The organism is Microbacterium oxydans (assembly GCF_000956405.1).
Taxonomy (GTDB): domain Bacteria; phylum Actinomycetota; class Actinomycetes; order Actinomycetales; family Microbacteriaceae; genus Microbacterium; species Microbacterium oxydans_C.
This window is the reverse complement of record NZ_JYIV01000028.1, coordinates 113,471-169,105: the sequence shown is the minus strand read 5'-3', so window position 1 is coordinate 169,105 and position 55,635 is coordinate 113,471. Positions and strand designations below refer to the sequence as shown.

General features: G+C 67.8%; 57 protein-coding genes (2 of these 57 only partly in view). 22 read left to right on the top strand and 35 right to left on the bottom strand.

Annotated elements, in window-relative coordinates; translation table 11 throughout:
* Positions 1–637 carry the 5' end (the start) of an MDR family MFS transporter gene (locus RN51_RS13305; protein ID WP_419865800.1) on the bottom strand. It extends 1,118 nt beyond the left edge of the window, so only the first 637 of its 1,755 coding nucleotides appear in the window; its start codon is at positions 635–637; its stop codon lies off the left edge, out of view.
* Positions 638–730: 93 nt separating this feature from the next.
* Between RN51_RS13305 and RN51_RS13300 the strand changes: the two genes are divergently transcribed.
* Positions 731–1,621, top strand: coding sequence for an alpha/beta fold hydrolase (locus RN51_RS13300; protein WP_231579297.1), 891 nt, complete (start codon positions 731–733; stop codon positions 1,619–1,621).
* Positions 1,622–1,660: 39 nt separating this feature from the next.
* Here the strand turns inward: RN51_RS13300 and RN51_RS13295 are convergent, their stop codons facing one another.
* The gene (locus RN51_RS13295) at positions 1,661–2,431 is read right to left on the bottom strand and encodes a glycosyltransferase family 2 protein (protein WP_045264532.1); all 771 of its coding nucleotides are present in this window, start codon (positions 2,429–2,431) and stop codon (positions 1,661–1,663) included.
* A gap of 86 nt (positions 2,432–2,517) precedes the next feature.
* On the opposite strand from RN51_RS13295, the gene RN51_RS13290 reads away from it, so the two are divergent.
* Positions 2,518–3,114, top strand: coding sequence for an HAD family hydrolase (locus RN51_RS13290; protein WP_045264531.1), 597 nt, complete (start codon positions 2,518–2,520; stop codon positions 3,112–3,114).
* Between the two features lie 14 nt (positions 3,115–3,128).
* Here the strand turns inward: RN51_RS13290 and RN51_RS13285 are convergent, their stop codons facing one another.
* The 5 genes from RN51_RS13285 to RN51_RS13265 all read right to left on the bottom strand — a co-directional run bounded on the left by RN51_RS13285 (position 3,129) and on the right by RN51_RS13265 (position 9,235).
* Positions 3,129–4,937, bottom strand: a complete 1,809-nt coding sequence (locus RN51_RS13285) for an oleate hydratase (protein ID WP_045264530.1) — start codon at positions 4,935–4,937, stop codon at positions 3,129–3,131.
* A 108-nt stretch (positions 4,938–5,045) separates the two neighbouring features.
* Complete coding sequence (locus tag RN51_RS13280) at positions 5,046–5,513, bottom strand: acetyltransferase (protein WP_045264529.1); 468 nt, start codon at positions 5,511–5,513, stop codon at positions 5,046–5,048.
* A 92-nt stretch (positions 5,514–5,605) separates the two neighbouring features.
* Positions 5,606–6,646, bottom strand: a complete 1,041-nt coding sequence (gene trpS / locus RN51_RS13275) for a tryptophan--tRNA ligase (protein WP_045264528.1) — start codon at positions 6,644–6,646, stop codon at positions 5,606–5,608.
* Between the two features lie 190 nt (positions 6,647–6,836).
* Positions 6,837–8,138 carry an aspartate--tRNA(Asn) ligase gene (gene aspS, locus RN51_RS13270; protein WP_045264527.1) on the bottom strand — a complete coding sequence of 434 codons (1,302 nt, stop codon included), beginning with the start codon at positions 8,136–8,138 and terminating at the stop codon, positions 6,837–6,839.
* A gap of 77 nt (positions 8,139–8,215) precedes the next feature.
* Positions 8,216–9,235, bottom strand: coding sequence for a DMT family transporter (locus RN51_RS13265; RefSeq protein WP_231579296.1), 1,020 nt, complete (start codon positions 9,233–9,235; stop codon positions 8,216–8,218).
* 46 nt (positions 9,236–9,281) lie between these two features.
* Between RN51_RS13265 and RN51_RS13260 the strand changes: the two genes are divergently transcribed.
* A complete protein-coding gene (locus tag RN51_RS13260; protein WP_045264526.1) occupies positions 9,282–9,878 on the top strand; it encodes a TetR/AcrR family transcriptional regulator in 597 nt (198 codons plus the stop codon).
* Positions 9,879–9,888: 10 nt separating this feature from the next.
* On the opposite strand, the gene RN51_RS13255 is transcribed toward RN51_RS13260, so the two are convergent.
* On the bottom strand, positions 9,889–11,244 hold the full coding sequence (locus RN51_RS13255) for an MFS transporter (RefSeq protein WP_197073258.1): 1,356 nt from the start codon (positions 11,242–11,244) through the stop codon (positions 9,889–9,891).
* A gap of 101 nt (positions 11,245–11,345) precedes the next feature.
* On the opposite strand from RN51_RS13255, the gene RN51_RS13250 reads away from it, so the two are divergent.
* Positions 11,346–11,711: a winged helix-turn-helix transcriptional regulator gene (locus tag RN51_RS13250; RefSeq protein WP_045264525.1), complete on the top strand. Its 366-nt coding sequence runs from the start codon at positions 11,346–11,348 to the stop codon at positions 11,709–11,711.
* Between the two features lie 15 nt (positions 11,712–11,726).
* Here RN51_RS13250 and RN51_RS13245 read toward each other — a convergent pair whose 3' ends face one another.
* Both RN51_RS13245 and RN51_RS13240 read right to left on the bottom strand, forming a co-directional pair.
* A complete protein-coding gene (locus RN51_RS13245; protein WP_045264524.1) occupies positions 11,727–12,578 on the bottom strand; it encodes a hypothetical protein in 852 nt (283 codons plus the stop codon).
* Positions 12,579–12,605: 27 nt separating this feature from the next.
* Entirely contained in the window at positions 12,606–12,986 is a 381-nt protein-coding gene (locus RN51_RS13240) for a hypothetical protein (RefSeq protein ID WP_045264523.1), read from the bottom strand.
* 135 nt (positions 12,987–13,121) lie between these two features.
* Between RN51_RS13240 and RN51_RS13235 the strand changes: the two genes are divergently transcribed.
* Genes RN51_RS13235 through RN51_RS13225 form a run of 3 tightly spaced genes read left to right on the top strand, consistent with a single transcriptional unit; the run spans position 13,122 to position 16,437 of the window.
* Entirely contained in the window at positions 13,122–13,778 is a 657-nt protein-coding gene (locus tag RN51_RS13235) for a response regulator transcription factor (RefSeq protein WP_045264522.1), read from the top strand.
* Positions 13,775–15,160, top strand: a complete 1,386-nt coding sequence (locus tag RN51_RS18055; protein WP_052674724.1) for a sensor histidine kinase — start codon at positions 13,775–13,777, stop codon at positions 15,158–15,160. The genes RN51_RS13235 and RN51_RS18055 overlap by 4 nt, the downstream gene beginning before the upstream one ends.
* 59 nt (positions 15,161–15,219) lie before the next feature.
* The gene (locus RN51_RS13225) at positions 15,220–16,437 is read left to right on the top strand and encodes an LCP family protein (RefSeq protein WP_052674723.1); all 1,218 of its coding nucleotides are present in this window, start codon (positions 15,220–15,222) and stop codon (positions 16,435–16,437) included.
* A gap of 21 nt (positions 16,438–16,458) precedes the next feature.
* Here the strand turns inward: RN51_RS13225 and RN51_RS13220 are convergent, their stop codons facing one another.
* The 5 genes from RN51_RS13220 to RN51_RS13200 form a co-directional block, all read right to left on the bottom strand.
* Positions 16,459–17,757, bottom strand: a complete 1,299-nt coding sequence (locus RN51_RS13220; RefSeq protein WP_045264521.1) for an MFS transporter — start codon at positions 17,755–17,757, stop codon at positions 16,459–16,461.
* 82 nt (positions 17,758–17,839) lie between these two features.
* Entirely contained in the window at positions 17,840–18,778 is a 939-nt protein-coding gene (locus RN51_RS13215; RefSeq protein ID WP_197073257.1) for a CPBP family intramembrane glutamic endopeptidase, read from the bottom strand.
* 67 nt (positions 18,779–18,845) lie between these two features.
* On the bottom strand, positions 18,846–20,318 hold the full coding sequence (locus RN51_RS13210; protein ID WP_045264519.1) for a thioester domain-containing protein: 1,473 nt from the start codon (positions 20,316–20,318) through the stop codon (positions 18,846–18,848).
* Between the two features lie 26 nt (positions 20,319–20,344).
* Positions 20,345–21,844 carry an arylsulfatase gene (locus RN51_RS13205; RefSeq protein ID WP_045264518.1) on the bottom strand — a complete coding sequence of 500 codons (1,500 nt, stop codon included), beginning with the start codon at positions 21,842–21,844 and terminating at the stop codon, positions 20,345–20,347.
* A gap of 86 nt (positions 21,845–21,930) precedes the next feature.
* Positions 21,931–22,824, bottom strand: a complete 894-nt coding sequence (locus tag RN51_RS13200) for a formylglycine-generating enzyme family protein (protein WP_045264725.1) — start codon at positions 22,822–22,824, stop codon at positions 21,931–21,933.
* Positions 22,825–22,901: 77 nt separating this feature from the next.
* Between RN51_RS13200 and RN51_RS13195 the strand changes: the two genes are divergently transcribed.
* Together RN51_RS13195 and RN51_RS13190 are read left to right on the top strand one after the other, a co-directional pair.
* Positions 22,902–23,213, top strand: a complete 312-nt coding sequence (locus RN51_RS13195) for an NIPSNAP family protein (protein ID WP_045264517.1) — start codon at positions 22,902–22,904, stop codon at positions 23,211–23,213.
* A gap of 2 nt (positions 23,214–23,215) precedes the next feature.
* Positions 23,216–23,788: a GNAT family N-acetyltransferase gene (locus tag RN51_RS13190; protein ID WP_045264516.1), complete on the top strand. Its 573-nt coding sequence runs from the start codon at positions 23,216–23,218 to the stop codon at positions 23,786–23,788.
* A 45-nt stretch (positions 23,789–23,833) separates the two neighbouring features.
* Here RN51_RS13190 and RN51_RS13185 read toward each other — a convergent pair whose 3' ends face one another.
* The gene (locus RN51_RS13185; RefSeq protein WP_045264515.1) at positions 23,834–24,325 is read right to left on the bottom strand and encodes a MarR family winged helix-turn-helix transcriptional regulator; all 492 of its coding nucleotides are present in this window, start codon (positions 24,323–24,325) and stop codon (positions 23,834–23,836) included.
* A gap of 26 nt (positions 24,326–24,351) precedes the next feature.
* Between RN51_RS13185 and RN51_RS13180 the strand changes: the two genes are divergently transcribed.
* The gene (locus RN51_RS13180) at positions 24,352–24,711 is read left to right on the top strand and encodes a hypothetical protein (RefSeq protein ID WP_045264514.1); all 360 of its coding nucleotides are present in this window, start codon (positions 24,352–24,354) and stop codon (positions 24,709–24,711) included.
* A gap of 11 nt (positions 24,712–24,722) precedes the next feature.
* Complete coding sequence (locus RN51_RS13175; protein WP_045264513.1) at positions 24,723–25,376, top strand: NADPH-dependent F420 reductase; 654 nt, start codon at positions 24,723–24,725, stop codon at positions 25,374–25,376.
* Here RN51_RS13175 and RN51_RS13170 read toward each other — a convergent pair whose 3' ends face one another.
* On the bottom strand, positions 25,377–26,204 hold the full coding sequence (locus tag RN51_RS13170) for an SDR family NAD(P)-dependent oxidoreductase (protein WP_045264512.1): 828 nt from the start codon (positions 26,202–26,204) through the stop codon (positions 25,377–25,379).
* 139 nt (positions 26,205–26,343) lie between these two features.
* Here RN51_RS13170 and RN51_RS13165 point away from each other — a divergent pair, with 139 nt between their 5' ends.
* From RN51_RS13165 to RN51_RS13155, 3 genes are read left to right on the top strand one after another with little or no spacing between them, the layout of a single operon-like run.
* A complete protein-coding gene (locus tag RN51_RS13165) occupies positions 26,344–29,244 on the top strand; it encodes a YhgE/Pip family protein (RefSeq protein ID WP_045264511.1) in 2,901 nt (966 codons plus the stop codon).
* Positions 29,241–31,421: a YhgE/Pip domain-containing protein gene (locus RN51_RS13160; protein WP_045264510.1), complete on the top strand. Its 2,181-nt coding sequence runs from the start codon at positions 29,241–29,243 to the stop codon at positions 31,419–31,421. Before RN51_RS13165 ends, RN51_RS13160 begins: the two co-directional genes overlap by 4 nt.
* Positions 31,418–32,068, top strand: coding sequence for a TetR/AcrR family transcriptional regulator (locus RN51_RS13155; RefSeq protein ID WP_231579295.1), 651 nt, complete (start codon positions 31,418–31,420; stop codon positions 32,066–32,068). The genes RN51_RS13160 and RN51_RS13155 overlap by 4 nt, the downstream gene beginning before the upstream one ends.
* A 14-nt stretch (positions 32,069–32,082) precedes the next feature.
* Here the strand turns inward: RN51_RS13155 and RN51_RS13150 are convergent, their stop codons facing one another.
* From RN51_RS13150 to RN51_RS13140, 3 genes are all read right to left on the bottom strand, one after another.
* Complete coding sequence (locus tag RN51_RS13150) at positions 32,083–32,526, bottom strand: BLUF domain-containing protein (RefSeq protein ID WP_052674722.1); 444 nt, start codon at positions 32,524–32,526, stop codon at positions 32,083–32,085.
* Entirely contained in the window at positions 32,523–32,777 is a 255-nt protein-coding gene (locus RN51_RS13145; RefSeq protein ID WP_045264509.1) for a hypothetical protein, read from the bottom strand. Before RN51_RS13145 ends, RN51_RS13150 begins: the two co-directional genes overlap by 4 nt.
* Before the next feature lie 63 nt (positions 32,778–32,840).
* The gene (locus RN51_RS13140; RefSeq protein ID WP_045264508.1) at positions 32,841–33,191 is read right to left on the bottom strand and encodes a hypothetical protein; all 351 of its coding nucleotides are present in this window, start codon (positions 33,189–33,191) and stop codon (positions 32,841–32,843) included.
* A 361-nt stretch (positions 33,192–33,552) separates the two neighbouring features.
* On the opposite strand from RN51_RS13140, the gene RN51_RS13135 reads away from it, so the two are divergent.
* From RN51_RS13135 to RN51_RS18440, 3 genes are all read left to right on the top strand, one after another.
* The gene (locus RN51_RS13135) at positions 33,553–34,953 is read left to right on the top strand and encodes a threonine/serine ThrE exporter family protein (RefSeq protein ID WP_045264507.1); all 1,401 of its coding nucleotides are present in this window, start codon (positions 33,553–33,555) and stop codon (positions 34,951–34,953) included.
* A 218-nt stretch (positions 34,954–35,171) separates the two neighbouring features.
* The gene (locus RN51_RS18445; RefSeq protein WP_156149185.1) at positions 35,172–35,324 is read left to right on the top strand and encodes a hypothetical protein; all 153 of its coding nucleotides are present in this window, start codon (positions 35,172–35,174) and stop codon (positions 35,322–35,324) included.
* 46 nt (positions 35,325–35,370) lie between these two features.
* On the top strand, positions 35,371–35,544 hold the full coding sequence (locus tag RN51_RS18440; protein WP_156149184.1) for a hypothetical protein: 174 nt from the start codon (positions 35,371–35,373) through the stop codon (positions 35,542–35,544).
* A 51-nt stretch (positions 35,545–35,595) separates the two neighbouring features.
* Here the strand turns inward: RN51_RS18440 and RN51_RS13130 are convergent, their stop codons facing one another.
* The 3 genes from RN51_RS13130 to RN51_RS13120 all read right to left on the bottom strand — a co-directional run bounded on the left by RN51_RS13130 (position 35,596) and on the right by RN51_RS13120 (position 37,094).
* Positions 35,596–36,171 carry a hypothetical protein gene (locus tag RN51_RS13130; RefSeq protein WP_045264506.1) on the bottom strand — a complete coding sequence of 192 codons (576 nt, stop codon included), beginning with the start codon at positions 36,169–36,171 and terminating at the stop codon, positions 35,596–35,598.
* Positions 36,172–36,202: 31 nt separating this feature from the next.
* On the bottom strand, positions 36,203–36,499 hold the full coding sequence (locus tag RN51_RS13125; RefSeq protein WP_045264505.1) for a hypothetical protein: 297 nt from the start codon (positions 36,497–36,499) through the stop codon (positions 36,203–36,205).
* 64 nt (positions 36,500–36,563) lie between these two features.
* The gene (locus RN51_RS13120) at positions 36,564–37,094 is read right to left on the bottom strand and encodes a hypothetical protein (protein ID WP_052674720.1); all 531 of its coding nucleotides are present in this window, start codon (positions 37,092–37,094) and stop codon (positions 36,564–36,566) included.
* Between the two features lie 102 nt (positions 37,095–37,196).
* On the opposite strand from RN51_RS13120, the gene RN51_RS18585 reads away from it, so the two are divergent.
* Entirely contained in the window at positions 37,197–37,346 is a 150-nt protein-coding gene (locus RN51_RS18585) for a hypothetical protein (protein ID WP_197073256.1), read from the top strand.
* 72 nt (positions 37,347–37,418) lie between these two features.
* Here the strand turns inward: RN51_RS18585 and RN51_RS13115 are convergent, their stop codons facing one another.
* On the bottom strand, positions 37,419–37,757 hold the full coding sequence (locus RN51_RS13115) for a hypothetical protein (RefSeq protein WP_045264504.1): 339 nt from the start codon (positions 37,755–37,757) through the stop codon (positions 37,419–37,421).
* Positions 37,758–37,907: 150 nt separating this feature from the next.
* Positions 37,908–38,225: a hypothetical protein gene (locus RN51_RS13110; RefSeq protein ID WP_045264503.1), complete on the bottom strand. Its 318-nt coding sequence runs from the start codon at positions 38,223–38,225 to the stop codon at positions 37,908–37,910.
* A 162-nt stretch (positions 38,226–38,387) separates the two neighbouring features.
* Between RN51_RS13110 and RN51_RS13105 the strand changes: the two genes are divergently transcribed.
* On the top strand, positions 38,388–38,828 hold the full coding sequence (locus tag RN51_RS13105; RefSeq protein ID WP_045264502.1) for a hypothetical protein: 441 nt from the start codon (positions 38,388–38,390) through the stop codon (positions 38,826–38,828).
* Positions 38,829–38,843: 15 nt separating this feature from the next.
* Here the strand turns inward: RN51_RS13105 and RN51_RS13100 are convergent, their stop codons facing one another.
* The 5 genes from RN51_RS13100 to RN51_RS13080 form a co-directional block, all read right to left on the bottom strand.
* A complete protein-coding gene (locus tag RN51_RS13100; protein WP_045264501.1) occupies positions 38,844–40,277 on the bottom strand; it encodes a serine/threonine-protein kinase in 1,434 nt (477 codons plus the stop codon).
* A gap of 330 nt (positions 40,278–40,607) precedes the next feature.
* Positions 40,608–40,997 (bottom strand): VOC family protein, encoded by a 390-nt coding sequence (locus tag RN51_RS13095; RefSeq protein ID WP_045264500.1) that lies wholly within the window; start codon positions 40,995–40,997, stop codon positions 40,608–40,610.
* A 61-nt stretch (positions 40,998–41,058) separates the two neighbouring features.
* Positions 41,059–41,808, bottom strand: a complete 750-nt coding sequence (locus RN51_RS13090) for a hypothetical protein (protein WP_045264499.1) — start codon at positions 41,806–41,808, stop codon at positions 41,059–41,061.
* A 141-nt stretch (positions 41,809–41,949) separates the two neighbouring features.
* Positions 41,950–42,984: a methionine synthase gene (locus tag RN51_RS13085; protein WP_045264721.1), complete on the bottom strand. Its 1,035-nt coding sequence runs from the start codon at positions 42,982–42,984 to the stop codon at positions 41,950–41,952.
* Between the two features lie 20 nt (positions 42,985–43,004).
* Positions 43,005–44,009, bottom strand: coding sequence for a DUF1852 domain-containing protein (locus tag RN51_RS13080; RefSeq protein ID WP_045264498.1), 1,005 nt, complete (start codon positions 44,007–44,009; stop codon positions 43,005–43,007).
* A 120-nt stretch (positions 44,010–44,129) separates the two neighbouring features.
* Between RN51_RS13080 and RN51_RS13075 the strand changes: the two genes are divergently transcribed.
* On the top strand, positions 44,130–45,071 hold the full coding sequence (locus tag RN51_RS13075) for a LysR family transcriptional regulator (protein ID WP_045264497.1): 942 nt from the start codon (positions 44,130–44,132) through the stop codon (positions 45,069–45,071).
* 75 nt (positions 45,072–45,146) lie between these two features.
* Here the strand turns inward: RN51_RS13075 and RN51_RS13070 are convergent, their stop codons facing one another.
* Genes RN51_RS13070 through RN51_RS13060 form a run of 3 tightly spaced genes read right to left on the bottom strand, consistent with a single transcriptional unit; the run spans position 45,147 to position 48,860 of the window.
* A complete protein-coding gene (locus RN51_RS13070) occupies positions 45,147–46,439 on the bottom strand; it encodes an aminotransferase class I/II-fold pyridoxal phosphate-dependent enzyme (protein ID WP_082066590.1) in 1,293 nt (430 codons plus the stop codon).
* Between the two features lie 59 nt (positions 46,440–46,498).
* The gene (locus RN51_RS13065; RefSeq protein WP_045264496.1) at positions 46,499–47,911 is read right to left on the bottom strand and encodes a PLP-dependent aminotransferase family protein; all 1,413 of its coding nucleotides are present in this window, start codon (positions 47,909–47,911) and stop codon (positions 46,499–46,501) included.
* A 37-nt stretch (positions 47,912–47,948) separates the two neighbouring features.
* Positions 47,949–48,860 carry a phosphotransferase gene (locus RN51_RS13060; RefSeq protein ID WP_045264495.1) on the bottom strand — a complete coding sequence of 304 codons (912 nt, stop codon included), beginning with the start codon at positions 48,858–48,860 and terminating at the stop codon, positions 47,949–47,951.
* Between the two features lie 126 nt (positions 48,861–48,986).
* Between RN51_RS13060 and RN51_RS13055 the strand changes: the two genes are divergently transcribed.
* Entirely contained in the window at positions 48,987–50,003 is a 1,017-nt protein-coding gene (locus RN51_RS13055) for a serine hydrolase domain-containing protein (RefSeq protein ID WP_045264494.1), read from the top strand.
* 223 nt (positions 50,004–50,226) lie between these two features.
* On the opposite strand, the gene RN51_RS13050 is transcribed toward RN51_RS13055, so the two are convergent.
* Positions 50,227–53,094 (bottom strand): DUF7507 domain-containing protein, encoded by a 2,868-nt coding sequence (locus RN51_RS13050; protein ID WP_197073255.1) that lies wholly within the window; start codon positions 53,092–53,094, stop codon positions 50,227–50,229.
* A gap of 229 nt (positions 53,095–53,323) precedes the next feature.
* On the opposite strand from RN51_RS13050, the gene RN51_RS13045 reads away from it, so the two are divergent.
* Positions 53,324–54,682, top strand: a complete 1,359-nt coding sequence (locus RN51_RS13045) for a DUF1214 domain-containing protein (protein WP_045264492.1) — start codon at positions 53,324–53,326, stop codon at positions 54,680–54,682.
* Between the two features lie 176 nt (positions 54,683–54,858).
* On the opposite strand, the gene RN51_RS13040 is transcribed toward RN51_RS13045, so the two are convergent.
* Positions 54,859–55,635 carry the end of a vWA domain-containing protein gene (locus RN51_RS13040; protein ID WP_156149183.1) on the bottom strand. It continues 1,299 nt past the right edge of the window, so the window shows 777 of its 2,076 coding nt (coding positions 1,300–2,076); the start codon falls outside the window, past its right edge; it ends in the stop codon at positions 54,859–54,861.

Sequence of the window (55,635 nt, the reverse complement as noted above, 5' to 3'; positions counted from 1 at the left end):
GCTTCGGCAGGTGCAGCGTGAACTGCAGCAGCACGAGGGCGAGGATCGCGAACGGCACACCGACGAAGAAGTTGGAGCGCCAGCCCCACACGTCGGTGAGGAGTCCGCCGAGCAGCGGGCCGCCGATGGTGCCGAGAGCCATGATGCCGCCGACGACGCCCATGTACTTGCCGCGCTCACGCGGCGAGATGATGAGCGCCACGGCGATCATCACGAGCGACATGAGGCCGCCGACGCCGATGCCCTGGATGACGCGGACGGCGATGAGCATGTTCGTGTCGGTCGAGAAGCCGGCGATCACGGTGCCGACCGTGAAGAGGATGAGGGAGATCTGGACGAGCACCTTGCGGTCGACGAGGTCGGCCAGCTTGCCCCAGATCGGGGTGGAGACGGCAGTGGCGAGAAGGCTCGCGGTGATGACCCAGGTGTACTGGGACTGGGTGCCGCCGAGGTCGGCGATGATGACGGGCATCGAGGTCGACACGACCGTGCCGGAGAGCACGGCGACGAACATGCCGACGACGAGGCCGGAGATCGCGGTGAAGACCTCGCGAGCCGAGCGAGTCTCGGAAGCGGGGATGGGGGTCTGTGTCACGGGGTAACGCTCCTGCGTAGAAAGTTGATCGAGGTCAACCATACGCCTTTAGTTGCCAAAGTGCAACTAAAGGCGTCTTCGGCACTGCGGCGCGCGCACCTCCTCCGCGAACACGCCAGGGAGTACCTTGTGAGCGTGTCGACGGATTCGAGGAGTGGGCGGGCGCTCGGTGCCCCGGCAGACCTCGACGCGGCCATCGGCGACATCGATTGGACGGTGCCGCCCGCGGGCTCGCGGCGGTCCTGGTTCTCCGCGCCGAGCGGAGAACTGTCGGCGATCTCCCTCGGCGACCCTGCGAATCCGCGCGTGGTGCTGGTGCCGGGAGCGACGGGATCGAAGGAGGACTTCGCCCTGATGCTCCCCCTGCTGGCGGAGGCGGGGTACTTCGTGCAGTCCTTCGACCTGGCGGGGCAGTACGAGTCGCATGCCGCCGGCGCGAACGCGAGGTACACCTATGAGCTGTTCACGGGCGATCTGATCGCGTTCCTCGAGGCAGCAACTCCCGCGCACCTGCTGGGGTACTCCTTCGCCGGCACGATCGCCCAGGTCGTCGCCGTCCGCCGTCCTGACCTCGTCCGCTCCCTCACCCTGCTCACCACTCCCCCCGGTTCCGGCAACGTGTTCGCGAGCATGAAGTGGCTGGGGCCGCTGGCACCCATCGCGAGTCCTCGGCGCGGCGCGGGACTCATGATCTGGGGGATCGTGACGAACAAGAACCGCGTCCCGCCGCGGCGACTCGAATTCGTGCGCTCGCGGTTCGCCCTGACGAGCCGTCGCAGCGTCGACGAGATCGTGGGACTCATGATGGTCGCGCCCGATCTGCGCGACCGCGTGCGGGCGCTGCCCGTGCCCAAGCTCGTCGTCGCGGGATCGCACGATCTGTGGCCCCTGGCTGCACACGAACGGTACGCGCGCGACATCGACGCGGAGTTCCGCGCGTACGCGACGGGGCACAGCCCGAGCGAGACCACCCCGCATCAGCTGACCGCCGACCTGCTCGATCTCTACTCCCGCACGAGCGACTGAATCACCGGCTCTGTCGCCGGCATCGGTCACCCGCACCTGTCACCGGCTGACGGACGATCCGTCCGATCGGTCGACCTCGCGACGCGCCTGCCGCCGAAGGCGCAGCGACTCCTGCGACAGATGCAGGCGCACGGTGGGCACGACGTAGCTCAAGCGTCGTCGAAGCGACGCCCAGTCCTGCAACGGTCGGGCCGACACCTCGACGACGAGGTCGCGATCGCGCAGCACCGTCATCTCCGGGCGCACATGGAACGACAGATCGAAGTCGTCGTGGATGTTCGTCTGCTCGCGGTGCACCTCGGCGCTCAGCGCGCGCCACGCGGCAGAGCGCATCGCCATGTTCGACCCGTAGAGCGGTGCATGCCCGAGGACGGGCGCCATCGACGCGTACATGCCGCCGATGTAGAGGTGCTCCCCCATCCAGTGCACGAGCGGCGTCGACCCGTAGAAGCGCGGGTCGCCCGTGAGGAAGTCGACGTCCGGGCGCTCGCGGAACGTCCTCTCGATCCGTTCCACCCAGTCGGGGTGGGGCCGCGAGTCGGCATCGAGCCTCGCGATGACATCGCCGGTGGCCGCGTCGTAACCGGCCGCCGATGCTCGGGGGATCCCCGGGATCGGCTCGCTCACGACGCGCGCACCGAACCTCTCGGCCACGTCGACCGTGTCATCGCTGCTGCCGTTGTCGACAATGACGATCTCATCCGCGCGCCTGGTCTGCTGCGCGAGTGCCGCGAGGCACACCTCCAACAGCCGGGCGTCGTCGCGCACGGGAATCACCACCGAGACGGAACGCGGGAACACGGTCGCCATGGTTCTCCTCCCCCTGGACCGGCGGTTTTCCAGACACAGTCTCCTCCGTGGACGGCCGAGCGCCGCGATTGAGCGAGGATGGTCGGATGATCCGTGTCGTCCTGTTCGACCTCGATGGCGTGATCCGGCACTTCGACGCCAGGAACACGGCGACGATCGAGCACCGCCACGGTCTCGCACCTGGAGACATCGAGCGCATCGCCTTCGCCCGCCCGCTGATCGACGAGGTCACGACAGGGCGGATCACCAGAGCAGAGTGGGTGCGCCGTATAGGCGTGCAGGTCGGGACCACTGCTGCCCACGAGTGGAGCGCGCAGTCGGCGACGATCGACCACGACGTGCTGGAGCTGATCGACGACATCCGTGATGCAGGCATCCGCGCCGCGGTGCTCACCAACGGCACGGACACGATCCCGGCCGAGATCGCGGCCCACGGCATCGCCTCCCGGTTCGACGCGGTCTTCAACTCCGCCGAGATCGGACACGCGAAGCCCGACACCCGCGCGTTCCGTCACGTGCTCGACGCGCTCGGCGTGGATGCGGCCGAGGTCTTCTTCACCGACGATTCGGCGTCCAAGCTCGTGGGAGCGCAGCGCCTGTCGATGCACACCCATCACTACGACGGAGTCGACGACCTGCGCGCTCGCCTCGTCCAAGCGGGCGTGGACGTCGCAGGCGGCTGAACCACCCCCGCACCTCACTCGACGGCGTCGTCCGCTCGCTCGCGCCTCGTCGTGCCGCCGTGTGCCGGGATCAGGCCGAAGTCGGTCAGCAGCTCGCCCATCTGCGTGTTGTCGAGTCGGTCGAGCAGCTTGCCCTTCACGAAGTTCGGACCGGGGATGTGCACCGCTTCGCCATCGCGCAGCCGTGCGGTCGCCTTCAGCAGATAGCGGATGTCGTACGTCGAGTTGAACACCTCCGGCACCCCGCGCTCGATATCGAGCAGCTGGTAGGTCGCCTCCATCGCTGTGCGCACCGAGTACTCGGTGGTGAAGATCGTGTCACGCGTCGTCTCGGCGAACTGTCCGAGGAATGCGAAGTTCACGCTGCCCTCCGGCACGACCTGCGGCCGATCTCCGGCCTTGCGCGGCAGGAAGAACGAGGTGACGTACGGCATCATCACCGGAACCGTCTTCGCCGCTGAGGCCGCCAGCTCCGGGATCTCGTCGACCGGAACCCCCAGGTGATACAGCCACTCCTGCGCGATCTCCTCTCCCGTGCAGTCCTGCATCGGCTTCTTGACGAAGTCGCCCGGGGTCTCGACGAACAGCGCGTACACCCACACCACGATCTCGTTGGGCTTCTGCGACTTGAAATGCGGCTGCCGGTTGACGGTCCAGCTCAGCAGCCAGGATGAATCCTTCGCCGTGACGATGCCACCCGTGACGACCTTGCCGGAGAACGGGTCCCGCTGGGCGATCCGCTCGATGTAGGCGGGAATGCGCTCGTCGATCGTGGTGACCGTCGCCGACTCCCACTTGGTCTTGGGGATGTCGTTGCAGAACACCTCGGGGTGGCCGAAGTCGGGCGACTTCGCGGCGACCTTCTTCCAGAAGTCCCACGCCGGAGCCGGACCGTCCTTGAGCTTCGCGGGCGTGTGCTGGTCGCCGTTGTCGGAGTTCTCCGTGAGCGAGCCGATCGTCATCAGACACAGGTCGTCGGGCCCGAGGTCGACCCCGCCCGCCTCACCGTCGACGGTCCAGTCGATGCGCGTGGCCTGCTTGCGGTCGTCCGAGATGTCGAAGTGCACGTCGGTGACCGTGTGATGGAAGCGGAACTTCACACCGTGATCGTCGAGGAACTTCTGCATCGGCAGCACCAGCGACTCGTACTGGTTGTACTTGGTGAACTTGAGCGCGGACAGATCCGGCAGCCCGCCGATGTGATGCATGAACCTGTGCAGATACAGCTTCATCTCCAGTGCGGAGTGCCACTCCTCGAACGCGAACATCGTGCGCCAGTACAGCCAGAAGTTGCTCGCGAGGAAGTCCTCGCCGAACACCTCATCGATACGCTTGCCCTCCATCTGCTCACGGGTGGCGAGGATGACGTGGACGATCTCCTGCTGCGCCGTCTCCGACAGCGTGAACAGCTTGTTCGTGTGGGCATCCTGCCCCTGCTTCTCGGTCACCCGGCAGAGCGAGAAGTTCGGGTCGTCCTTGTTCAGCCAGTAGAACTCGTCGAGCACGCTCGCGTCGTCGATCTCGAGCGAGGGGACGGAACGGAACAGGTCCCAGAGACACTCCATGTGGTCTTCCAGCTCGCGCCCGCCACGGATCACGAAGCCCTTCTCCGGATACTTGATGCCGTCGAGCGCCCCACCGGGAAGGCCGAGTTCTTCGAGGATCGTGATCCGCTCCCCGGCGATCTGGCCGTCGCGGATCATGAAGATCGCCGCCGCCATCGCGGCCAATCCACCTCCGACCAGCCATACCGTCTTGTCGTCAGCCCCCTCGGGCTTGCGTGGCCGCGCGAACGCCTCGTAGTTGCCGTTGCTCCGATACATCCCGATCACCCTTCCCGCCACCGGTCGATTCGCGACCAGTAGACAGGAGTGCGGCGACGAAGGGAAGGATGTGCGCGCAGTCTCATCCCTTCCGGGTGAGGGCGTCGGCTAGGCCTCGCGCGAAGACCGGTCAGCCCCGAGCCGCAGATGCAGCAAGGGATACGGTCGACCCGCGTCGTCCGTCTCGCTGCGACCGACGACCTCGAACCCGCGGTGAAGGTAGAACCCGGCGGCCGAGACATTCTGCTCGTTGACGTCGACCGCCGTGACGCCCTGTTCCCCGATCGCGTGGGCGAGGAGTGCCGTGCCGATCCCGCCGCCGCGTGCGGCCGCATCGACGAACAGCATCTCGAGGTTCCCGTCGAGCACGCCGGAGAATCCCACCGGACGGCCGTCGCGCTCGGTCACCGAGAGGGTGACCGCGGGGAGGTAGTCGGACGCCAGTCTGGCCTCGATCTCGTTCCGATCCGCCTCGGCGAGGAAGTCGTGCGTGGCGTCGACGGCACTCCGCCAGATCGCGACGAGCGCCGGGTACTCCTCGGGCCCGAGCGACGGCCGAACGGTGAGGTCGGTCATGCGAGTTTCCTTCCGGGAAGACACCGATCCATCCTTCCAGAGCGCACAGCCACCCGTGACGCGCGTCGCGGAGCCCCTCGCCTGCCGTCCCGTCAGTACACGGTGCCCATCGCCGCACGTACCTCGTCGAGGGTGGCCTCCGCGATCGCGCGCGCATGATCGTTGCCGCGACGCAGGACGGAGCGCACGAGGTCCCCGTCCGCCGCGAGTTCTCGCCGTCGGGCCCGCAGAGGCGCCAGGAATTCGTTCGCCGCCGTGGCGGTAAGCGCCTTCAGCTCGCCGCTGCCGCCGTCTCCGATGGCATCGGCCAACTCCTCGGGCACGGTACCCAGACACAGGGCAGCCGTCGACAGCAGTGCCGAGACCCCGGGTCGGTGCTCCGGGTCGAAGGTGATCCGCCGGTCCTGATCCGTCCGCGTGCGTCGGATCACGGCGACGGTCTCATCCGCGGTCATCGACAGCGCGATCGCGTTGCCGTAGCTCTTCGACATCTTGCGACCGTCCAGCCCTGGAACCTCTGGGGTCGCGGTGATCAGCGCATCCGGAACGGGGAAGATCGCCCCGTAACGTTCGTTGAACCTCCGGGCGATCACCCGCGTCATCTCCACGTGCGGCAGGTTGTCCTTCCCCACCGGCACCAGGTTCCCCTTGCAGAAGAGGATGTCGGCGGCCTGATGCACCGGGTAGGTCAGCAGCAACCCGCTCAGGGCTCGCCCCGACGCCTCGAGCTCGGACTTGACCGTGGGGTTCCGGTGCAGTTCGGCCTCGGTGACGAGGCTGAGGAACGGCAGCAGCAGCTGGTTCAGCGCAGGGATCGACGAGTGCGTGAAGATCGTAGTCCGCACCGGATCGATCCCCGCGGCGAGGTAGTCGAGCACGGCACCGTGCACGTTGTCGCGCACGTGCGCCGTCGTATCCCGATCGGTGATGACCTGGTAGTCGGCGAGCACGAGGAACGTCTCGACCCCGGCATCCTGCAGGCGCACCCGCTCCCGGATCGTGCCGAAGTAATGCCCGAGGTGCAGCGCCCCGGTGGGGCGCTCCCCCGTGAGCACACGGAACCTCTCCGGATGCCGGGCCACGTCGTCGGCGACCTCCGTCGAACGGCGTGCGGTCGCGGTGAACGAATCCATCTGTCTCTCTCCCTGAATCGGGAGCCGCACGGAGTTCACGGGGTGCTGTTCACGAACTGCCGTGCAGCCCATGAACATACGTCAACCGGCTGCTATCGCAGCCACCACCATGCGGAGCGGTTGATCGTCATGGAACAGATGCTATCGCGCACCGCGACCACGAGCTCACGGAGCGAGCCCCGGCGACCGCTCAGGGCGTGAGCCGGTGCAGGTCGCGCGGGAACAGCGTCACCTCCCGGATGTTCGACGCCTCGATGAGCCGCGACACCCAGCGCTCCAGCCCGATCGCGAAGCCGCCGTGCGGGGGCATCCCGTGCGCGAACGCGGGGAGGTAGGAGGCGTAGGCATCGGGCGACTCGCCCCGCGCCTCGATGGCGGCGACGTAGTCGGAGTGCCGGTGCAGTCGCTGTCCGCCGGTGACGAGTTCGAGCCCACGGAAGATCAGGTCGAAGCTGTTGCTCCAGCGCGGGTCGTCGCTCTGGGGGTGCGTGTAGAACGGGCGTTTGCGCATCGGGTACCCCTCGACGGCGAGCACGTCGCTGCCGTACCGCTCCCGCGCCCACTCCCCCAGCGCGCGCTCGTGCGCCGGCGCGAGGTCGGGCTCGTCTTCCGGGGCGCCGACCCGTCGAAGCGCGTCCTGGAAGTGGATCACCGGGATCTCGTCGGGGATCGCGGGGAGCGCGATGTCGAGGCGCTCGACGGCGTCGCCGCTCTCGGTGCGGATGCCGTCGATCATGCCTGCCAGCACCCGATGCAGCAGCGCGAGCACGTCGCGGTGGTCGTCGATGAAGCCGAGCTCGGCGTCGAGCGACACGTACTCGGCGAGGTGCCTCACCGTGTCGTGCGGCTCCGCACGGAACACCGGGCCTGTCTCGTAGACGCGCTCGAAGACGCCGACGAGTTGCTGCTTGAAGAACTGCGGGCTCTGCGCGAGGTACGCGGTCGAGCCGAAGTAGTCGACCGGGAACACGTTCGCCCCCGATTCCGTCACGGAGTCGACGAGCTTCGGCGTCTGGATCTCGGTGAATCCCTCGGCGTCGAGCGTGCGACGGAATCCGCGCAGGCTCGCCGCAGCCAGCTCCCACTTCGCCCGCTGCGCAGGGTGGCGCCAGGTGACGGCGGCATGGTCGAGCACGGTCGGCAGCGCCGCGTCGAGCGTGGGACGCCAGAGCTCGACGACCGGCGTGCGCGCAGGTTCGGAGAGCAGGGTGATCTCCGCCGCCGTCACCTCGATCCCGCCGGGGGCATGGGCGTTCGCGGTGGCCGTGCCTTCGATGCGCACGACCGTCTCCTCGCCGGGCAGACCATCCACCGGCAGCTGTTCGGGTCGGAACACGATCTGCGCGAGCCCCGTGCGGTCGCGCAGGATCAGGAACGACACGGTGGCGAGTTCCCTGCGTCGATGCACGTGACCCATGAGGGTGATCCGGGCACCATCGGGCATGGTGGAGAGTTCGGTGGCGAGCGTGCGGGCGGGGTCGGATGGCGACATGATTCCTCCAGGTGGCGAAAGCCCTGGAGGTGCGGGCGGGGGCTAGATCGCGGTGCCACCACACCTTCGCCGATCGCTCATCGGCCTCTCGTCGATACGCCGGACGCGCGGGAGCCGCTCGCCCCGAGAGGCCGAGGGTCGTCACTCCTCGCAGCTGCCGCCGCCAGCGTAGCATCGGGCTCGGGCTCGCTCACGTCGCTCCCGCCTCGCGCCTCGCTCACCAGTACGGCCGCGACACCCGCCGCGCAGAGTCCGAATCCGAGAAGGGTGACGCCGGTGAGCGGCTCGCCGAGGAGGAGCGCCCCCGCCGCCGCGGTGGTCGGTGCGACGAGGAACAGCAGCGCGTTGAGCGCTGTGATGCCCACCCGGCGGAGCAGCCACCAGTACAGCCCGTACGCGGCGAGCGTCGGAGAGGCGGCCGCGAACCCTGCTGCCAGCCAGAACGACACGGACGCCGGAGGGACGAGAGCGCCGAACACCGCGGCGATCGGCACGAGTGCCACGGCCGTCACCGTCACGTGGATGGCCAGGGTCAGGAGGGTTCCGGTGCGCGGAGCCGACCGCCGTTGCAGGAAGGTGCCGACGATCAGGCACGCCATCGCGAGAGCGGGCCAGATGTAACCGGCGGGATGCGCCTCTGAATCGTCGAGCTGCGACCGCACCACCAGCAGGACACCGCCGGCTCCCACGACGAGTCCGAGCCACTGCGCACCGCGCACCCGCAACCCGAGCAGCGGCCCGACGAGAACCGCCACGATGAGCGGCTGCACCGCATCGATCAGCGCGGTCGTGCCGGTCGCGACCCCGGCGGCGATCGCCGCGTACACGCAGACGCAGTATCCGAACTGCGCGAACAGACCGATGAGCGCCTGTCGCCCGAGGTCTGCACGGGTGACGCCTCGCGCCGCACGTGTGGCGGCGACGGCCACGAGCAGGACCACGGCCAGCGGCACGAATCGCGAGACGAGCAGTGTCAGTGGAGAGACGGCGTCGACGGCGATCGCGGGTACGAGGAATCCGGAGCTCCAGGTCACCACGAACGCCGCGGCCGCCAGGACCGTCACCATGCCGCGAAGTACACCGATCTGTTTACTCATCTGTGCGACTATACAGGTCGGTTTACTCAGCGGCTATAGTGGAGGCATGGCCGTCCCGGTACCCGAACTCGCCCCGCTCACGCCGGGTGCCACACGCGTGCTCGACGCGGCGTCCCGGCTCTTCTACGAGCGCGGCATCCACGCTGTCGGCGTCGACACGATCGCAGAGGCGGCCGGGGTCACGAAGAAGACGCTCTACGACCGGTTCGGATCGAAGGAGGCCCTGGTCGTCTCCTACCTGCAGCATCGCGACGCCCTGTGGCGCGCCCACGTCGCCCGACACCTGGAATCCGTCTCCGAACCCGGCCTAGAGCGCGTGCTGGCCGTATTCGATGCCGCGATCACCTGGTCGGACGAGTACAGCCCGAAAGGCTGCAGCGCCATCAACGCGCGGGCGGAGATCGGCGACGGCCACGACGGTCACCCGGTCTTCCCCGAGGTGTCGCGCCAGAAGGCGTGGCTGCTCGACCTCTTCCTCGAGCTGTGCCGCGAGGCCGGGGTCACCGGACCCGAGCTGATGTCGAAGGCGATGATGCTGCTCTACGAGGGCGCGATCGTCACGGTCGGCATGGAGACCTTCAGCGAGCCGTTCGTCGTCGCACGCCGACTCGCGCGCTCGACCCTGGAGCAGGATCGAGGCTGACCCACCTTCCTCAGCTGTTCGAGGGGCGAGGAACCCTGCGATGCAGGAGCGGCACGACGGCGGACGCCATCACGACGATCGCGGCGGCGAGCGCAGCCGTGCCGAAACCGCCCGTCGCGACGACCGCGATCGTTCCGAGCACCGCGATGCCGAGACCTCCGCCGAGGGCGAAGCCGACCTCCTGGATCGCTCCGACCTGTCCGGCGTCGTCTTCGACGGTCACGTCGAACAGCGCCGTCGCGGCGAGCGTCGCGCCGATGCCGAATCCCAGACCGACGAGCACCAGCGGAGCAGCCACGACCTCGGGGTCGGTGAACAGCCACAGCATCCCGACCGCCTGCAGCAGGAGCGCACCAACGGTCAGGGTCTCGGTCCGCAGCCACCGCAGCGCGACCGGGGCGATCACTCCGCCGATGGCGATGGCGGCGGCCTGCGGCAGGATCGCGAGGCCGGCCTCCGCCGCGGTCCAGCCCCTCGTGTCCTGCAGGTGCAGACTCACCAAGAGGACGGATGCGGAGGACACCCCGCTGGCGACGAGGATGCGGGTGATCGCGGGGCTGAAGCCCGGGATCGCGAACAGGCGCATGTCGATGAGCGGTTCGGGCAGTCGGCGCTGGCGCAGGATGAAGTACACGAGGCTGCCGGCCGCGACCACTGCGGCGATCACCGCCGGCACGGGGGCGGCGAGCGCCTCATGCAGGGCGAAGGCGAGTGCGCCGAGGGCCACGATCGATGTGGCGATGCTCGGGAGATCCCACGAGGGCGTCCGCGAGCTGCGGGAGTCGGGCACCAGCCACACGGCGAGCACTCCGGCGAGCGCCGCCAACGGGACACTCCCCAGCAGCAGCCAGCGCCACCCTGGACCCTCCGCCAGGAGTCCACCGAGGACGGGGCCGAGCGCGCTGCCCACTCCGAAGGTCGCGGTCCACAGTCCATAAGCGAGCACCCGTTCCCTGGCGTGATACTTGGCCCCGATGGTGGCGACCACTCCGGCCACGACGAATGCCTCGGCCACACCGAGGAGCGCCCGGATCACGATGAGCAGCAGACCGCTCTGCGCGAATCCGCCCACCGCGTTGAGCACGGCAAATCCGCCGAGACCGATCAGCACGATCCGCTTGCGCCCGAAGGCGTCGCCGATCCGCGCGGCGAGGATGAGCGTGGCGGCGAGGGAGAGTGCATAGACGTCGGCCAACCAGAGCCCCTCGGTGTCGCTGAGTGCCAGTTCGCCGCGGATGGCCGGGAGCGCCGTGGAGACGCTGCTGATGGCGAGGGCGCCGATGAGTATTCCGAGGAGCAGGGGCACCATGGCGAACCAGAGACGGAGGGTCGAACGCGACGGGGATTGAGTGGGGGTGGAAGTCACGTGGTCAGTCTGTAAAGTACGGACAGAAGGTGCAAGTACGGTCATTTCTGTCACGTACTGACACTTCGGATACCGAGAATGACGACGACGAGGAGCGGGCGATGCGGGAGAAGACCGAGCGGATCGTGCGCGAGTGGTCGGAGGCGTGCGACGCGGAGGTGTCCATCGCCGTGCTCGGCGGTGCCTGGAAACCGAGCATCCTCACGCTCCTGGGCGAACACGAGGTGCTGCGGTTCGGGGAGCTCGGTCGCCTCCTGGAGAACCCGACGGCACGCGTGCTCACTCGCCAGCTGCGCGAGCTGGAGGAGGACGGCCTCATCACCCGCACCGTGTACCAGCAGGTGCCGCCGAAGGTCGAGTACCGACTCAGCGACCTCGGTACGAGCACGACGCCCTTGCTCGCAGAGTTGACGCGGTGGGGCACGGAGTACGCCGCGCAGCAGCGCGCAACGACGACTGCCTCCTGACCCGGTCGGGGTCGGTCACTCGCTGTCGAGGAACACCCCGACGCCCCCGGCCTCGTATACGAACTGCAGCGCTCTCCCCGAGGGGAAGCGCTCGGTCAGCTCCTTGGGCAGGTTGGTGTCGAAGGGCACCTCGGCGGTCGCGGGGAACGCACCGACGGCGCATCCCGTGTATGTGGGCCCGTCGTACGACCACCCGTTCGACGCGTCGAAGTCTTCGTCCGGTACTTGATCGGCCCGCGCCACCGTCAGGCAGTCCCCTCCTGCGGAACCGTTGAAGTAGCCGCCGGTGCTCTCGACGATGACCAGTCCGTGGAATTCGAACACGGCGGAACTCGGCCCCACCCCCATCCATCCGGAGGGGATCTTCAGGTGCGAGGTCGCATCGAGTGTGGCGATCTGCGGGGCGCCGGCGGACGAGGCGACGGGGGTCACCTTCACCACGGCGAACGTGACGGCAGCGGCCATCGCTGCCGCGGCGACGATGGCGACCACCCACAGGATCCGCGTCGTTCGTACCGAGAACCACGCAGCCACTCGCTCCGCGGGCGCCACGGTCGGCGGGGTCGCCTCGGCGGTGTCACCGCCAGGGGCGGTGAAAACGTCGAGCGCATCATCCTCCGCGTCCTCGGACCGGCGTGTGGACCGTCTGGTCCGGGCGAGCGGTTCCGCAGCGCGCAGCGGCTCCGAGTCGATGGGCTCCATCGCCGGTGCGGGCGGGACGACCTCCTCGGCCGCGGGCGTCGGCTGTCTCCGTGCCTCCAGCTGCTGGAGCCGTCGAAGTGCGGCGGGATCGTCCTCGATGTCCGCCGTCGGACCGTAGGCGCGGGCCCGGAGGGCGCGAAGCTCTTCATCAGCCGCAGTGCTCATCTCCGGCATCGTCTCACATGGCCGAGGTCAGCCGCAGAACGCCGAGACCGAGTCTTTGAGCTGCTCGATCGCTTCGACCGTCTCCGGAGCCTGCAGGTCGGTCATGCCGTCGATCTGCGTGGCCCCAGAACGGATCAGGTCGCCCAGCTGCCCATCGACGTTCGCCGCGATCCCCTCGAGTGAGGCGACCAGGTCGTCGCGCGCGGCGTCGGCCTGCTCGGCCGAGACCGCACCCTGATCGAGCAGCGCCTGGTACTGGCCGTAGGCATCGTCGATCGTGGTGCAGGTCGCCTGCACGTCGATCCCGACAGCGTCACCTGCCATCTGCGTGACCTGCGAGCATCCGGCGAGCACCCCCGCACCGAGTCCGGCAGCGAGGACGAGGGGAAGGACCACGATTCGGCGCATGGCATGAGGGTAGCCGGTCGACCTGACGACGTCCTCCGGCCCCTGTCGGCGACCGCGTTCGGAGTCGATGCACTGGCGCGGCCGTCTATCATCGCAATCGCGGGGTGTCCGGGAGGTGGGCGTGGGATGAGAGTCATGCTTGTGGACGACGACGCGGAGATCCGCCTCGGCTTCACCACCGCACTGCGTCGCCGCGGCCATACGGTCGACACCGCAGAGGATGTCGCCTCCGCACGCAGTCTCGCGGAACGAACCGCCCCTGATGTCGCGATCATCGACGTGATGCTCCCCGACGGCGACGGGTTCTCGCTGTGCCGGGAGATCCGCGCGCGCTGGGGTTTCCCCACCGTGATGCTCACCGCCCGCGACGAGGATGCCGACGTGGTCGTCGGTCTCGACGCCGGAGCGGACGACTACATCGCCAAACCCGTCAGCGTGGCAGTCCTGGAGGCGCGTCTTCGGACGGTCCTCCGGCGCAGCTCCCGCCTCACCGCGGAGCCACTCAGGATCGGATCGCTCGAGCTGCACGAGGACTCCGCGGAGGTGCTGGTCGGCGGCGAGGTGCTGCCCCTGAGCGCGACCGAGTTCCGCCTGCTGCACGAGCTCGCCCTGAACGACGGGCACGCCCTCAGCCGCTCACGTCTGATCGACGCCGTCTGGGCGCAATCGCCGCCCGACACCTCGCGCGTCGTCGACACCGCCATCCAGCGCCTGCGCGCAAAGCTGACCACCGCAGACGTCGCGACGCCGCAGCTGGAGACCGTGCGCGGGATCGGATACCGGCTGCGATGACGGCCCGTCGCCGACCCACGCTCCGCACGGCGATCGCCCTCGCACTCGTCGCCAGCACGATCGCGGTCTCCGTTCTCGTCACCGGCGTCGTCGTGCTCACAGCGGGGCGGATCGTCTACGAGTCCCGGCAGCAGGGTCTGCTCGACGAGTTCTCGACGACGGCAGATGCCCTGTTCACCTCCATCTCGTCCGCATCCCCCGATGACACATGGAGCTACTACGCCGAGATCCTTCCCGGCGAGACGGTCATCATCGACCTCGACAGCGGCCGCAGCGCAGGCGAGCTGCGCCCGGATCAGGTGCCCGACGCACTGCACATCGACGACTCCCGCCGCTCCGGCGAACTGACCTCGCTGATGACCACGCTCGACGACCGCGAGGTGTTCTTCGTCTCCGTCGTCCGTGACGACCTCCCCCAGGACCCGAGCGGTCGCCTCGCCGTCGTCACGGCGTACTCGATGCAGCCGCAGCAGGAGCAGGTGCGGGAGCTGATCGTCTCCGGGGTGCTCCTGAGCGCAGGTGTCGTCGTCCTGGTCATCCTGCTCGAACGTCTGCTGGGCGGTGCGCTGACGCGTCCGCTCCGCCGCCTCGTCGACACCGCGCGGGCCGTGGGCTCCGGCGACGGCCCCCCGACCTGGCAGCCCTCGTTCGACGACGTCGACCGGGTGGCCGACGCGCTCCGCGTCTCCTCCGAGCGTCTGGGGGACACGATCGGGCAGCTTCGGCAGCGCGAGGCGGAGTCGCGGCAGCTGGTGAGCGATGTCGCCCATGAGCTGCGCACCCCCCTCACCTCGATGATGGCGGTCGACGAGATGCTCGACGAGGACGAGCAGACGACGGCAGAGGAGCGAGCGGTCGCCACGGCCGTCGTCCGCACGGGGACCCGACGCCTGCACACCCTGATCGAGCACCTGCTCGAGCTCTCCCGCCTCGACGCCGGGGTCGCACGCGTACACCGCACGACCGTGATGCTGCGGGACCTGCTCGACGACGTGATCGACGCGACGGGAGTCGAGGTCGACGAGCTCTCTGTCGCACCGACCCTGGAGGTGCGCACCGACCCTGCGCGCCTGCACATCGTCGTGGCGAACCTGCTCACCAACGCCTCCCGGCACGGACGTCCGCCGGTGAGCGTCCGTGTGCAGGAACACGGCGACGTGCTGCACATCGACGTCGCTGACAGCGGACGCGGCATCGCGGAGGCCGATGCCGGGCGTGTGTTCGACCGGTTCGTCACGACGGATCGATCGCGCTCGGACGGCGCGGGAACCGGGCTCGGACTCGCGATCGCCCGGGACAGCGCGCGCCTCCTCGGCGGCGATCTCGCGCTGCTGCCCGGGTCCTCGGGGGCGACGTTCCGCGTGACTCTTCCTCGTCTGTGACACTCGTGTGACATTCGTCCTCGACACTGGCTGCTCGCCGATGTCGAGAGGTCTTCCCCATGAGTGTTCCCCCGCTCCCGTCTCCGAGCCGACGGCGCCGGAGGAGACGTCTGCGACGCTTCCTCACCCTGGCCGCCGTCGCGGTGCTGGTCATCGGCGGAGGGACGGTCGCCCTCGCGGCGCTCCGGCTGTCGCAGAACGTCACGACCGTCGAACTGCACCCCGCGAAAACGGATGAACCTCCCGTCGTGGCCGATTTCGACGGCGCATTCGATGTGCTGCTCGTCGGCTCAGACGGCCGCGCAGGGCAGGGCGCCCAGTACGGCGAGGGCGGAGACGTCGAAGGCAGCCGGAACGACGTCACCCTCCTGCTGCATGTGAACGACACCCACGACGCGGCGACCGTGATCTCCTTCCCCCGCGATCTGCTCGTCGACATGCCGTCGTGCACCGACGCCGAGACCGGGAAGACCTGGAGTGCGGGCCACCGGGTGCAGTTCAACGAGTCGCTCTCGCGCGGGGGACTCGGCTGCGTCGCATCGACGGTCACCGCTCTCACCGGGATCGATCTCGCCTACGCGGCGGAGATCAGCTTCACGGGAGTGATCGACGCCTCGAACGCCGTGGGCGGCGTGCCGATCTGCTTCGCCGGCCCCATCCATGATCCTCACTCCGGACTGGAGATCCCCGAGGCGGGAACCTATGACCTCAGCGGCGAGCAGGCCCTCGCCCTCCTGCGCTCGCGCTACGGCGTCGGGGACGGGAGCGACCTGGCACGCATCTCGACCCAGCAGGTGTTCCTCTCCTCGCTCGTGCGCACTCTCCGTGACCAGTCGACCCTGACGGACCCGGTGAAGCTGTACGGCATCGCCGACGCCGCGACCAGGAACATGACGCTGTCGACCCCGCTCGCCGACCTCGGCACCCTCGCCTCGATGGCGAAGGTGTTCAGCGACCTTCCACTGGAGAACATCGCGTTCGTGTCGTACCCGCACCTCCCGGCAGGCGACCGCGTCGTCCCCGACGAGCAGTCGGCCGCCGCGCTGATGGAGCGGGTGCTCTCGGGCGAGACGGTGAACATCAGCGCCGACCATACCGGTCGTGGCAGCGAGCTCTCCGCACCGGCCACCCCACCATCCGCCGACGCGGACGAACCGGACACCGCACAGCCCGAGACGACACAGCCCGAGACTGCGCAGCCGGAACCGGATCTCCCCTCCAACATCGACGGACAGAGCGCGGCGCAGGACACCTGTGTGCGCCCGAACTCCGGATGACGATGTCGTCGCGGCGACGGGTCAGGGGTGGCGGGCGGGCGGATCCAGCGGGACCCGCGCGTTCAGGACGAGCAGTGCGATCCCCCCGACGGCGGAGATCGCGGCGGGGATCCAGAACAGCTGGGGAAGGCCGAGCCACAGCGAGCCGACGCTTCCCACGAATCCGCCGACGGCAGCGTTGATCGCGTAGGAGCTCATGAAGACGCTCGTGGCCATGCCCACGCGCGTCGGGACGAGCCGTTGCGCCACGGTGATTCCCAGCACGCCGAACGTCGCGATCACCCCGGCCATGAGCACCTGCCCCACGACGAGCGGGACGATCTGCGGCATGACCTGTCCCGCCACGGCATAGGAGATGTGCGCGGCGACCGCCATCAGCGCACCCGCTGTCAGCACGCGCGCAAGGCCGAAGCGCGTTGCGAGCCTCGCGGCGAACGGCATCATGAGCAGTTCGACGAGAGGCTGGAAGCCGATGATCGCGCCGCGCACCCCCGCATCGAGGTGGAGCTCACCGTCCATGTAGAGCGGCAGGTAGGCGAGCTTCACCGTCTCGCCGCACATGATGAGCACGTAGATCGCAGTGAAGACGAGCAACGGCACCATCGAGCGCGGGTGCGGAACAGGCAGCTCGGCGGGCGCCGAGGAGACGGCTCCGGGTTCACGGATCGGAGTGGACACCGCCCTGCGCACCGCCGCCGAATCGGTCTTCACACCGATGAGCGGCACGAGGGAGAGCAGCACACAGAGCCCGGTCACGAGCAGCAGCGGACGCAGGCCGATGACCGCGCCCAGCACGGCACCGATGACCGGTCCGACGATCCACCCGAACGCCATGGCCATGCGCATGACCGCGACGACCTCGTTGTCCGCCGGCGTCGGCCTCCGGTTCAACTCATCGCGCACCGCGGCCTGCAGCTGCGCCGCCCCGGCTCCGGCCGTGCTCAGCAGGACCATGTTGATGACGAACGGCATCCAGGCCTGCATCGCGACTGCCATGAGGACCCACCCGAGGAACCCCGCGAGAGCGGAGAGGCGGAAGACCAGCAGCCGCGATCCGGCACGGTCGGACAGCGACCCCACGAGGTAGCCGGCGATCGGTGCGGTGAGGTTCGTCAGGAAGTAGAGGCCGGCCTGCGCCGTCGACAGATGCAGCTCTCCCACGAGGAACAGCGTGATCTGCGGGACCGTGACCGAGATCCCGATACCCGAGATGACCAGGCTGATGAAGACTCCGCGCAGGAGCCGTGAGCGGAGGATGTAACGGGCCGCGGACGGTGGCCTGTCCGACGCGTCCGCAGTCTCCGAACGCCGAGTTGCCACGCAGAACCATCCTCGTGTGCCGTGCGAAAGGGGGGAACGGCCATGCTATCGAGGTGGAGCGGGTGGAGACGGCGACCGCGAGCTACGCCTTCGCCGTCGCCGTCGCCGTCGCTGTGAGGCCGTCGGACACACCTGTCGACGACCTCGCGCGGCGGTAGAGGATGATGGCGATGGCGGTCGCCACGGCGATCATGATCGCGGCTGCCGCACTTCCCTCCGTTCCCAGCGCCCCACCCGTGATCCAGTCGGGTACGTCTTCGTCGACGCTGAGGAAGAAGATGGCGTTCTGCTTGGGTTCAAGACCACTGACCGACAGACCGAAGACATTGCCCATCGCCCAGTTCCAGCCGGCGTGGATGCCGCAGATGAGCCAGAGCGAGCCCTCGCGCAGCACCACGAAGACGGCGAACACGGCGAAGAGGAAGATCGTCGCGAACCCGAGCGGACGGGTGAGGACACCATGCACACCGACGAAGATGAACGCCTGGACGAGGACGACCGCGACCAGTGGCAGCTTCTGTCCGAGGCTCTGCACCAGGAATCCGCGAGTCAGCACCTCCTCGCTGCTGCCCTGGGCGATGACCGTGAGCAGCAGGAGCAGGACGATCGGCACGACGCTCACGCCCCCGCCTCCGCCCGAAGGCGGCTCAGCCGCGACGTATGCCCCAGACGCCCAGAGGAGGAGGATCGGGATCGAGATCATGACGACCCCGACGACGACACCGAGCAGGAGACGCAAGACCCCCTTGCCGGGATTGCGGAATCCGAGTGTGCGGACGTGGCGGCGCTCGAACAGGACGACCCACGCGAACACCAAGAGGATGGTGATCAGCGTGCCGACGCCCTCCTGCCATTGCGACAGCGCCGAGCCGGGATCGACTGGCCAGATGATCGCGATAGCTGCCAGAACACCGATGCCCAGGAGGAAGAACACGAAGAACATGATGATCCCGAGCCACCACGGCGTGACCCGCCTGCCGTGGCGGGCATCGGCGATGAAGGGCAGTTCTCGAGCATTCATGGAGGCTCCGTCCTCACGCATCGATATATCGGTCTGGCTCAGACTAGTCCTCCCGGGATCGCACTACTCAGAGGTGCGGGGCTCCTGCCCTGGACCTCCGCCGGTGGATGAGCAATCCGGCTACGAGAAGACCGATGCCCGCGAGACCGAGCGCACCCATCGAGGAGTCGGGGCCCGACGCCGCGAGCGCGGAGCCATCGGTCGGCTCCACCGGATCGGCCGGCACCGGCTCGTACGCGTTCGTGACGGAGACTGTCGCCGCGGTCTCGGTCGAGACGGTGACCGTCGCGGGTTCGATCCGCTGCGCCGTGAGGTTGACGCTCGCGGTCGCGCCGTTCGTCGGCTCGGACACGGTGCAGGACGCCCCGTCCGGGATCCCGCTGAACACGATCGGCTCGGGTGCGGTGGCTCCCGCCGGGATGACGGCAGTGGTCGGCACGCCAAGGGGCAGCTGCGGGACGCAGGCGATCTGGATCGTGATCTCGCCCTGCCACCCGGCGGCGCTGCCGGTGATCACCTTCTGCACAGTCAGGGACCCGGCTGCGTAGGACTCGACGCGCACGCCCGCGCGGATCGGCAGGGTCGTCGTCTGTGCCAGCACGAGCTTCTGCGCCTGGTCCAGCCCCGAGGAGTCCGGATCGTAGAGATACACGGTTCCCTGCGTCAGCGACGTCACACCGGTGACACGGAAGCCGTTGATCGGGAGCACGGGCCCGGTCCACCGCGCCCAGAGTCGGGTGCCAGGAGGAATCGGATCGGTGCTCGTCACCGGCTGCGTCGCGGCCGCATCGAAGAACACCTCCACGCCGAGGGCCACGTCGAGGGTGCCGGTGATGTCGCCGCTCACGGTGAACGGGCCGACGACCTCGCCCGTCGCGGGTATCTGCGACGTGGCCGGATCGATCGCGAGCGTGGGCAGCGGCGGTTCCGGAAGTCCGCCGCTGTCCAGGGCGTTCTGCACCACGAGGGCCGTCGCGTTCCGCACGATGGGGTTGGTTCCGGTCGCGAGGACGAACCCGTCGCTGAAGTACCAGATGGCTGTCTGCACTGCGGCGACCTGTTGCGCCGGCGTCAGCGCGGAGATCGGGTTCGCCGTGTTGAAAGGGAAGTAGTTCGTGAGGATGTAGTTGATGTAGGTGAGATTCGGGACGTTCGACGCATCCCACTCGCCGATCTTGTATCCCGCCCCCACGCCGGTCTCCGTACTGAAATCGATGCAGTAGGCCGATGCGGTCGTCCCCGTCGCCGGATCGGCGATCGTGATCAGCTGAGGGCTGACCGCTTCGACCGAGGCCCCGGTGGCGGGATACGGTGCCGGAGCAGGACCGAGGGACGTGAGCTCGCCCGTCACGTTCGACGGGTACTGCGAACCGGTGATGGTGACCTCGGTGATGAAACCGTCTCGTGGCGTCTCCACCGGATCCGGTTCATAGATGGCCGCCGCCGGAAGGGCACCGATCAGGATCAACGCCGTCGATACGGCGGCCACGATGACACCTCGCACCACGGCGGGGCGACGGCCTTCTTCCGCGTCTCGCATTTCGACTCCTCTCTGGAGAATCGAGCTCAGGAACTGCCCACGCTCGACTCCAGCTTCGACATCACCTGGTTGATCGTGAACGAGGCCGACTCCTGCCGCGCCGGGAACTCGACGAGCGAGCCGAGCATCCGTCCCACGTAGGCCTGCGCCGGCACGAACAGGAACACGTGGTCGAGCACCCAGTCCCAATAGGTGTTCGACGTGATGTCCGCACGCTCATACGGGTCGGTGCGCAGGTTGAACAGTTTCGGGAAGCGCAACTCGATGTACGGTTCCTGCCAGACCCGGAGCGTTCCCACGGCGCGCTGCTCCAGGAACACGAGCTTCCAGTTCTCGAAGCGCAGAGCCGTGAGATCCCCGTCGTCGGAGACGTAGAAGAAGTGCCGACGCGGGCTGTGCGCCACGGCGCCGGTGATGTAGTCGAGCTGGTCGTGACCGTCGAGGTGCACCTTGTACTCCGTGCCGTGCAACTCGGTCCCTGCCTTCAGACGGTCGGCGATGTCGCCGTCGCCGACCGCGGCGAGCAGCGTCACGAACCAGTCGTTGTGGCTGACGATGCCGTTGAGCGTCGTCCCCGCCGGGATGCGCCCGGGCCAGCGGACCATCGCCGGCACGCGATACGCGCCCTCCCAGTTGGAGTTCTTCTCGTTGCGGAAGGGCGTCATGCCGGCGTCCGGCCAACTGTTCATGTGGGGGCCGTTGTCGGTGGAGTACATCACGATGGTGTTGTCGGCGAGGCCGAGCTCGTCGAGAAGATCGAGCAGACTGCCGACGACGTCGTCATGATCGAGCATCGTGTCGTGATAGTTCGACTGCCAGCGCCCGGCACGCCCCTTGCTCTCCTCCTTGGTGTGGGTGCGGAAGTGCATGTGCGTGGAGTTGAACCAGACGAAGAAGGGGGTGTCGTCTTCGGCCTGGGTGCGGATGAAGTCGGCGGCCGCATCGCGGAACTCCTCGTCGACCGTCTCCATCCGCTTCTTCGTCAACGGACCGGTGTCCTCGATGCGCTGGGTGCCGTCCTCGTTCACCCAGGAGTGGATGACTCCCCGCGGACGGAACCGCTCGCTGAAGCCGGGGAACTCCTCGTCGGTCGGGTAGTCGGGGTGCTCGGGCTCCTCCTCCGCATTGAGGTGGTAGAGGTTGCCGAAGAACTCGTCGAAGCCGTGCGCGGTCGGAAGGTGCTCATCGCGATCCCCGAGGTGGTTCTTGCCGAACTGCCCCGTCGCATAGCCGTGGTGCTTGAGCGCGTCGGCGATCGTGGGGTCTTCGGGCTGGAGGCCCAGCTTCGCCCCCGGCATCCCGACCTTCGTGAGCCCGGTGCGATACGGGTTCTGGCCGGTGATAAAGGCCGCCCGGCCGGCGGTGCAGCTCTGCTCGCCGTAGTAGTCGGTGAAGGTCACGCCCTCGTCGGCGATCCGGTCGATGTTCGGGGTCCGATAGCCCATCAGACCGTCCGAGTACGTGCTCAGGTTGCTGATGCCGATGTCATCGCCCCAGATGATGAGGATGTTGGGCTTCTCAGCCATGGAAGGCTCCTTGCTTCAACCGGTGGACGGGGCGGACGCCCTCGGTCGAAGCCAAACAGTTCCCTGCACGGAAACCCAGGGGGGTCTCACTCGGAGCGGGTGAGCCGGAATCCGATGTGCGACATGCCGGTGTCCTCGGCCTGCGGCGAGCGCGCAGCCGGGCGGAAGCGCAAGCAGTAGTCGGGCGAGCAGAGGTGCGATCCCCCTTTGAGCACACGGCGCGGGATGTCGGGGAACCCTTCCTGGGCGCTCGCCGCGGCCAGGAGGTTCGTGCGCTTGCCGGCATCGACGGGGGTGTCGGACAGGCGGAGGTGGCGCGGGGTGTAGAAGTCGGTCGTCCACTCCCAGACGTTGGCGATCATGTCGTACAGGCCGTAGCCGTTCGGAGGGTACGAGCCGACCGGGGCCGTGCCGCCCACCCCCTGGTTGTCGTAGGGGAAGCGTCCGAGCCAGGAGTTCGCCTGCGCGACGCCGCCGGGGTAGGCCTCGTCACCCCACGCGAAACGAGCACCCTCGAGACCGCCGCGGGCCGCGTACTCGTGCTCGGCCTCGGTAGGCAGTCGCATCCCCACCCAGTCGGTGTACGCGACCGCATCCTCGAAGGCGACGTGCACGACCGGATGCTGCAGCCGGTCATCGATCGACGAGTCGGGGCCGAACGGCCGACGCCAGTATGCCCCCGGCTGCCAGCGCCACCAGTTGCGCCAGTCGCCGAGGTTCGTCGGACCCGACGTGGGGGTGAACACCATCGCCCCGGGCACCAGGTCTGCCGGATCCGCACCGGCGAAGGCCGCGGGATCGAGCGGACGCTCCGCGACCGTGACGTACCCGGTCGCATCGACGAACTCGGCATACTGGGCGTTGGTCACCTGGTAGCGGTCGATGAAGAACGAGGCGACCTCGCGCTCGTGCACCGGACGCTCATCGGGGTAGAAGTCCTCGGATCCCATCTGGAACGTACCGCCGGGGATGTGGACCATGTCGCGCGAGTTCGTCACGAGACCGAGCGTAGTGTCCGGTTCGCCCACGGTCCGGGTGATCTGGGAAGATCATCCGCATGATCACCGTTCATCTGCGCTACGAGATCGACCCGGACAAGCTGGACGAGTTCACCGAGTACGGTCGCACCTGGATCCGCCTCGTGGAGAAGCACGGCGGCACCCATCACGGCTACTTCATGCCGAGCGAAGGTGACAGCGACGAGGCCTTCGCGCTGTTCACCTTCCCCTCCCTCGCGGAGTACGAGGCATATCGGACGGCGTCCAAGACCGATCCCGAGTGCGTCGAGGCCTTCGACTTCGCACGCAGGACGAAGTGCATCCGCCGATACGAGCGTCGCTTCCTCAGCCCCGTCTTCGACGGGGCGTAGGCATGGACGCACCGGCCGTCGACGTCTCCGCGCTCACGGACGTCGCCACCCTGACCACCCCGCGGCTGCGACTGGAACCGCTCGGCATCGCGCACATCGACGGCGTGTGGGAGGGGTTGTTCGACGAGGAGAGCATCCGGCTCACCGGTACGCGCCAGGCGTTCACCCGCGAAGCGGTCATGCGGCACCTCGAATCGGTCGGCGTCCGAGACGACCGCGCGGACTGGGCGATCATCGACCTCGCGACGGAGGAGTACGTCGGCGAGATCGTGCTCAACGAGCTGGAGGTGGATGATGCGTCGATGAACTTCCGCATCGCCCTGAATCCCGGCCGGCTCGGACGCGGCTACGGCACCGAGGCCACGCACGCCGTTCTCGACCACGCGTTCGACCGCATCCGGCTGCACCGCGTGAGTCTCGATGTCTTCTCGTTCAATCCGCGTGCGCAGCGTTCCTACGAGAAGGCCGGGTTCCGGTACGAAGGACGGCAACGCCACACGCTGTTCTGGGACGGCGAGTGGGTCGACTCCATCCTCATGTCGGTACTGAGCACGGACGAGCGCCCCGCGCACTGATCGGCGCGCGGTGGGAGGACGTTCGCCCAGGAGACCTCTGATCCACTAGCGACGACCGGACCCGTCGTCCCCGTCGCCGTCGAGGTGCCGACGCAGCGCGGTGGAGACGTCGTCGATCGCGGCGAGCTGCTCCGGCGAGAGTGCGTCGACGAACAGATCGCGGATGGCGCGCAGATGCGGCACGTTCGCGGAGCGGAATGCCGCAGCGCCCCCGTCTGTGAGGTGCACGTCGACCCCGTGCGCCCCATCGGCGCGCGGCTCCCGTCGCACCAGGCCCCGCTTCTCCATCCGCCCGAGATGGTGCGAGAGGCGGCTGCGCTCCCAGTCGATGACGGCCGCCAGCTCCGAGGACCGTGCTGCGTGTCCCGGCGCCTCGCTCAGGGCGAGGAGCACCTGGTAGTCGCCGGTGGAGAGGGCCGAGGAGTTCTGCAGCTGTGCGGCCAGGCGCTCCCGCAGCGTCGCGGATGTCTCGACGAACCCTCGCCAGATGCGCAGCTGCTCGGGCGTCGGAGTACGGCGGTGGCGTTCGTCGGTCATGCGAGCTCCCGGGAATTGATATGTCAATGCACTGGAAGTTCTGGGAGCCGGTCGTGACGCAGATGAGCAAGGAGCGCGGCTTCTATGCGCCCACGCTCGAGCGCTATCGGGAGGAGGTCGACACCGGCGCCCTCTACGTCGGCTCCCCCGAGTCTGTCGCCCACAAGATCGCGGACGCCGTTCGCAGCAATCATCTGTCCCGGTTCGACCTCAAGTACGACATCATGCACCTGCCGAAGGATGTGCGGGAGCGCAGCATCCGTCTCTTCGGCGAGGTTGTCGCCCCGCGCGTGCGCGAACTGCTCGCCGAGGACCCGGGAGAAGACGCTTTCGCCGACCCCGCCGTGGCCCGCATCACGAAGGACGGCAAGGCCGTCCACGCCTGAAGGAGAGGGTCATGAACGACACGATCGAGACCATCGGCATCCTCGGCGCCGGCAAGGTCGGCACCACGATCGCACGCCTGGCGCTGGCTGCGGGCTACCGCGTGCTCATCGCCGGCTCCGGCGCTCCGGAGCGCATCGCCCTGACCGTCGATGTGTTCGCCCCTGGCGCGATCGCGACGACAGCGGAGGACGCTGCATCCGGAGCGGACGCCGTGATCCTCGCCCTCCCGCTCGGCAAGTACCGCACCCTTCCGGTCGAGCAGCTGCACGGCACACTGGTGCTCGATGCCATGAACTACTGGTGGGAGACCGACGGCATCCGCGATGACCTGAGCGATCCGCGCACCTCGACCAGCGAGCTGGTGCAGGAGTTCCTCGCGGGTGCGCGCGTCGTGAAGGCTTTGAACCACATGGGTTACCACGACCTGGAAGATGAGGCACGACCGGCCGGAGCGCCAGGACGAAAGGCGATCGCCATCGCCGGGGACGACGCCTCCGACGTCTCTCTCGTCGCAGCGCTCATCGACAGGCTCGGCTTCGATCCGGTGGTGATGGAAACCCTGGCATCGGGGGCCGCGCTGCAACCGGGCACACCGGCCTTCGGTGCCGACGTCACGGCGGCGGAGCTGCGCGGGTTGATCCAGCAGCAGCTGTCGTCGCGGTGATCAGCCCGCGGCGATCCACGGGCGGGTGAAGTCGAGGACCCTGCTGCCGTCGGCATCGGCGAGCGAGACGCCGACGAAGCGCGTCGCCCCCTCCGAGCTCTGCCAACGGAACCGGTACTCGTCCGCCAGCGCCGCAGCGGCGATGGCGGACCCTGCCGATTCCGCCGTCTGCGCGTTCGCGAAGGCGCCGGCGGTCCGTGCGATGTACGCATCGAACAGCGCGCCGTAGGGTCCACCGCCCTCCGGACGCACGGCGTTCTCGACGAAGGCACTCGCGACAGCAGCCGGCTCGATCACGCTGACCCTCACACCGAAGCGTTCGGCGACCACCGCCAGCGACTGCATGAATCCCTCCACGGCGAACTTCGCCCCGCAGTACGCATCGGCGAACGGCTGCCCGACCGCTCCACCCACGCTCGTCACCGTGAGGATGCGGCCTGTGCCACGCTCGCGCATGCCGGGGAGCACGAGTTTGGCGAGGTTGACCGGCGCCAGGTAGTTCACGTCCAGCTGCGCCTGGATCTGCGCCATCGTCAGCTGCTCCGCGGTGGCGACGCTCCCCTGCCCCGCGTTGTTCACCAGCACGCAGATGCCTCCGAGCTCGGCCTCGACCTCGGCCACCAGACGTGCCGCCGCCCCGTGGTCGACCACGTCGAGGGCGCGTACGTCGACCTGCACGCCGGCCGCGGCCGCCGCTTCCCGCAGCGCTCCGGCCTTCCCCGTGTCGCGCATCGTGGCGACGACGTGCAGTCCATTCCGTGCCAGCTCGACGGCGGCGTGCAACCCCATGCCCGATGAGGTGCCGGTGATCAGTGCGATGTCGTTCATGGGGCGACTCTAGACCTGTCGCCGCCGCCCCGGTGAGAGCCCACGGCTAGCATCCGTCACGACCCTCGACTGATGTGCGCGACCCCGTTTCTTCAGCTAACTTGCACGTTGGTGTGCACGTAATGTGTAAACTCGTCCTGTGAAACAGAGCTGGCGTGTCTACAAGCGCGACGTCAAGAGACTCGCCCGCGTACCCAAGGCGTGGATCATCATCATCGGCGTGCTCATCACCCCGGCCCTCTACGCGTGGTTCAACATCAACGCGTTCTGGGACCCCTACGCCAACACCGCGAACATCCGCGTGGCGGTCGTCGATCTCGACGAGGGCGCCTCCTCCGATCTCACCGGCCACATCGACATCGGCGAGCAGGTGACCGCCCAGCTCGAGGACAACGACCAGCTCGGGTGGACGTTCATGGGCGAGGACGAAGCCCAGGACGCCGTGAAGAGCGGCGACGTCTACGCCGCCATCGTCATCCCGGCCTCGTTCAGCGAAGATCTGATCAGCATCACCAGCGACGACTTCACCCAGCCGGCGCTGAAGTACTACGTCAACGAGAAGGCCGGGGCGATCGCACCGAAGATCACGGATGTCGGCGCCTCCGAGCTCGACAAGCAGGTCACGAGCGCCTTCAAGGAGCAGGTGGCCCTCGCGGCGACGAACGCCCTCAAAGACGTCGGCGACTCCACCGAGCTCCGTCTGCTGAACGCGAGGGACAACACCCTCGACGCCTTCGACCAGGCGGCGCAGACACTCGCCTCGGCGCGAGAGAACCTCGCCGAGACGCAGGACGGTCTCGCCTCCTCCCGCACCACGCTCTCGTCCGCACGGAGCACGCTCGGCGACGTCGACACGACCCTCGGCGACGTGCAGCGGTCGCTCGCCCAGACGCAGTCGATCATCGCCGAGACGCAGAAGGAGGTGATCGCCTTCACCGACAGCGCCACCACCGCGTTCCTGCAGGGGACGACCCTGCTCGCCGACGCCTCGTCGAAGGCGAACGTCTCCATCACCCGCCTCACCCAGAGCCTCGAGCAGGCAGGCGTGCGCATCGATGCCGGGATCGACGACATCTCGACCGTGCTGAAGGCGAACGAGGCCGCAGCCGCCCGGTTGCAGGCGCTCCTCGACGACACCGACCTCAGCGAAGACACGAAGCAGCGCGTGACCGAGGTCATCACCTCGCTGCAGCAGCGCAACGCCACCGACCAGCAGCTGCTCGCCGACCTGAAGACCCTCAAGGCCGGAGCGGCCGACACCGTCGGCTCGATCCAGGCGACGGCCGATGCCGTCGACCGCGCGATGCAGGACACCAGGGACGCGTCGTCCACGATGCGCGACATCCTCACCGGCACCGTGCCCTCGCTGAACGCCGCCATGGCGCAGCTGTCGGCGAGCGTCGGCTCCTTCTCGGCCGCGCTGGACGCGCAGAAGGGCGTGCTCGCTCAGGCGGACCAGCTGCTCGGCGGACTGGACTCGCAGCTGGTGGCGACCTCCGCGGCACTCACGAGCTTCGACGGCGATCTCGCCGGCATCGAGCAGGGCCTGCAGACCTCGCGCACCGATGTGGTCGCGCTGAACGCCGCATCCGAGTGGGGCCTCCTCGGCACCCTCACCGACCTGGAGCCCGAGCAGATCGCGCAGTTCATCTCCTCCCCCGTCGAGGTCGACGAGCACCTGGTGTTCCCGGTGGCCACCTACGGCTCGGCGATGGCCGCACTCTTCACGAACCTGTCGCTGTGGATCGGCGCTTTCGTGCTCATGGTCATCTTCCGGGTCGAGGTCGACACCGAGGGCGTCGAGGGGGTCACCGTGCGCGAGGCCTACTTCGGGCGCTTCTTCCTCTTCGCGACGCTCGCCGTCGGCCAGGCGCTGATCGTGTGCACCGGGAACCTCATCATCGGCGTGCAGACCGTGAGCGCCCTCGCCTTCGTCGGCACGGGTGTGCTCATCGCCCTCGCCTACGTGAGCATCGTCTACGCCCTGTGCGTGGCGTTCGGGCACGTGGGCCGCGGACTCTGCATCCTCCTCGTGATCATGCAGATCCCCGGCGCCTCCGGCCTGTACCCGATCGAGCTGATGCCCGGGTTCTTCCGCGCGATCTATCCGCTGCTGCCGTTCTCCTACGGCATCGACGCGATGCGCGAGACCATCGGCGGCTTCTACGACGGCCACTACTGGCGCTTCCTCGGTGCCCTCGCCGTGTTCGTGGTGCTCGCCTTCCTCATCGGACTCGTCCTCCGCCGCCGTCTCGCGAACTTCACCCTGCTATTCAATCGACAGGTGCTCGCCACCGATCTGCTCATCGGCGAGAAGGTGCAGGTCGTCGGAAACGGATACCGGCTCACCGACGTGATCCGCGCCCTCTCGAACCGCAGCGACTACCGCGCAGACCTGGCACGTCGCGCCGAACCCTTCACGCGGCGGTACCCGATGCTGCTGAAGGTCACGGTGCTCACCGGGGCAGCGGGCCTCGTCGTTCTCGGCATCCTCACCTGGGCGCTCCCCGGATCCAAGGCCCTGCTGCTGGGCCTGTGGACCCTCTGGATCCTGCTCGTCATCGGATTCCTCGTCGCCATCGAGTACATCAAGCACAGCTTCGAGAACGGCGCAGAGGTGGCGGCGCTCGACGACACCGAGCTGCGCCAGCTGGCGCTCGCCGGACCCGCTGTCCGGGATGCGGCCATGCCGGCCGGCGCCGTGGCGCGGGAGACGGCAACGACCGCTCCGCTCTCCGCGACCGCGCCCGCTACCGACACCGCTCCGCTCGGCGAGACAACTGCCGACACCGAGACGGCTTCGGGCGCCGAGGCACACGCCCTGCTCACCGAGTGGTTCGAGCCGGAGGGAGAGACGGAGTCGGTGGCGGAGTCCGAGGACCCGGCCCCCGAGCCCGAATTCTCAGCTGAAGACGACACGGCCGAAGACGACACGGCCGAAGACGCAGCTGAAGACGACACGGCCGAAGACGACACAGCCGAAGAAGACACCGCCGAACAAGACACCACCGAGCGAGCCGAAGGGGAGGACCGCGCATGAAGAACATCCTGGATCTGACGCGCCGCGACGTGCGTCACGCCACCCAGAACGTGATGGCCTGCATCGTGCTGTTCGGCCTCGTCGTCATCCCCTCGCTGTTCACCTGGTTCAACGTGATCGCCAGCTGGGACCCGTTCGCCAACACCAAGGACCTGAAGATCGCCGTCGCGAGCACGGATGCCGGGTACCAGAGCGATCTCGTCCCGATCCGCGTGAACGTCGGCGAGCAGGTGCTCTCGCAGCTGCGCGGGAACGACCAGCTCGACTGGGTCATCACGGATGAGCACGATGCGATCGACGGCACGAAGTCGGGCGAGTACTACGCCGCGATCGTGCTGCCGGAGACGTTCAGCGCCGACATGCTGACGTTCTACGCCGACGGCGGCGACCGCACGCACATCGCCCTCTACACGAACGAGAAGAAGAACGCCCTGGCGCCCAAGATCACGGGGCAGGGTGCGGAAGGGGTGTCGTCCGCGATCAGCGACACGTTCGCCCAGACGCTCGGCGACGTGGCGCTCGGCCTCGTCTCATCGATGTCGGACTACCTCACAGATGAGGACACCCAGGCGGCGCTGAACCGCATCGAGGCGCGAGTCGGCAGCGTCGGGGATCAGCTGCGGTCGGGGGCGACGACCGCCGACACCTTCACCGCCCTGCTCGAGGCGAGTCGTCCTCTGCTGGACAGCGCATCGGGTCTGGTCGGATCGGCCGGCGATGCGTTCAAGGACACCACGGGTGCTCTCGGCAGCGGAGTGGATGCGGCGGGCACCCTCAAGAAGACCTTGCAGACGGCCGCGCAGTCATTGGCGGACGCTCTCGCGGCGACGTCGAGCAGCTACGACGCCGTCGGTCAGCGCATCGATGAGCTGTATGCGGGCGCCGACTCGCTGAGCGGCAGCCAGGTGCAGGCCGTCACCACGCTCGCCGAACGCGTGCAGCAGCAGGCCGACCAGTACCGGGCTGTGAAGAACACGTTGGAGACCCAGGTCGGACCGAATCTGCCCGATTCCGCGCAGGCCGACTTCGACGCGGTGATCAGCCGACTCGACGAGGCGATCGCACGCCAGCAGGCGCTGCAGCAGCGGCTGCAGGACACGGCGACGCAGATCGCGGCAGGCAACGACGCGGCGCAGAGCTCGCATCAGGAGATCAGCGCCGCGATCGCCGAGGCGAAGAAGGCGATCGCCGACGCACGGACCACCTACGACGACGGGCTCAAGACCCAGCTGAACGCCCTCTCGTCGACGCTCGCGCAGATCGGCTCCGACGTCTCGGCGATCCGCTCCGACCTCTCCGGCATCGCATCCGGTCTGTCCGGAGCATCGGACTCCGTGCTGTCCACCCTGTCGCGCGCACAGGAGGCCACGACCGGGCTGTCGGCGGCACTGAACTCTCTGGCCGACAGGTTCGACACCGTGCAGCAGTCGATCGCGACGGCCGCCGACACCGGTGACCTCAGTGCGCTGATCGGTGCGGACCCCGGCGTGCTGGCGACCTCGCTCGCCGAGCCGGTGCGCCTCGACCGCACAGCGGTGTTCCCCGTGGCCGGCTTCGGTGCCGCCATGGCTCCGCTGTACATGATCCTCGCCCTGTGGGTGGGCGCGCTCCTGATGACCGTGACGATCCGCACGGACGTGAACGCCGAGACGCTGCCCGACCGGCCGGAGCTCACCCCGACGCAGAAGTACCTCGGCCGCTACGGCATCTTCGGCCTCGTCGGACTCGCGCAGAGCACACTGCTGACGCTCGGGCTGATCCTCTTCGTGCAGATCGAACCCGCGCATCCGCTGCTGCTGATCCTGGCGGGGTGGGCGATCTCGACGGTGTTCACCCTGATCGTGTACACGGCGGTGGTCGCGTTCGGCAATGCGGGGAAGGCACTCGCGGTGCTGCTCCTGGTGATCCAGATCTCCGGATCGGGCGGCGCCTACCCGCTGCAGCTGCTGCCTGCCTGGTTCCAGAGCGTCAGCCCGTTCCTCCCCGCGACCTATGCGGTGAACATGGTGCGGGCGGCGATCGCCGGCGTCTATCAGGGCGACTTCTGGTGGGCGCTCGGTGCTCTCGCGCTGTTCATCATCCCTGCACTTCTGCTCGGACTCGTGCTGCGGCGACCACTGGTGAACTACAACCGCAAGCTGGTCGATGCCCTCGCCTCGACCAAGGTGATGTCGTGAGCGCCGTGACTCCGCGAGACGGGCAGGAGACGTCCGCACCGGCCCCGCGCCGGCGCCGCGATGCCCTGGCCAACCGCGAAGCCCTCCTGCGCGCGGCGCAGTCGGTGCTCGCGACCAACCCCACGGCCTCTCTCGATGCGATCGCGCAGGCCGCCGGTCTCACGCGTCGAGCCGTCTACGGCCACTTCGCCGACCGTGACAGCCTGCTGCGCGAGGTGATCGCGGTGGGCGCGCAGCGCTTCAACACGATCGCCGAGACCACGGACGAGTCCGATCCGCGGGTGACCCTGGCGAGGATGGCCACACGGCTCTGGCGCGAGGCATCGGCCGTGCGCGCGTCGGCGAACATCGCACTCGACGACGTGCATCTGGCCGACACCGTCCGCGCCCTGGCTCCGCTGCGGCGACGCATCCGCGAACTGACCGCAGTGGGGGTGGGTTCAGGAGCCTTCCGCGGAGACATGCCACCCGAGCTGCTCGCCTTCCTGATCGAGGAGACGGCCAGGGCCACGCTGCGCGAACTGCGTCTGAGCACGACCGATGCCGATTCGACTGTCGTGCGGGTCGTGCTCAGCATCGTCGGACTCTCCTGGACACAGCAGGCGGAGCTCATCGACGCGCATCCCGAGATCTTCGCCCGGGACTGACCGCGACCGCGTGCTCAGGCCCGCGCGCGCACCCGGAACCAGAGAGTGAGCTCGGTCAGCGCCCTGAGCGTGGTGTCGACGTCTGCACCGGCATCCAGGTCGGCGAACGAATCCCGGAAACCCGGTGGACGGTTCTCGCCGACGTGCAGGGCGCGATACCCCATCGTCCAGTCCGGGAAGCGGCGCTCGGCGATCGACTGTGTCAGCAGCACGCGCAGGTCTCGGTGCCGGGGGTCCCTGCGGATGGTGTCGACGAGGCGTGCGATGGTGTCGGCCTGCCCCTCCAGCACCTGGATGAAGCGCCCGTCTCGGTGGAGGAGCATGCCGGTGATGCCGCGCCCGTCGTTGAGGCGACGACAGACGGCGAGCAGCTGCTCGAGAGCGGTTTCGCGGAACGGCTGGGACGCCGTGCTGGTGTAGACGAGCGAGACCAGACCTGTGGTCGGGACCGACCTCACAGCGTGACTCCCTGCTCGCCGTCATGGACCGCGGGCGACGCATCGTCCGTCAGATCCTCGACGGCGGCGGTCGCTGCACGCAATGACGGGAAGTCGCCGAGGGACCGGGATCGGGCATCGAACGCGCGATACCCACCTCCGGTCTGCCTGTCGACGTACCCGAGGAAGTCGCCGCGGCGGCTCCCGACGTGGAAGCCCTCCTCGACGCACGCCCAGAGGACGTCGTGATCAGGCAGGGCGGAGTTCGGCACCTCAGCAGACTAGGTGCACGGTATCCGTTGCGCGCTCCCCTTTACACCGCCACCGCGAGTGCGCTAAGCGCGAGCCCCGTGGTCGATGTCGAAGTCGATCGACGCGATCCCGATCTCCTCATCCTCATCCTCATCTCCGGCGGCGCGCTGGGGGAAGAGGGGGTGCCGGCGGATCTCCGCGGCGTCTTCGGAGAAGTCGGGGTCATCCCCTTCGGAGGTCTGCGGCCCGACCAGGAGGTCATTGCCGACGCCGACGATCAGATCGGCGGAATCCTTCTTCCCATCGATGACGATCGGCAACCGGAGGGCCGCGGATTCACCTTCGCTCGCGATGGCTGCCGCGAGCGCGACCAGCGCGTCGGCGACATCGTCGGTCGTGACCACCTGTTGGCCTGCATAGGACACGAGTTTCATACCCCCGACGGTGCCACGATCGACGCAGCAGGCCCAAGGGGGTTGCATCGCGGTCCCCTCAGACGCTAACCATGTCCACCACACCGCTACCAGCGCGTCGGGGCTTCCGTCAAGGGAGGGGGCCCGATAGCGGTGCTTCCGCGGTTCGTGCGTATCGTGGCAGACACGAAGAGTCGCTTCAGCGCTCTACGTCGGTCGAACCGGCGGCGTGTTCGGATTCTCTCTCGGGTCCGGGCGGCGGCTCGGGGGCCGGTGCACATGCGCACCCGCTCACTCGATTTCGCCGGTCCTCCGCGTTCGGGTCGCGGAGGACCGGACAGTCTTCCCCGTGATCGACGGCACCGGCGGGAGAATGGAGAATATGTCCGCGAGTTCCCGCCGGCCGCTGCTCGCCTCCGTGCGCCGTCTGCTGCACACCGATCCGTCGGCGGTCGCACACACCGAGGCCATGCCCGTCATCGATGAACGCACGGTCCCCCGGGTGCTCGATCTGGCGACGCGCATCGGGGAGTCGATGTTCGCCGTCGGCGCCTCCGCGCACGAGGTCACGCTCGCGATCACACGGGTATGCGACGCCTACGGGATGCGCGGCGTGCAGGTCGACGTCACGTACAACTCCATCACGGTGTCGTTCCACCTGAGCGGAGAGGTCTGGCCGGAGACCCTGGTGCGGGTCGTGCGGGTGACCGCGCCCGATCACGCGAAGCTGCAGCGTGTGCAGGCCCTGGTCGCCGACATCGACGGCGGCCTCGACCTCGAATCCGCGCGCACCACGTTCCGCGCCATCCGGCGTGTGCCGTTCCGCTACCAGCAGCCGGTCGTGATCGTCGCGCGCGCTCTGCTCGCGGTCGGGGTCAGCATCATGCTCGGTGCCGCACCGATCATCGTCGGACTCACATTCGTCGCCGCGTTGTGCGCAGCCCTGACCCAGGCCGGGCTCGCGCGGCTCCGCGTTCCCCTGTTCTTCAGCCAGATCGCGGGAGGGCTGGTGACGACGATCGTGGCCGTCGTGGTCTCGGCGCTCGGCACCGCGGGGATCGAGCCGTTCGTCGGCATCCGCCCGTCGATCATCGTGGCCTCGGGCATCGTGCTGATGCTCGCCGGTCTCACGGTGGTCGGTGCGGCACAAGATGCGATCGACGGCTTCGCCCTCACGGCGGGTGGACGCATCCTCGACCTGACCATGCAGACCCTCGGCGTGGTGATCGGCATCCTCGTCGGCCTCGAACTCGGCGGGGTTCTGGGCTTCACGATGGACCTCCCCGACGACCCCGCACCGTTCGGGCCACTCGTCAACCAGTTCGCCGGTGCGATCATCATCGCGGTCGCCGTCGCGGTGTTCAACGGCGCCGGCATCCGCATCATCCTGGTCAGTGCGCTCCTGAGTGCCGTGACGCTCGCAGGCTATGCGGGCTCGGTGGCGCTGAACCTGCACCCCGCGGCGGCGAGCGCGGTGGGCGCGCTGCTGGCGAGCTTCCTGGGGATGCTGATCGCGCGAAACCTGCATGTCCCCTCGGTCGCGGTCACCACGGCGGCGATCGTGCCGCTCGTTCCCGGAGTCGCCGTGTTCCAGGGTCTGCTCGAGATGGTCCACGCGGCTGGCACGTCGACGGGGATGCTGCTCGCCGGCGGTTCCCTCATCGATGCGGCCGTGATCGGGATCGGTCTGGCCTCCGGCGCCTCGCTGGGTCTCTACCTCGGAACCCCCGTCCGCGCCACCCTCGCGAGCGTCGCGAAGACCCGCGCCCGCACCCGCCGCTGACCCCCTCTCCCCCGTCCCGCGCCGAGTGCACGCGATCTCGCCGAGCGCACGGGTGATTCACGTCGGGAAGTCGTCCACTCGCGGACGGGCCGTGCACTGAGTGAAGGGAGCAGACGAGGATTGTCCGCTCGCGGCCTCCTCCCTGTCAACGGGCAGACGGACCGGGCGGAAGTGGGGCGACACTGGTCGACCAGCCCACTGATCGATCGGAGAATCGCATGTCAGACCCCCAGCACCATTCGAACGACGTCGACTCGGACGAGACCCCCGAGGTCGAGGCTCAGGGCATCGACCCCGACATGCCCTCGACCGACGACGACACCGACGACGACGACATCGACGACGACATCGACGTCGAAGACCTGCCCTGATCGCGACGTCGAGCGTCGAGAACCCACAGCGACCGAGGAGGCTCGCATGAGCACGAACGACCGGAACGACATCAGCACCGAGCCCTCGCCCGGGCCGGAAGACATCGACAACCTCGGGGCCGAGGACGGTAAGGGAACCCCTCCGACCGTTCCTCCCACCGACACGGACGCGGGTGACACGGACGGCAGCACCGAGGCCGAGGACCCCCGCGAGGACTGACAGCGTTCAGCCGGTGCGCAGAGCGCCTTCGCGGAGACCTCGCGGAGGCGCTCAGCCTTGCCCGGGCTTGCCCAGCATCTCCCCGGGAGGAAGCGAAGGACACGAGGCCGACGCGCTGAGGGCCGCGACCTCCGCCCGGATCGCGACGCCCGAGTCCGTCTTCACCACGGTGTAGACGACGCCCTGCTGCGAGTCGTCGGCGGGTATGTAGCCGATGGTCGCACCGTCGAGGTTCGGGTCCTCCGCCCAGGGTGAGCCGGACGCGGTGCTGACCAGATCCGCCGTCGGATTCTCCTGCAACCAGTTCGCGGCCCCCGCCACTGTCGTGTCAGCCAGGGTCCAGTACCCCTCGAGCTGGGCGACCGGCTGGCACGGCCACCCCTGGTAGGAGGAGTTGAACGAGACGGGCTTCTCGGTCACGCGCACAGCACCTGGGGGCACGACAGCCGCATCCAGCCATGCCTGCGCCTGCTCCTCGGCGGCCGCGTCGATTCTGGCGGGCGGCACGCTCTGTGTGGCGGTGGGGGCGGACGTGGGCGCAGCGGAACCGTCGCCCGCCGCAGACGCACACCCCGTCAGCAGCAGAAGTGCGGAGAGACCGAGGACCAGGGCGGAGCGACGTGACATGGCCCCCACTATAGGGAGCGAGACGACTCTTCTACGCGAGCTGGTCCAGGACGAGCTCACCGCGTGCGTTGAGGTGCTCCATCATCCGCTCGATGCGCTTGGTGTCGATCTCCGGCGTCACCGACGCATCGAACGCGAGGATCAGCGGGATGGCGGGGTGCATCCAGATGGTGAGGCGTCCGGCAGGATTCTTGTCCTCGGGCAGCCACGTCATCATGAAGCTCTCGTGACGACGCAGCTTGGTGCCGATCACGATCTTCAAGTGCGCCAACGTCGCGTCATCGACCTTGATCGGAGGACGAGAGCTGTTGTACTCGAGAGTTCCCATCCTCTGAGATTACTCCGTAGCAGGGCAATTCCCGGGTTCGGCGCTCGACACGAGAGCGACGTCCTCAGTGTCCGTGGGCGAGTTGCTGGATGAGGATGGCCAACCCACCGAGGGCGACCAGAATCCCCAGCGCGATCACCTGTCTCCACCAGGGCGCGCGGGTGCGGCGGACGGCGACGTACCCGATCAGCCCGAGGATGGCGACATAGACGACCGAAGCGATCGTGAGGGCTGTGTCCAGCTCGATCCAGCCGAGCACGGCGAGGAGGAGTACCAGGAGCGGGACGGCCGCCGAGGCGATGGCGGTGCCTGTGAGGCGGAGCATCCGCCCGAACTCCCGCCGATCGGGGAAGGTGGCGTGCACGGCCAGGTGCGCGAGCAGCTCTGCCACGAACCCCGCCACCGCGATGGCCACGATCCCGACCAGAAGGGTGACGCTCGCCCGCACCGCGCTGGTGTGCTCGACGTTCGAGTTCTGGACGAGCACGATGGCGAGGCCGGTGAAGGTGGCGTAGACCCGTTCCTTGATCGAGGCGGTGACGACGTCGGCCGACTCTCCACTCGACCGAGGGCGGTCGTCTTCGGGTGGCTGCATGGCCCGCAGATTATCAGCACCCCTGCGCCCGCGTGCGGTCAACCCCCTGACGACGATCAGCGTCGACGACTAGCGTCGCCCGTCCGACGAAAGGAGAGAAGCATGAGCGATCCGAAGAACACGCAGGGAACCCCCGGCCCCGATGAGGAGGCCGACACCGCGTCGGGTGGCGCACCCGACACCGACGAGGTGCTCGAGGAGGAGACCACCGACGAGAACGGCAGGCCGCTCGAGAACCCGTCCGGAGGCTGAGCTCCGCTCGGATGACCGACGACGCATCCGTCCGCAGCCTGACTGGTCTCGGACGGACGCGTCGCCTGCGGCTTACGCGGGCTCGAGAACCCGGTTGGGCTCGCGCGGGGCGACGTCTGCCGGCTCGCGCACGAGGTACAGACCGCTCGGAGAGTTCGCGGTGAAGGCGAGAGCTTCGATCCACTCGCGGTTGATGGAGGGCTGACGGCTCCCGCTGTACTTGAAGACGAGTGCGCTGCCGCCGTGCACCCATACGGTCGTACGTCCGCCGCCGATGCTGACGTCTTCCTTCCAGCTGAAACCGAAGGGTTCGCCGCGACGGAGTTTGGCGGTCATGACGAGCTGGATGTGCGTCAGCGCACGATCCTCGATCTCGGTCTTGACGTCGCCTTCGTAGATGAACCTGCCCATGATGGGCTCCTCTGTTTTCGCCACGGGAACCCGTGCCAGAGGCGCAACCGAGATGATCGCTGAGTGGTGTCCTCCCAGCATCGCACACATGGGAGACATCAGGGCTGTCATCTGTCGCACGCCGACTCACGAGGGACGACAGCGGCCCGTTCAGCCGGGCAGAGTGGGGTCGATGATCTCGTCGACGAGGCAGATCCCGCCCGAGCTGCTGAGGGTCTGCGACAGCGCGGTGAGCCACTCCGGGTTGAGGACCGGCGCCTCGGTCTCGTCGAAGATGAACCGGAGCGGGATCGACGGGTGCAGCCATATCGTCGATCGTCCAGGGGCTTCGCCGTCTTTGTGCACCCAGCTCAACGTGAAGCTCTCCTGCCTCCGGAGCTTTGTGGCGATCACGACCTTGAGGTGGGCGAGCGCGCGATCCTCGATCAGGATCGGGGCCGTGGACCCTCCGTAGATGAGCTGTCCCATCGATCCAGATTACGACCGTCGTCCCGTGTTCGATAGACGACAGCGGCAGCCGCCGACGCCCTCCATTCAGATCGTCCGCCGGGCGCACGTCATCCGTGCGAGGTACGCCGATACCTCGCACGAGGGATGCCGCGACAGCCTCACGCCCACGAAGCTGAAGGCATGAACGTACGACCGCTTCTCGCCGCCTCCGCCCTGATCTTCGCGGGGGCACTCTCGCTCACCGGGTGCTCTGCTTTCGACAGCATCGTCCACAAGCAGTCGACGTCGACTTTCGACGATGCGGCCGCTTTCGCGAAGGGGGCGGGAGTCGACGCGGACTGGATCCCCGCAGATTCCTCGCAGATCACCGTGCGCACCTCGACGGTCGAGAAGGCCGAAGACGCGGTGATCCTCCTGACCAGCCCGTCCGACCTTGCCGACGCCTGCACCGAGGTCGAGCGGCAGTCGGCGCCCTCCTGGACCCTCGACGGCGCCCCCGATCCCTACAAGGCGAAGACCGTCTTCGTCTGCCGCGACTGGAGCGTGATGGCCACGGACGGCGGCTGGTACGGGTGGACGCCGAACTCCGACGGAGAGCGGGCCGCCGCCACGGCGGGCTGATCGGGTCGGGTGACGCTACTTCTTCGCGTCGCGTCTCTCCTGCTCTTTGTCCGCCTTCTCCTGTTCCTTGTCCGCCTTCTTCTGCTCCTGCTCGGCCGCCTTCTGGGCTTGTTCCTGTGCCTTGCGGTCGTCCTTGGCGGCCTGTTCCGCTGCCTTCAGCTCGTCCTTCGTCTGATCGACGACCTGATCGACCGTTCCCGGCTGCGTGTTCTCGGCCGGGACGACGGGGACCACCGTTACGGGGCTGTCCTGCGCCACGTCCGCCTGGTCCGGCGTCGGCGCGATCGAGGGCGACGGTTCCGGTGTCTGCTCGGTGACGACGGATTCGACATCCCCGGTCTTGACGATGCCGGTGTCCCCGAAGCCCTGCCCCGCCGCCCACACTCCGACAAGGACGGATGCGGCGACCGCGACAGCGGCGGTGCCGATCACACCCCACCGGTGCGTCGGGCGACGCGTGGGCACCACGCGCTCCGGAGTCTTCGAGGAGAGGAGCCGCGTAGGTGCGGTGCTGACGGCGGATGCTGCGCTCGCGGCCGGGACCGGAGGGGCGATCACGGGCACGGGAGGGCGAGGGGGCACGACCGGGGCAGACGCGAGCATGGAGGCCGCGGCGAACACGGCAGCAGCACTCGGCCGGTCCTCAGGGGCGATCGCCACCATCCGGGTCAGCAGATCCGCCCACTGCGGACCCACGGATCTCGGAACTGCAGGGACCTCGATGAGACGAGCCATCGCCGCCCCGATCCCCTCAGCCTGGCCGAACGCCCGCTTCCCGGTGAGTGCCTCCAGCAGCACGAGACCCAGGGCGTAGATGTCGGCCGCCGGAGCAGGAGGTGCGCCCCGGAGCTGCTCGGGGGCGAGGTAGGCAGCGGTGCCGATGACGACGCCGGGGGATGTCAGTCGGGCATCGTCGACGAGCACGGAGATGCCGAAGTCGGCGAGCTTCGCGCCCGAACGACTCCCCGGGAGCGAGGTGGGCGAGAGCAGCACGTTCGACGGCTTCACATCGCGGTGCACCACGCCGGCACCGTGCACCACATGCAGTGCTTCGGCGAGATCCGCGGCGATCATGGCGACGTCGGTCGGCGGCACGGGACCCTGGGCGATGCGGGCGGACAGCGTCGGGCCGTCGACGAACTCCATCACCAGGTACTCTGCCTTGCCCGGCACCAGCTGGGCGTCGTAGAGCGTGACCATCGCAGGGTGGTTGAGCGAGGCCAGCACCGTCATCTCACTGCGCGCACGCTCGGAGGAAGCGCCCTCCGTGCCTTCGTTCAGCAGCTTGATCGCCACCGTCCTGCCGAGCAGGACGTCGTCGGCACGATACACGCGGGCCATGCCGCCCTGTCCGACGCAGTCCCTCAGCTGATAGCGCCCGCCCAGCAGTTCTTGCGTGGGCGCAGGATCAGTGGGCGCAGAGTCAGTGGGCGCAGAGTCTTCGATCATCGGCGAGTCCTCCTGCCACCCGTCGGGTCATGGGTGGCATTCGATGACTTTAGGGCGATCTTTCGTCGACGCATCGGGCCTTGACAGGACCCGGAACCGTCCGGACGGATCCAGCTCCCGCGTCTGCGGCCACCGACAGCGACTTTTGTCCAGACTATGCAGGAAAACACGAAGGTCCGTTGCATTCCGGCTCCATCGGGCGCATCCTGATCGTGCTCCGGTCGTAGCGCGAGATCGTGGGGGGCCGCGCTCGCAACCACCGGGCGCAGGCGGGGCGTTCGCCGAATCCCTCCCCCTCGGCGAGCGCCTCGCCTTCGAACGTGGTTCAGATCACGCGGCTGAGGGATCCTGCGCGAACTCGATGGCGCCGAGGAAGTTGTCGCTGGGGTCGTAGAACTTCAGGAATCGCGCGAAGCCGAGATCCTCGATTCCGGCGACCCGCACCTGCTCCTGTTCGAGACGAGCGGCGAGCTGATCGAAGCTCTCGGTCTTGAGGAAGAAGATCGGCTTCGTCTCACCGTCGACGGCGACCTGCACAGGCGTGTGGTCGACGGCTTCCCAGAGCATGACGTCGAGGCCGGGCTCGAGTCGCAACATGGCGTAGGCACCGTAGTTCGTGAGCAGCCGAAAGCCGAGGACGTCGGTGTACCACGCGACGGCTTCGTCCAGGCGCGCGACCGAGAGCTGGAGGTGATCGAGTGCGGTGACGAGCGATGCCATCGAGTTCCTTTCTGCGGATGGTCTTCAATCTATCGATGCCCGCTCACCCCGCGTACCGCCCTCACGCACCACCGAGGTGACGGGCGAAGAAGCGGGCGGCGTCCTCCCCCGCGAACGGCGGCACTCCGGTGTGGCCGCCCATGTTGGCGTACAGCGTCTTCTCCGTCGAGCCGAAGGCGTCGAACAGGTCGAGCGCCATCTGCCGGTCGTTGCCCTCGTCGTCCCACTGGAGCAGCACGTGCAGCGGGATCGTCACCCGTCGCGCCTCTGCCATCGTCGAGCGCGGGACGAAGCTGCCTGCGAAGAGTCCGGCCGCCACGATGCGTGAGTCGATCGCGGCGAGGCGGGTGCCGATCGCGATCACCCCTCCGGAGAATGCGACGCGGTCGCCGATGTCCGGAAGCTCCAGGAGCTCGTCGAGGGTCAGCTGCCACTCGGGGACCGCCCGGTCCACCAGAGGGAGGATCAGCCGGTCGATGACATCCGCGGAAGGCTTCTCTCCGGCGGTGATCGCTCGCATGAGGTCGGCTCTGGCCAGCTCGGCGCCGGGCAGTGGAGCGCGTTCACCGGCCCCCGGCAGCTCGATCGCCACGGTGGCGAAGCCCTGTGCACTGGCGCTGCGTGCACGCGCGACCAGTCTCGGATACATGCGCCGCATGCCGATACCGCCGGGCTGGCCCATGAGGATGAGCGGGACGGGTGCGGTCGACGATGCGGCGGGCGGCGTCCAGAGGATGCCGGAGATGTCGTCGAGCGTGAACTCGCGCTCGACGATGCGGTCGTCGAGGATTCGTCGTGAAGTGAATTGCATGGTCGTGCCTCTCGGGAGTGCGGCGAGGAAGCGGCGCTCCCGGACGACCTATCGCCCGACCGTGTCTCCCTGGAGGAGCACCGACGTGAGTTCGTTCACGGGTACCACCTCCTCGGATTGCTGCACGGAAGCTCGAGGCTATCAGAGCGCGGTGGCGAGCTCCTCGCGGAGGAGAGCGGCACCCGCGCTGAGCGCCCGCAGCTTGCCACGGGCGACATCTCGTGGCAACGGAGCCAACCCGCAGTTCGTGCTCGGCACGAGCTTGTCCGCATCGACGAAGCGGAGCGCGTTACGGAGGGTGTCGGCGACCTCCTCCGGCGTCTCGATGGTCTGGCTGGCGACGTCGATGGCTCCGAGCATGACCTTCTTGCCCCGGATGAGCTCGATGAGGTCCAGGGGGACGTGCGAGTGGTGACTCTCCAGCGAGACGGTGTCGATGCTCGACTGCTGCAGGAGCGGGAACGACTTCTCGTACTGCCGCCACTCCGACCCGAGGGTCGCCTTCCAGTCGGTGTTCGCCTTGATGCCGTACCCGTAGCAGATGTGCACCACCGTCTCCGCGCGCAGGCCCTCCGCCGCGCGTTCGAGCACGGCCACACCCCAGTCCTGCACGTCGTCGAAGAACACGTTGAAGGCCGGCTCGTCGAACTGGATGATGTCCACCCCGGCCGCCTCGAGCTCCTTCGCCTCCTGATTGAGGATGGTCGCGAACTCCCAGGCCAGCTTCTCGCGGCTCTTGTAGTGGCGATCGTAGAGCGTGTCGATCATGGTCATCGGACCGGGCAGAGCCCACTTGATGGGCTGGTCGGTCTGCTGACGGAGGAAGGTCGCGTCCTCGACGAACACGGGCTTCTCGCGGCTCACGGCGCCGACGACGGTCGGCACGCTGGCGTCGTACCGGTCGCGGATCCGCACGGTCTCCCGCTGGTCGAAGTCGACACCGGAGAGGTGCTCGATGAACGTCGTGACGAAGTGCTGGCGCGACTGCTCCCCGTCGCTGATGATGTCGATGCCGGCCTGACGCTGCTCGTGCACGGTGATGCGGAGCGCATCCTGCACGCCCTCCACCAGAGCATCGCCCTCCAGCTTCCACGGGGACCAGAGCGTCTCGGGCTCGGCCAGCCAGGAGGGCTTCGGCAGGCTGCCGACGATGGAGGTGGGAAGGATCTCGGGCATGATCGGGGCTCGTCCGTTCGTCATCCGACAGAGACCAGAGAGTCGGCGGAGCGGCCGGCGGCCCACCTCTCGAGCAGCTCGCCGTGTGGCTTCATGAGGTGCGCGTCGGCGTACTGCCCCTGCTCGGCCGCGAGCCGGCTCCGCTCCTCGCGGTCGTAGGCGATCTTGGTCACCGAGTAGTCCTGCTGCTCGAGGGTGGGCCGGTAGATGGTCGCGGCCTCGGAGTTCGCGTTGTAGATCTCCGGACGGTAGATCTTCTGGAACGTCTCCATCGTGCTGATCGTGCCGATGAGCTGGAGGTTCGTGTAGTCGCTCAGCAGATCACCACGGAAGTAGAACGCCAGCGGCGCGACGCTGCCCCGCGGCATGAAGTACCGCACCGAGAGACCCATCTTCCCGAAGTACTCGTCGGTCAGCGATGGGTCCTTCTGCTCGTACTCGACACCGAGGATCGGGTGGTGGTTCTCCGTGCGACGGTAGGTCTTGCTGGTCGAGACGCTGATACAGATCACGGGCGACAGAGAGAAGCGCTCCCGATACGCCTCGGAGTCGAGGAAGTGCTGGAAGAGCTTGCCGTGCAGGTCGCCGAAATCGTCGGGAACGGTGAAGCCGCCCGCGGCCGCGCTGGCCGCCGGCAGCCGCACGCTGAAGTCGAAGTCGCGGATGTACGACGAGAAGTTGTTGCCCACGATGCCCTGGGTGCGTGCGCCCGTCAGACGATCGACCACGGCGATCTCCAGCACCTCGAGCAAGGGGAACTCCCGGTCCTCCCCCTCCGTGGCGAACTGGATCGCGACCGAGACGATCTCGAGTTCGAGTGTGTAGCGATCACGGCTCGGGTTGTCCCAGTGCGCCAGATCGTTGAATCGCCGATCGATCATCGTCAGGGCGTTGCGGAGGTTCTGCTGACGGTCCACGCCACGCGCCAGGTTGGCGAAGTTGGTGGTGATGCGGGAGTCGTCGGACGGCGAGTAGTCCTCGTCGAAACGGGTCGTCGTGATGCGGAACGTGAATTCGGATGCCATGAGCGGCCAATCGGTGGAAGATCGGCCGGGCTCGGCCTCGATCGGGGTGTTTCCATGATGACGACAGTGGAGACCCATCGGGTAATGCGCGTCGACTATGCCGTCACATAGGGTCAATCTATGGCCAAGCGCTCGAACGGGATCACGCTGCAGCAGCTCACCTATTACATCGAAGTCGCCGCGGAGGGGTCGATCAGCGCCGCCGCGGACCTCCTCTACGTCGCGCAACCCACCCTGTCCGCCGCGATGAAGGACCTCGAGAGCAGAGTGGGTCGGAGCCTGCTGCTCCGTTCCGCTCGCGGGGTGACGCTCACCACGGACGGCGTGGAGTTCCTCGGGTATGCGCGACAGGTCGTCGAGCAGGTGGCGCTCCTGGAGCAGCGTTACCTCGGGCGACCTCCGTCCCGGCGGCTCCTCGGCGTCTCGACCCAGCACTACTCCTTCGCCGTCGACGCGCTTGTACGGATGGTCAAGGCGACTTCGGCAGCCGAATACGAGTTCTCCCTGCGCGAGACGCGTACGTGGGACATCATCGAAGACGTCCGCACCCTCCGCAGCGAACTGGGCATCCTGTATCGCAACGACTTCAACCGCAACGTGATCGACAAGCTGCTCCGCGACTCCGGGCTCGCGTTCCATCCGCTCTTCGTCGCGCAGCCGCACATCTTCATCTCCCGCAAGAACCCCCTCGCCGCGCGGGAGCGCGTCACGCTCGCGGATCTCGCCGATGTGCCGAGGCTCACCTTCGACCAGGGCGCGAACAACTCCTTCTACTTCGCCGAGGAGATCCTCTCCACCCTCTCCAGCCCGCAGGACATCCGCGTCTCCGACCGCGCGACCATCTTCAACCTGATGATCGGACTCGACGGCTACACCATCTCGACCGGCATCATCAGCGACGACCTCGATCCCGAGATCGTCGCCATCCCCCTCGACGTGGACGAGGACATCGAGATCGGGTGGATCGGCCACGCCGCGATCCCGCTCACCGAGCAGGCGCAACGCTACCTCGCCGAACTGCGCGCCGTCGTCGCCGAGTTCGGGGTGGAGCTGCTCGGCTGAAGGCCATCACCTTGTTCAGCGGATGGCGCCGCGCATGACGCCACCGGCCCGGCCTCTGTGCTCGTCGACTCGCCCCTAGGTGCGTTGCGAGTACCCGTCGAGGAAGCGCCCCAGCCTCCCGATCACATCCCGAAGCACGTCCTGGGGCGGAAGGACGGTGAGCCGCAGATGATCCGGTTCCGCCCAATTGAACGCACGACCGTGCGCGAGGAGAACATGCTCGCGCTCGAGGAAGTCCCGCACGAGACGCTCGTCGTCGATGACTCCGAAGCGATCGACATCGAGCCGTGGGAAGAGGTAGAGCGCGCCACCGGGTTCATGCACGGTGACCCCCGGGATCGCGCGGAGTGCATGCGTCGCGGCTTTCATCTGATCGTGCAGCCGCCCACCGGGCCGCAGGAGAGCCGCCAGGGAATCGTCCTCCTTCAGCGCGGGAACGATCGCGCGCTGCGAGGGAACGGAGGCGCAGATTCGCATCGAGGCGAGCATCCGAAGGCCCGCGAGATAGGCGTCTCGGCGCGGGAACCCCGTCGCAGCCACCCACCCGGACCGAAATCCCGCGACACGGTGCGTCTTGGACAAGCCGCCGAACGTGAGGCACGGATGCCCGGCGGCGACGGCGGCGGTGTTGATGTGCGTGTGGCCCGGGTAGACGATGCGGTCGTAGATCTCGTCCGAGAGGAGGAGGAGCCCGTGCTGCTGCGCGAGACGAACGATGCCCTCCAGCACAGACCGACCGTACACAGCCCCCGTCGGGTTGTTCGGGTTGATGACGACGAGCGCCTTGGTCCGGACCGTGACGAGGGCCTCGAGCTGCTCCAGGTCGGGCTCCCAGCCCACGTCCTCCCGGCACGGGTATGAGACGGGAACCCCTCCCGCGAGCACGGTCGCGGAAGTCCATAGGGGGAAGTCGGGCATCGGGATCAGAACCTCGTCTCCGGGCTCGATGAGCGCCTGCAACGCAAGCCCGATGAGTTCCGAGACGCCGTTGCCGATGAGGATGTCCTCGATGGCGAGCTCGGAGAACCCCGCGCGGTCGAGGTAGTGGTCCCGGATCGCTTCGCGCGCCTCGGTCAGGCCCTGCGATTCGGAGTAGCCGTGCGAGAGCGAAAGGCTTCCACGGAGGGAGTCGACGATGACCTCGGGAGCTTCGAAGCCGAACGGGGCCGGGTTGCCGATGTTCAGCCTGACGATCTGATGTCCGTCCGCCTCCAACTGCAGCGCTCGATCATGCACGGAGCCGCGCAGGTCGTAGAGGACATCGCCGAGGCGTGCTGCTGGCCTGACTCGCGACGGGCGTGCGGCCGAGCTGCGACGGGACGATATCGGGATGGCGTTTCGCGCGATACCGCTACTCTGATTCGACATAACAAACGATACCAGTAGTGTCGCCACCCTCAGCGGCGGGCAACGTCGTCCTGCCAGGATCAGATCCGTTGGCCGACGAGCGCAGCGCGCACGACGCCAACCCCCTCCGGGAACCGGGAGGCGTCGGGCCCCGCGTAGTTGAGTCGGATAAACTTCCCTGACGGCTCACTCGGAAACCACTCCGTACCGCTGGCGATGAGCACGCCGGCGGCATCGCAGTCGCGGACGAGTCGCTCGAGATCGACGCGATCGGGCAGTTGGAGCCACAGGTTCAGACCGCCCGCCGGGACGTGGGTGACCACCGCCTCGGGAAGCATGTCCTGAACGCTCGCGACGAGCAGATCGCGGCGATCGCGAAGTGTTCCGCGGAGCGTCCTGAGGTGCGAGCGCCAGGCTGGTTGCAGCACGACGTCGAGAGCCGCGGCCTGCAGGAGCCCGCTGACGTACATGGATTCGGCGCTTCGATCCGCCAGGAGACGCTCCCGTGCGGGACCACGAGCGATGACGGCGCCGACTCGGATGGCGGGCGAGACGCTCTTGGTCAGTGAGCGGATGTAGACCACGTGCCCCGCGTCATCGAAACCCGCCAGAGGCACGGAGTCTGCGTCGATGCCGAAGTCTCGCGCCCAGTCGTCTTCGATGAGGAAGGCGCCGACGTCCCTCACCACCGAGAGGATCTCGTTCTTGCGCTCCGGCGTCCACTGCGCACCGGTCGGATTGGCGAAGTTCGGTTGCGCGTAGAAGACCTTCGCGCCCGACTCCCTGAACGCGCTCCGCAGGTCGTCCGGGTCCGGCCCCTCAGCATCGCTGACCACGGGGACGACCCGCAACCCGGCCTGCGCCGCAGCAAGGATCGCCCCCCAATAGGTCGGTGACTCCATCAGAACCGGCTGCCCGTGGCCCGCGAGTCCGCGGAACGCCGAGCCCAACGCGCTCTGCGTACCGGGCACGATACAGACGTCCCGAGGAGACACCGAGGCCACACCCGCAGGCGTCACCTCAGCGAGCTCGGTCGCGAACCAGGCTTGCAGGGCGGGGAGTCCGGCGGCCGGCGGGCGATTCACCGCATGCTCGCTCCGACCTGCCCTCGACAGCGCTGCGCGCACAGCTCGCTCCGGGAGGAGTTCTCGCGCGGGATACCCGGACTGCAGGCCGATCACGTCGACGGCGATGTCCCGCAGCGGCGTCGAGAGCTCAGGCACGCGCTCTGCCGCTGACCGGAGCGCGCTCGTCTGCCATCGGAAGTCCAGCGGCTTCGGCGGTCTCGCGCCTCGGACGAAGCTTCCGACACCGGAGCGACTCTCGATGAGGCCGAGACCGACGAGGGTGCGCATCGCCTTCTGCACCGTCACCGGACTCGCACCGTGCCGTCGCGCGAGCTCGCGGCTGGACGGCAGCCGCGCTCCCGCACCGACCGTGTCGATCCACGCACGGAGCTCGGTCACGATCAGGTCAGCGCTACTGTCACCCATAACGATCGAGAGTACCGCCAGGGTGAGGCGACTCCGGCTACTCGGTGACCATCGGCGCATCGCACAGCGACGAGTCCAGCGCGTCCAGCTTTCGTGCGAACCAGGCGTCGTCACGCCAGCCAGATGCTCGAGCGTGCATCACATCGTCCCAGATGCTGAAGAGCCGCCTCCGCACTTCCCCTCCGGTGGCGATCGGCCGACGAGCGACCGCACGATCCCAGAGCCGGAGCTCCGGCGCCGCATCCGCGAGGTGGAACAGATCGAGCTCGCGGTGGGTGTATCGCGCCTGACCGGGGTCGATGACTCCGGTCAGATGGCCGGAGACCGGATCGGCGAGGAAGTTCCCCGCGTGGCAGTCATCGTGGATGAAGACCGCGGGGTCGTCTCGGAGCGGGTGGAGCAGCGTGGGCACCAGCGGCACCGTGTCGAGGATTCGGCATCGCACGTCTGGCCCGATCGTCTCATCTTCCTGCAGCCAGCCGACGAGAGATCCGATGTCGGCGAGAAAGCTGTCCACGAACCGTGCGTGTCTCGCTCCCTGACGATCCTCGAAGGACTCTCCGACCCGAGAATGCCAGTGCTCGACGACATCGATGATCTGCTCGGCGAGCGCATCGGATGCCTGCCCAGAGCCCCCGAGGAAGGAAAGCACCTCTGGCACCGGCTGCCCGGGCACGAACGACTGAACGATCAGCTCGCGGTCACCTTCCTGTCCCACGTCCAACACCGACGGTACTGCCAGCGCGGGTGGGGACGACTGCGCGAGCCGCGTCAGAGCAGCGGCCTCCCGTTCCGCGATCCCCGATCGATGGAAGCACTTGAGGATTCGCTGTTCGCCCCCTTCGAGCGACACGAGGTACACCGTCGCGTAGAACCCCTCGAATGTTCGCTCGATCACGGCATCGCATCCGAAGCGATCCCGGACGATCCCGTTCACATCCACAGTCATGGCTCCCAGTGAACCAGCACTCCCCCCGGAGGAGGAGTCGGATCACCCCGGAGACGGAGGCGCGTTCGACGCCTCGTTCCTAGTGTGGGGAGCGAGCCGGATCGCGCTTATTGCAAGGAGACGCACGTGAGCCCTCACCCGAAGAGCACCCGCACGTTCACGACCTCGACCGCAGACACCGAGGTGACCGCGCTCGCGGGAGCCTCGTCCGCACCTTTGGAGGTCGCACTCCGAGCGGAGGGCATGCCGTGGCAGCAGTACGTCCGGGCGGGAGATTCGACGGGGAAGGGGTTCGAGATCGGGTCCGTCAGCAAGGTGCTCACGGGGGCACTCCTGGGGGTCTTGGTCGAGGCGGGGGAAGTCGATCCGGAGACACCGGTCGATCATCTGACCGGACAGCGGCTGCCGTGGCCGGGCCGGCCACCGACACTCGTCGAACTCGCGACGCACCGATCCGGGCTGCCCAACACACCGGCCAGACTTCGGTGGCGAGAGGCTGCCATCGCCACCGGCATGAGCAGAAAGGACCCTTGGCGCAGGACGGACGCCGCCGCCTATCAGCGTCATCTCGCCCGAGCAGCATCACGCGCCCGAACCGAAGGACGGTTCCTGTACTCGAGCATGGGCGTCGGACTGCTCGCGGACGCACTCGCCGCCTCCACGGGCCACCCCTTCGCCGAGTTGATCGATCAGCGCCTGCTCCGACCGCTGAAGATGAACCGGACGAATCTCGACCGCCCTGAACTCGGCCAGGAGGTGGTGGTGACCCCGCAGAACCGTCGGGGCGAGTCAGTTCCCTACCTACGAGACCACATGCCCGGAGCGGGGATGTTCGCATCGACACTCGACGACCTGCAACTCCTGCTCGACGCCCTTCGATCTCCGCGGGATGGAGACCCGGTGATCTCCGGACTACAGCGGTCCATCACCCCGCAGCATCACATCCGCGAAGGGCTGAGCATCGGGTACTGCTGGCTCATCGAGGAGAACGAGAACGGAACAATCGTGCACCACAACGGCGGAACCTGGGGATCGCAGGCGCACGTCTCGCTCCACGTCGACCGCGGCCGTGCGGTCGTCGCTCTGTCCGGGACCTACCGTGATCTCGACGGCTTCGCGTTCCGCTTCCTGGGGGCGAGCTGAAGAGCGGCTCGGCGACGAATCCGCTCCACCGCTGCTCAGCGCCAGAAAGTCTTGCCCCGAGCACCCAGAATCCTCGAGGTTCAGCACGCCCCTCTCGACCGCCGTGGCTGGCATCACGAGGCATTCGCGAACCACGACCCGAGGATCCAGAAAGACCTTCGGATTCGAGACCTGGACGGAGGATACCGCGACGACGAACTGCGTCCTTCCGTGTCAACGGAGATCAGAGGCCTCCGTGATCCGCCTCGCTCCTCTGCCGGCGCCGTCTCGATGCGAGAAGGCTGCCCGCGATGAGCAGCGCGGCAGCTGCGACGAGTGCGACGATCGGAATCGCGCCTCCGGTGGCGGAAAGCCCGCTGGGGTGTGGCGGGGGTGGAGGTGGCGGCGTGGGTTCCGGGGTCGGCGTGGGTTCCGGGGTCACGATCAGGTCGGTGGTGGTGGTCGCAGGATCCGATTCGATCGGGTCACCTGTCGGCGGTTGTCCGGTGGCAGTGGCGTTGTTCGTGACGCTGCCGTTGTCGATATCGGTCACCGTGATCGCATAGGTGCTCGTGGCAGTGGCTTCCTGTCCGGGGAGCAGCACGCCGTCCGCTGCTGGCCAGGTGTAGGCCAGAGCCGGGAGCCCGGCGAGCTGGTCGGTGATGCTCGCCGAGGTGAGCGTTGTGTTTCCGGTGTTGGTGACCGTGAAGGTGTAGACGATGGGTTGCCCAGCCACGGCGGGCTCTGTGATGCCGCTCGCGTCGGCGCTCTTCACCAGCGCGATGGCCGGGGCTTGATCCAGCGGCGTCGAGGTGTCCGCCTCGTTTGAGGGGACGTCGGCACCGCCCTCGGTGGTGCCGTTCGCGACGGCAGTGTTCGCGACGGCTCCGGCATCGATATCCGCCTGGGTGATCGGGTAGGTGGCCGTCGCGGTGGCATCCTCTCCGGGTGGCAGCACCGCCGGGTCTCCTGGCCATGTATACGTGATCGTGGAGAGTCCGGGGAGCCGGTCGGTGATGGATACGGCACTCAGGCCGAGGTTCCCCGTGTTGGTGATGGTGAAGTTGAAGGTGACGATGTCACCGGGCTTCGGCGGGGTGCTCAACGCCGGTGACGCCGATTTCGTCAACGCCAGCGACGGCGCCTGGTCGAGGGGTGTCGTGGTCGATTGCGGTCCTGCCGTGACTTCCGCGCCCCCGGGATCGCGAGAGGTCGCAGAGGCGGTGTTCGTCACGACCCCGGCTTCGATGTCGGCCTGCGTGACGGCGTGCGTTCCGGTGACGGCGACGCTCTGCCCCGGTGCGAGGACCCCGGGGGCACCGGGCCAGGCGTACGAGATGGCGCCGCCGAGCAGGGTGTCGGTCACGGCGACCTGAGACAGTGTGACGTTGCCGGTGTTGGTGACCGTGATGGTGTAGTCGATGGGATTGCCGACGACGGTCGGTGACTGGACGCCTGCGGCATCGGCGGTCTTCACCAGCGACAGCTGGGGCACGGGGTCTCCGGAGATGATCGCGTCATCGGTGGCGGTGACGGGGTCCCCCTCGGGCGGTGTTCCCGTCGCTTGCGCGGTATTCGTCACCTGCCGGGCATCGATGTCGGCCTGGGTCAGCGTGTAGGCGGCCGTGCAGGTCGTCGCCTGCCCCGGCGCGAGAGTGGTCTGCGGGCATGACGCGACCGGCGGCGTCCCTGTACCGCTGAACGCGGTCTCGGCGACGGCAACGCCGGTCAAGTCCACGTTGCCGGTGTTGGTCACCAGGAACGAGTACGTCACCGGTGCATCGAGCACGTACTGTGCGGGGTCGGTGAGGCTCGAGGACTTCACGAGGCTGATCGCGGGCGTATCCGGAGTGGTGAAGATAACAGTGGTGTTGCCCGGCTCCAACAGGCCGCTGATCGGCCCGATGTTCGACGGCCCGTTGGTATAGGAGCCCACGGTGTCCGAGGTGATCGGCACGGTGAAGGTGCACGACACCGTTCCGGCAGCCATGTTTCCGGTTCCGCTGATGCTGGTTCCGTCGAGCGTGGCCACGCCTGCCGGGCAGTCCGTGACCGGAGTCCCCGCGAAGACCAGGCCGGCGGGAAGCGTGTCGGTGAACGACCAGCCGTTCTTGGCCTCGAGATCGTCGGTGTTGGTGATCGTGAACGTGAGCGTCGATGTCTGCCCGACCTTCACGGTCGTCGGGCTGAAGACCTTGTCCAGCTGGGGCGTCGCGTCGACGATCTTCGGGTCGTCGAATCCGCTGTCGTTTCCACGGAATCCGCCCGCAGCGTTGAACAGCTGCACGCCGAGGGACGTCGTCGTCTCATCAGCGCGGAAGCCGGCCGACTGCAGCTCGGCGACGTGGAAGAGACGGCCCCCGACGGTGATCTCTCGCGCCGCGGGATCCGTGCAGGGATTCAGGCCGCTCGCCAAGGTGTTCACCGTGCCTCCACCGGTACCGGGTGTTGGGCCGCTCCCGGTCTGATTCACGATGAGGTTGAAGCTCAGCCGAGGATCGACCCGGTTCAGCGTCGGCCCCTCGGAGACGCAGTTCGCCGCGCCGTAGATCGCACTGATCAGATAGAAGTGCCCCGGGACGATGCCCGCCGTGATCGGCTTCGCCGTCTGGAACTCCACGCCTGGCCCGGGAGCCGACCCGCCGTTGGTGTACTCGGAGAGGATCTGGTTCTGCTGCGCCGTAGCCAGCGCCTGCCCCTTGTAGAGCCCGATCGCCGTCGCCATTCCCTGCAGATACGCCCACGCGGTAGCATCGCAGCCTGCGTCGACGCCTGTCACCGCAGCGTTTCGCGGTGTCGTGGATCGGAGGATCCAACCGTTGCACTGGCCGGCGACCGGCGCCCAGCTCGGACTCGTGATGTATGTCTCGGTGTTCGCCGCCGCCCCGCCGGTGTACTGACCGATCCGGATGCCGTTCGTCGCCGTCTGGTTCTCGAACGTCTCCAGGTACACCGCTGTCGCCGGTGCCTGCGGCAGGCCCGGACTGCCAGGCGCCGCCACCGCGGCGGACGCCGCGAGCACCCCCGCCAGACCGAGCAGCAGCGCGCTAACTGCTGCTACTACCCTCCGCACACGTCGCCCGGCTTCAGAACCGTGCTCCGACGTGCTCATCCGCTGCGTACCTCTGGACATCTCGACTCACTTCGGTCGGATATCTCCCCCAGCCGGAGAGTAGACCCGGGAGTATTCCGCGTGCAAGGGATTGCGCCGATTAGTTTTCCCTGCGTGCTGATGCGCTCCAGGCCCGCGTCGTCTGCTGCCGACAACAGCGCGAGAGTCCTCCACGCGCTGTCCTCGAGTTCTCTAGACGGATGCCTCGCGGGTGAGCCATGCTGGGCGCATGAACCCCGGATTCGCGTTGACCGACGAGTACATCAGATCCTTCGGGAAGGCGGCGTATCTCTGGGCTTGGCCGTTGGTCAATATGCGCAACCGACGCCTGGCGATGGAGAAGCTCCCCGCACCAGGGCTCCTTCAAGGCATCGGGCCGGTGACTCCTCCCGGGCGCATCGCGATGCTGCACGACTACGTGGAGCCCGCCGAGCGGCTCGTGGCCTGTCCGAACCAGGATGTCGCTTACGGGTTCGGGATGCTCGCCGCGGAGGTCGGGCCGACCGTCGTGCAGTTGCCCGATTTCGGAGACCGGTTCTGGGTCTGTCAGGGTGTCGATCAGCGCACGGAATCGTTCGTCCACCTGGGGGCGATGTACGACAGCGCCCCTGGCTTCTACCTCCTCGCCCACACAGGGTGGAGCGGCGAGATCCCCGAGGGTTTTCAAGGCATCTTCCGGTACGACACTCCGATGGCGATCGTCATCCCCCGCGTCTTCATGGACGATACGGCTGAGGACCGGGAAGCGATTCTCCCGACGCTCTCCCGCATCGGCGTGTATCCGCTCGATGAGTACGACGGGTCGGTGAAGGAGACCGACTGGACCGCACTACCTCACTATGGCGAGGCGCCGACGGCAGGAGCGGAGACCCCGGAGACGCAGTGGGTCGATCCCACACGGTTTCCCGCTGACCTCTCGCTCGTCCTCGATGAGGTCCCGCCGCGAAGCGGTGAGGAAGCCGTCTACGCCATGTTCCGACAGCTCGCGGACGCCGCTGAGACTGATGACCAGATCCGGGCGGTGCTCACGGAAGCCGCTGTCACCGCAGACAGAGGACTGGTAGCGGAGCTCTTCGAGTTCCGCAACATCGGAATTCCTGCTGGGTATCACTGGTCGACGCAGCGAGACGGCGCACAGTTCGGCACCTCATACCTCTCGCGGACGGCCATGGCGAAGGCGAACATCTTCGTGAACGCGCCGAACGAGACGTGCTACTACTATCTCGACCTCGATGCCGATGGAGCTCGACTCCACGGCACCTCCACCTATCGGATCACGTTCGCGGCCGGCCACCTTCCTCCGGTACGCGGGTTCTGGTCGCTGACGCTCTACAACGCGAAGCACTTCTTCCATCCGAACGAGCTGCGCCGCTACTCCTTGGGCACGAAGAACAAGTCACTGGTCCCCGGCTCCGACGGATCTCTCACGCTCCTCGTCGGCGGCGAGCAGCCGACCAACCCCGACGACCTCGCGAACTGGTTGCCCGCACCGGCGGGAGACTTCTCTCTGTATCTCCGTGCGTACTGGCCGGACCAAGAGATCCTCGACCAGGAGTGGTCCCCTCCACCGGTTGTGCGCGAGATCTGACTTCCGACTCCGAGATCGCGCAGCTTGTGGAGTCATGCGTCTCGGAGCATTCCTTCGACGGCTGCGCGCCGATGCGCCGCGATACGGCGGGGGTCGGCGTTCGCGCCCTCCAGGCCCGTGAGTTCTCCTTCGATGATCGTTGTTCAGGGAGGGCGATCAACGGCGACGCATGCCCGTCATCGCCTCCGAAAAACGCGTGTGAGTCCCAGCGCGAGGCCGCCGAAGACGGCCGCGAGACCCACGGCCACGGAAAGCGCCAGAGAAGTCGCATCGAGACCCGAGTTGGCCAGCGATCCCGATCCGGGCGCCGACCCCGGGTCGATCGGACTCGGGTCGGACGGCGCGGGTGTCGGCTCGGCGACGCAATCCACCGTGTTACGGAGCGTGTATGCGTTGGCCCCGATCGAGAGCGTCACGACGGCGGGAAGCGTCGTCGACACCGGCTCTCCAGCAGCAGTCTCCAGCCCGCTCGCGGTCACGGTGCAGCCCTCGAGGTCGACCGTCGTCTCCTCGGAGACCTCCACCGGATCGCCGGCGGTGTACCCGGGTCGGGCAACGCCGAAGTCCTGCGGGGTGGGTCCTGCACCGTTCGGTCCGGTGAGCTCGAGCGCGGCGGTCAGTCCACCCGGCTGCGCGCCGTCGGCGTACTCCTCGCCATCGACGACCCACACCTTGTCGACGGTGATCGATGCCTCGGCGGGAGCACGGTTGTAGACGATGCAGCTCACCCCGGACGCTGCGGGTACGTCCACGGCGAATCCTGTCGTGCCGACCGAAGTCGACGCGACAGCGGCGCCCGTGGTCAGGTCCGTGCATACGGCATTCTGCCCGGCCTGAGGCACCAGGGAGTACCCCGGTTGCTGGCGCTCACTCACCGTCACCCCGGATGAGCTCGCCCCCGCTGCGGGCGTGAGGTCGAAGGACACAGAGCCCGTGCCATCGTCGGTCGTCGT

Bases quoted from the DNA above. Each gene is read 5' to 3' on its own strand.
- RN51_RS13070 (WP_082066590.1), bottom strand. From the start codon at position 46,439: ATGTCGAATCAGAGTAGCGGTATCGCGCGAAACGCCATCCCGATATCG.
- RN51_RS13260 (WP_045264526.1), top strand. From the start codon at position 9,282: ATGGCCGTCCCGGTACCCGAACTCGCCCCGCTCACGCCGGGTGCCACA.
- RN51_RS13180 (WP_045264514.1), top strand. From the start codon at position 24,352: ATGCACTGGAAGTTCTGGGAGCCGGTCGTGACGCAGATGAGCAAGGAG.
- trpS (WP_045264528.1), bottom strand. From the start codon at position 6,646: ATGGATTCGTTCACCGCGACCGCACGCCGTTCGACGGAGGTCGCCGAC.
- RN51_RS13240 (WP_045264523.1), bottom strand. From the start codon at position 12,986: ATGCGCCGAATCGTGGTCCTTCCCCTCGTCCTCGCTGCCGGACTCGGT.
- RN51_RS13140 (WP_045264508.1), bottom strand. From the start codon at position 33,191: ATGAAACTCGTGTCCTATGCAGGCCAACAGGTGGTCACGACCGACGAT.
- RN51_RS13195 (WP_045264517.1), top strand. From the start codon at position 22,902: ATGATCACCGTTCATCTGCGCTACGAGATCGACCCGGACAAGCTGGAC.
- RN51_RS13280 (WP_045264529.1), bottom strand. From the start codon at position 5,513: ATGACCGACCTCACCGTTCGGCCGTCGCTCGGGCCCGAGGAGTACCCG.
- RN51_RS13175 (WP_045264513.1), top strand. From the start codon at position 24,723: ATGAACGACACGATCGAGACCATCGGCATCCTCGGCGCCGGCAAGGTC.
- RN51_RS13120 (WP_052674720.1), bottom strand. From the start codon at position 37,094: ATGCAGCCACCCGAAGACGACCGCCCTCGGTCGAGTGGAGAGTCGGCC.
- RN51_RS13050 (WP_197073255.1), bottom strand. From the start codon at position 53,094: ATGAGCACGTCGGAGCACGGTTCTGAAGCCGGGCGACGTGTGCGGAGG.
- RN51_RS13245 (WP_045264524.1), bottom strand. From the start codon at position 12,578: ATGAGCACTGCGGCTGATGAAGAGCTTCGCGCCCTCCGGGCCCGCGCC.
- RN51_RS13190 (WP_045264516.1), top strand. From the start codon at position 23,216: ATGGACGCACCGGCCGTCGACGTCTCCGCGCTCACGGACGTCGCCACC.
- RN51_RS13060 (WP_045264495.1), bottom strand. From the start codon at position 48,860: ATGACTGTGGATGTGAACGGGATCGTCCGGGATCGCTTCGGATGCGAT.
- RN51_RS13290 (WP_045264531.1), top strand. From the start codon at position 2,518: ATGATCCGTGTCGTCCTGTTCGACCTCGATGGCGTGATCCGGCACTTC.
- RN51_RS13215 (WP_197073257.1), bottom strand. From the start codon at position 18,778: ATGAATGCTCGAGAACTGCCCTTCATCGCCGATGCCCGCCACGGCAGG.
- RN51_RS13210 (WP_045264519.1), bottom strand. From the start codon at position 20,318: ATGCGAGACGCGGAAGAAGGCCGTCGCCCCGCCGTGGTGCGAGGTGTC.
- aspS (WP_045264527.1), bottom strand. From the start codon at position 8,138: ATGTCGCCATCCGACCCCGCCCGCACGCTCGCCACCGAACTCTCCACC.
- RN51_RS13295 (WP_045264532.1), bottom strand. From the start codon at position 2,431: ATGGCGACCGTGTTCCCGCGTTCCGTCTCGGTGGTGATTCCCGTGCGC.
- RN51_RS13170 (WP_045264512.1), bottom strand. From the start codon at position 26,204: ATGAACGACATCGCACTGATCACCGGCACCTCATCGGGCATGGGGTTG.
- RN51_RS13160 (WP_045264510.1), top strand. From the start codon at position 29,241: ATGAAGAACATCCTGGATCTGACGCGCCGCGACGTGCGTCACGCCACC.
- RN51_RS13090 (WP_045264499.1), bottom strand. From the start codon at position 41,808: ATGCAATTCACTTCACGACGAATCCTCGACGACCGCATCGTCGAGCGC.
- RN51_RS13200 (WP_045264725.1), bottom strand. From the start codon at position 22,824: ATGGTCCACATCCCCGGCGGTACGTTCCAGATGGGATCCGAGGACTTC.
- RN51_RS13130 (WP_045264506.1), bottom strand. From the start codon at position 36,171: ATGTCACGTCGCTCCGCCCTGGTCCTCGGTCTCTCCGCACTTCTGCTG.
- RN51_RS13065 (WP_045264496.1), bottom strand. From the start codon at position 47,911: ATGGGTGACAGTAGCGCTGACCTGATCGTGACCGAGCTCCGTGCGTGG.
- RN51_RS13095 (WP_045264500.1), bottom strand. From the start codon at position 40,997: ATGGCATCGCTCGTCACCGCACTCGATCACCTCCAGCTCTCGGTCGCG.
- RN51_RS13075 (WP_045264497.1), top strand. From the start codon at position 44,130: ATGGCCAAGCGCTCGAACGGGATCACGCTGCAGCAGCTCACCTATTAC.
- RN51_RS13080 (WP_045264498.1), bottom strand. From the start codon at position 44,009: ATGGCATCCGAATTCACGTTCCGCATCACGACGACCCGTTTCGACGAG.
- RN51_RS13285 (WP_045264530.1), bottom strand. From the start codon at position 4,937: ATGTATCGGAGCAACGGCAACTACGAGGCGTTCGCGCGGCCACGCAAG.
- RN51_RS18440 (WP_156149184.1), top strand. From the start codon at position 35,371: ATGAGCACGAACGACCGGAACGACATCAGCACCGAGCCCTCGCCCGGG.
- RN51_RS13110 (WP_045264503.1), bottom strand. From the start codon at position 38,225: ATGGGACAGCTCATCTACGGAGGGTCCACGGCCCCGATCCTGATCGAG.
- RN51_RS13250 (WP_045264525.1), top strand. From the start codon at position 11,346: ATGCGGGAGAAGACCGAGCGGATCGTGCGCGAGTGGTCGGAGGCGTGC.
- RN51_RS13265 (WP_231579296.1), bottom strand. From the start codon at position 9,235: ATGAGTAAACAGATCGGTGTACTTCGCGGCATGGTGACGGTCCTGGCG.
- RN51_RS13225 (WP_052674723.1), top strand. From the start codon at position 15,220: ATGAGTGTTCCCCCGCTCCCGTCTCCGAGCCGACGGCGCCGGAGGAGA.
- RN51_RS13205 (WP_045264518.1), bottom strand. From the start codon at position 21,844: ATGGCTGAGAAGCCCAACATCCTCATCATCTGGGGCGATGACATCGGC.
- RN51_RS18585 (WP_197073256.1), top strand. From the start codon at position 37,197: ATGAGCGATCCGAAGAACACGCAGGGAACCCCCGGCCCCGATGAGGAG.
- RN51_RS13105 (WP_045264502.1), top strand. From the start codon at position 38,388: ATGAACGTACGACCGCTTCTCGCCGCCTCCGCCCTGATCTTCGCGGGG.
- RN51_RS13185 (WP_045264515.1), bottom strand. From the start codon at position 24,325: ATGACCGACGAACGCCACCGCCGTACTCCGACGCCCGAGCAGCTGCGC.
- RN51_RS13045 (WP_045264492.1), top strand. From the start codon at position 53,324: ATGAACCCCGGATTCGCGTTGACCGACGAGTACATCAGATCCTTCGGG.
- RN51_RS13115 (WP_045264504.1), bottom strand. From the start codon at position 37,757: ATGGGCAGGTTCATCTACGAAGGCGACGTCAAGACCGAGATCGAGGAT.
- RN51_RS13135 (WP_045264507.1), top strand. From the start codon at position 33,553: ATGTCCGCGAGTTCCCGCCGGCCGCTGCTCGCCTCCGTGCGCCGTCTG.
- RN51_RS18445 (WP_156149185.1), top strand. From the start codon at position 35,172: ATGTCAGACCCCCAGCACCATTCGAACGACGTCGACTCGGACGAGACC.
- RN51_RS13085 (WP_045264721.1), bottom strand. From the start codon at position 42,984: ATGCCCGAGATCCTTCCCACCTCCATCGTCGGCAGCCTGCCGAAGCCC.
- RN51_RS18055 (WP_052674724.1), top strand. From the start codon at position 13,775: ATGACGGCCCGTCGCCGACCCACGCTCCGCACGGCGATCGCCCTCGCA.
- RN51_RS13125 (WP_045264505.1), bottom strand. From the start codon at position 36,499: ATGGGAACTCTCGAGTACAACAGCTCTCGTCCTCCGATCAAGGTCGAT.
- RN51_RS13100 (WP_045264501.1), bottom strand. From the start codon at position 40,277: ATGATCGAAGACTCTGCGCCCACTGACTCTGCGCCCACTGATCCTGCG.
- RN51_RS13235 (WP_045264522.1), top strand. From the start codon at position 13,122: ATGCTTGTGGACGACGACGCGGAGATCCGCCTCGGCTTCACCACCGCA.